The 57,671-nt window shown below is 36.4% G+C and carries 40 protein-coding genes, 2 tRNA genes and 1 pseudogene (1 of these 43 running past the window's edge); 17 read left to right on the forward strand and 26 right to left on the reverse strand.

Annotated elements, in window-relative coordinates:
* Positions 1–7 precede the first annotated feature (7 nt).
* From GN105_RS09460 to GN105_RS09480, 5 genes are all read right to left on the reverse strand, one after another.
* Complete coding sequence (locus tag GN105_RS09460) at positions 8–331, reverse strand: hypothetical protein (protein WP_155285161.1); 324 nt, start codon at positions 329–331, stop codon at positions 8–10.
* An 8-nt stretch (positions 332–339) separates the two neighbouring features.
* Positions 340–738 carry a hemagglutinin gene (locus GN105_RS09465; RefSeq protein WP_173014994.1) on the reverse strand — a complete coding sequence of 133 codons (399 nt, stop codon included), beginning with the start codon at positions 736–738 and terminating at the stop codon, positions 340–342.
* Positions 739–817: 79 nt separating this feature from the next.
* On the reverse strand, positions 818–1,234 hold the full coding sequence (locus GN105_RS09470) for a hypothetical protein (RefSeq protein ID WP_155285163.1): 417 nt from the start codon (positions 1,232–1,234) through the stop codon (positions 818–820).
* A 5-nt stretch (positions 1,235–1,239) separates the two neighbouring features.
* Positions 1,240–4,902 carry a deaminase domain-containing protein gene (locus GN105_RS13000; RefSeq protein ID WP_227977392.1) on the reverse strand — a complete coding sequence of 1,221 codons (3,663 nt, stop codon included), beginning with the start codon at positions 4,900–4,902 and terminating at the stop codon, positions 1,240–1,242.
* Positions 4,903–4,997: 95 nt separating this feature from the next.
* Positions 4,998–8,336: a T9SS type A sorting domain-containing protein gene (locus tag GN105_RS09480; RefSeq protein ID WP_155285164.1), complete on the reverse strand. Its 3,339-nt coding sequence runs from the start codon at positions 8,334–8,336 to the stop codon at positions 4,998–5,000.
* A 114-nt stretch (positions 8,337–8,450) separates the two neighbouring features.
* On the opposite strand from GN105_RS09480, the gene GN105_RS09485 reads away from it, so the two are divergent.
* Positions 8,451–8,855, forward strand: coding sequence for a lipocalin-like domain-containing protein (locus GN105_RS09485; protein ID WP_155285165.1), 405 nt, complete (start codon positions 8,451–8,453; stop codon positions 8,853–8,855).
* A gap of 46 nt (positions 8,856–8,901) precedes the next feature.
* Here the strand turns inward: GN105_RS09485 and GN105_RS09490 are convergent, their stop codons facing one another.
* The 3 genes from GN105_RS09490 to GN105_RS09500 all read right to left on the reverse strand — a co-directional run bounded on the left by GN105_RS09490 (position 8,902) and on the right by GN105_RS09500 (position 14,803).
* The gene (locus tag GN105_RS09490; RefSeq protein WP_227977393.1) at positions 8,902–10,968 is read right to left on the reverse strand and encodes a fibronectin type III domain-containing protein; all 2,067 of its coding nucleotides are present in this window, start codon (positions 10,966–10,968) and stop codon (positions 8,902–8,904) included.
* Positions 10,969–11,033: 65 nt separating this feature from the next.
* Entirely contained in the window at positions 11,034–13,436 is a 2,403-nt protein-coding gene (locus GN105_RS09495; protein WP_155285166.1) for a TonB-dependent receptor, read from the reverse strand.
* 23 nt (positions 13,437–13,459) lie between these two features.
* Complete coding sequence (locus GN105_RS09500; RefSeq protein ID WP_155285167.1) at positions 13,460–14,803, reverse strand: PKD domain-containing protein; 1,344 nt, start codon at positions 14,801–14,803, stop codon at positions 13,460–13,462.
* A 151-nt stretch (positions 14,804–14,954) separates the two neighbouring features.
* On the opposite strand from GN105_RS09500, the gene GN105_RS09505 reads away from it, so the two are divergent.
* Positions 14,955–15,896 (forward strand): Fic family protein, encoded by a 942-nt coding sequence (locus tag GN105_RS09505; protein ID WP_227977394.1) that lies wholly within the window; start codon positions 14,955–14,957, stop codon positions 15,894–15,896.
* Between the two features lie 81 nt (positions 15,897–15,977).
* On the opposite strand, the gene GN105_RS09510 is transcribed toward GN105_RS09505, so the two are convergent.
* The 8 genes from GN105_RS09510 to GN105_RS09545 form a co-directional block, all read right to left on the reverse strand.
* Positions 15,978–16,625 carry a hypothetical protein gene (locus tag GN105_RS09510; protein ID WP_227977395.1) on the reverse strand — a complete coding sequence of 216 codons (648 nt, stop codon included), beginning with the start codon at positions 16,623–16,625 and terminating at the stop codon, positions 15,978–15,980.
* Positions 16,626–16,631: 6 nt separating this feature from the next.
* Positions 16,632–17,540 carry a relaxase/mobilization nuclease domain-containing protein gene (locus GN105_RS09515; protein WP_155285169.1) on the reverse strand — a complete coding sequence of 303 codons (909 nt, stop codon included), beginning with the start codon at positions 17,538–17,540 and terminating at the stop codon, positions 16,632–16,634.
* A gap of 11 nt (positions 17,541–17,551) precedes the next feature.
* Positions 17,552–17,995 (reverse strand): plasmid mobilization protein, encoded by a 444-nt coding sequence (locus tag GN105_RS09520; protein ID WP_155285170.1) that lies wholly within the window; start codon positions 17,993–17,995, stop codon positions 17,552–17,554.
* 386 nt (positions 17,996–18,381) lie between these two features.
* Positions 18,382–19,542 (reverse strand): VapE domain-containing protein, encoded by a 1,161-nt coding sequence (locus GN105_RS09525; protein ID WP_155285171.1) that lies wholly within the window; start codon positions 19,540–19,542, stop codon positions 18,382–18,384.
* Positions 19,543–19,544: 2 nt separating this feature from the next.
* Positions 19,545–19,862: a helix-turn-helix domain-containing protein gene (locus GN105_RS09530; RefSeq protein ID WP_155285172.1), complete on the reverse strand. Its 318-nt coding sequence runs from the start codon at positions 19,860–19,862 to the stop codon at positions 19,545–19,547.
* 158 nt (positions 19,863–20,020) lie between these two features.
* Positions 20,021–20,611 carry a hypothetical protein gene (locus GN105_RS09535; protein WP_155285173.1) on the reverse strand — a complete coding sequence of 197 codons (591 nt, stop codon included), beginning with the start codon at positions 20,609–20,611 and terminating at the stop codon, positions 20,021–20,023.
* 431 nt (positions 20,612–21,042) lie between these two features.
* Positions 21,043–21,116 (reverse strand) — tRNA-Ile (locus GN105_RS09540).
* Between the two features lie 125 nt (positions 21,117–21,241).
* Positions 21,242–22,213: a YheT family hydrolase gene (locus tag GN105_RS09545; RefSeq protein ID WP_155285174.1), complete on the reverse strand. Its 972-nt coding sequence runs from the start codon at positions 22,211–22,213 to the stop codon at positions 21,242–21,244.
* Between the two features lie 74 nt (positions 22,214–22,287).
* On the opposite strand from GN105_RS09545, the gene GN105_RS09550 reads away from it, so the two are divergent.
* Positions 22,288–24,600, forward strand: coding sequence for a glycoside hydrolase family 20 protein (locus tag GN105_RS09550; protein WP_373279398.1), 2,313 nt, complete (start codon positions 22,288–22,290; stop codon positions 24,598–24,600).
* Between the two features lie 60 nt (positions 24,601–24,660).
* Here the strand turns inward: GN105_RS09550 and GN105_RS09555 are convergent, their stop codons facing one another.
* Positions 24,661–25,239 (reverse strand): PhnA domain-containing protein, encoded by a 579-nt coding sequence (locus GN105_RS09555; protein ID WP_155285175.1) that lies wholly within the window; start codon positions 25,237–25,239, stop codon positions 24,661–24,663.
* A gap of 86 nt (positions 25,240–25,325) precedes the next feature.
* Here GN105_RS09555 and GN105_RS09560 point away from each other — a divergent pair, with 86 nt between their 5' ends.
* A complete protein-coding gene (locus GN105_RS09560) occupies positions 25,326–25,928 on the forward strand; it encodes an SCO family protein (protein ID WP_155285176.1) in 603 nt (200 codons plus the stop codon).
* A gap of 20 nt (positions 25,929–25,948) precedes the next feature.
* Here the strand turns inward: GN105_RS09560 and GN105_RS09565 are convergent, their stop codons facing one another.
* Positions 25,949–27,412, reverse strand: coding sequence for an oligosaccharide flippase family protein (locus GN105_RS09565; protein WP_155285177.1), 1,464 nt, complete (start codon positions 27,410–27,412; stop codon positions 25,949–25,951).
* Positions 27,413–27,511: 99 nt separating this feature from the next.
* Between GN105_RS09565 and GN105_RS09570 the strand changes: the two genes are divergently transcribed.
* Positions 27,512–28,630 (forward strand): adenylate kinase, encoded by a 1,119-nt coding sequence (locus GN105_RS09570; RefSeq protein ID WP_155285178.1) that lies wholly within the window; start codon positions 27,512–27,514, stop codon positions 28,628–28,630.
* A 91-nt stretch (positions 28,631–28,721) separates the two neighbouring features.
* Positions 28,722–29,723, forward strand: coding sequence for a GTPase ObgE (gene obgE / locus GN105_RS09575; protein WP_155285179.1), 1,002 nt, complete (start codon positions 28,722–28,724; stop codon positions 29,721–29,723).
* A 64-nt stretch (positions 29,724–29,787) separates the two neighbouring features.
* Here the strand turns inward: obgE and GN105_RS09580 are convergent, their stop codons facing one another.
* The 5 genes from GN105_RS09580 to hflX all read right to left on the reverse strand — a co-directional run bounded on the left by GN105_RS09580 (position 29,788) and on the right by hflX (position 35,083).
* Positions 29,788–31,116 carry a sugar MFS transporter gene (locus GN105_RS09580; protein ID WP_155285180.1) on the reverse strand — a complete coding sequence of 443 codons (1,329 nt, stop codon included), beginning with the start codon at positions 31,114–31,116 and terminating at the stop codon, positions 29,788–29,790.
* Positions 31,117–31,290: 174 nt separating this feature from the next.
* Positions 31,291–32,040, reverse strand: coding sequence for a ribonuclease III (rnc, locus tag GN105_RS09585; protein WP_155285181.1), 750 nt, complete (start codon positions 32,038–32,040; stop codon positions 31,291–31,293).
* A gap of 10 nt (positions 32,041–32,050) precedes the next feature.
* Entirely contained in the window at positions 32,051–33,298 is a 1,248-nt protein-coding gene (gene fabF, locus GN105_RS09590) for a beta-ketoacyl-ACP synthase II (RefSeq protein WP_155285182.1), read from the reverse strand.
* A gap of 118 nt (positions 33,299–33,416) precedes the next feature.
* Positions 33,417–33,653: an acyl carrier protein gene (locus tag GN105_RS09595; RefSeq protein ID WP_018279821.1), complete on the reverse strand. Its 237-nt coding sequence runs from the start codon at positions 33,651–33,653 to the stop codon at positions 33,417–33,419.
* 203 nt (positions 33,654–33,856) lie between these two features.
* Positions 33,857–35,083: a GTPase HflX gene (hflX, locus tag GN105_RS09600; RefSeq protein WP_155285183.1), complete on the reverse strand. Its 1,227-nt coding sequence runs from the start codon at positions 35,081–35,083 to the stop codon at positions 33,857–33,859.
* A 302-nt stretch (positions 35,084–35,385) separates the two neighbouring features.
* Between hflX and GN105_RS09605 the strand changes: the two genes are divergently transcribed.
* A tRNA-Asp gene (locus GN105_RS09605) sits at positions 35,386–35,459 on the forward strand.
* Between the two features lie 197 nt (positions 35,460–35,656).
* On the opposite strand, the pseudogene GN105_RS13125 reads toward GN105_RS09605, so the two are convergent.
* Positions 35,657–35,863, reverse strand: a pseudogene (locus tag GN105_RS13125) (hypothetical protein); the annotation flags it as partial.
* A gap of 281 nt (positions 35,864–36,144) precedes the next feature.
* Here GN105_RS13125 and GN105_RS09610 point away from each other — a divergent pair.
* From GN105_RS09610 to GN105_RS09635, 6 genes are all read left to right on the forward strand, one after another.
* Positions 36,145–38,796 (forward strand): glycoside hydrolase family 2 TIM barrel-domain containing protein, encoded by a 2,652-nt coding sequence (locus GN105_RS09610; RefSeq protein ID WP_227977397.1) that lies wholly within the window; start codon positions 36,145–36,147, stop codon positions 38,794–38,796.
* Between the two features lie 139 nt (positions 38,797–38,935).
* On the forward strand, positions 38,936–41,752 hold the full coding sequence (locus GN105_RS09615) for a TonB-dependent receptor (RefSeq protein WP_155285184.1): 2,817 nt from the start codon (positions 38,936–38,938) through the stop codon (positions 41,750–41,752).
* Positions 41,753–41,775: 23 nt separating this feature from the next.
* On the forward strand, positions 41,776–43,374 hold the full coding sequence (locus GN105_RS09620; RefSeq protein ID WP_227977398.1) for a beta-helix domain-containing protein: 1,599 nt from the start codon (positions 41,776–41,778) through the stop codon (positions 43,372–43,374).
* 25 nt (positions 43,375–43,399) lie between these two features.
* Positions 43,400–44,950: a beta-helix domain-containing protein gene (locus tag GN105_RS09625; protein WP_227977399.1), complete on the forward strand. Its 1,551-nt coding sequence runs from the start codon at positions 43,400–43,402 to the stop codon at positions 44,948–44,950.
* Positions 44,951–45,009: 59 nt separating this feature from the next.
* Positions 45,010–46,299 (forward strand): purple acid phosphatase family protein, encoded by a 1,290-nt coding sequence (locus GN105_RS09630; protein ID WP_155285185.1) that lies wholly within the window; start codon positions 45,010–45,012, stop codon positions 46,297–46,299.
* On the forward strand, positions 46,299–48,323 hold the full coding sequence (locus GN105_RS09635) for an alpha-galactosidase (protein ID WP_227978811.1): 2,025 nt from the start codon (positions 46,299–46,301) through the stop codon (positions 48,321–48,323). The genes GN105_RS09630 and GN105_RS09635 overlap by 1 nt, the downstream gene beginning before the upstream one ends.
* A 2-nt stretch (positions 48,324–48,325) precedes the next feature.
* Here GN105_RS09635 and GN105_RS09640 read toward each other — a convergent pair whose 3' ends face one another.
* Together GN105_RS09640 and GN105_RS09645 are read right to left on the reverse strand one after the other, a co-directional pair.
* A complete protein-coding gene (locus GN105_RS09640) occupies positions 48,326–52,357 on the reverse strand; it encodes a hybrid sensor histidine kinase/response regulator transcription factor (RefSeq protein WP_155285186.1) in 4,032 nt (1,343 codons plus the stop codon).
* 229 nt (positions 52,358–52,586) lie between these two features.
* Positions 52,587–53,498, reverse strand: a complete 912-nt coding sequence (locus GN105_RS09645; protein ID WP_155285249.1) for a DsbA family protein — start codon at positions 53,496–53,498, stop codon at positions 52,587–52,589.
* Between the two features lie 389 nt (positions 53,499–53,887).
* On the opposite strand from GN105_RS09645, the gene GN105_RS09650 reads away from it, so the two are divergent.
* The 4 genes in view from GN105_RS09650 to GN105_RS09665 are tightly spaced (at most 24 nt apart) and all read left to right on the forward strand, a layout consistent with a single transcriptional unit that may run on beyond the window.
* Positions 53,888–54,739: an SDR family oxidoreductase gene (locus GN105_RS09650; RefSeq protein WP_155285187.1), complete on the forward strand. Its 852-nt coding sequence runs from the start codon at positions 53,888–53,890 to the stop codon at positions 54,737–54,739.
* Positions 54,740–54,763: 24 nt separating this feature from the next.
* Positions 54,764–55,945 carry a mannonate dehydratase gene (gene uxuA, locus GN105_RS09655; protein WP_155285188.1) on the forward strand — a complete coding sequence of 394 codons (1,182 nt, stop codon included), beginning with the start codon at positions 54,764–54,766 and terminating at the stop codon, positions 55,943–55,945.
* Entirely contained in the window at positions 55,942–57,381 is a 1,440-nt protein-coding gene (gene uxaC / locus GN105_RS09660; protein ID WP_155285189.1) for a glucuronate isomerase, read from the forward strand. Before uxuA ends, uxaC begins: the two co-directional genes overlap by 4 nt.
* A protein-coding gene (locus GN105_RS09665; protein WP_173014995.1) for a TRAP transporter substrate-binding protein crosses the window boundary here: on the forward strand, positions 57,353–57,671 show its beginning. 671 nt of this gene lie beyond the right edge of the window; the window shows 319 of its 990 coding nt (coding positions 1–319); the start codon lies at positions 57,353–57,355; its stop codon lies off the right edge, out of view. The genes uxaC and GN105_RS09665 overlap by 29 nt, the downstream gene beginning before the upstream one ends.

Raw genomic sequence — 57,671 nt, forward strand, 5'->3', positions numbered from 1 at the left:
AAAAAGTTTAGACAGGTTTAACAAAAGAACAAATAGATTTATACTCTAAATATTCATTTTTATTTGAAAAATTCAAGTACATAACACTATTGCAAATGGTAATTCTATGATTATCATTCATATCTAGTAAAACAGCTTTCTTTTTTTCTTTAAGATTATTAATGAATATATCCCAATCTTCTGTTTTTATCCAAAATTCATAATAGTATGAATTTTCATATCTCATTCCTTGATTGTGATGATACATTGATATTTTGAATGAGGGAATATGGTCATCTATTTCTAATAAATTTATTTTAATTTTTGGATATGTAATCTCAATTTCTGGCATAGTATTTTTTATTTAGGTTGTGCGTGAATGAGTGCCGGTAGTAAGTTTTTATTTCTTGGAGGTGAGAATTTAAACTCCCATCGTCCAATTTTAATAATTTCATCATATTTTATTCCATTTTTAGTAGCTTCTTTTAGTGATTCGTGAAAATATGTTAAAATTAACTCGGTAGCCAATCGTTTTGCTTCTGGAGTTTTAGGTGTATTTTTCATTATGTTTAACTCTAATTCTCTTAAATGTTCTGTTGCATTTCCGTGAACCCATATTCTTTGGTTTTCATTTCGTCTTATTTCAAATGATTTGTAAATTAAAGATTTTACATCGTATAGAGGTTGTGTTTCTTTAATATCATCCCATATTTTTTTCTTGTTTAAATTGTTAGTTTTTATTCCCTCTGCTGTATGCACAACCTCCACAACAGGTTTTCCGTTAGTGTTTTTTCCTAATTTTAAAGAAGTCTTTATTTTGAATTGTAAGTTAAAATCTCTATTCTTTTACATAATACATTTTTTTATTCATTTCATAGTTTATCATATTTATAAAATCAATTTCTTGTAACCCTAAATCATATTTTTCCCAAGGGCTAATAAGGTTCTCGTTTTTTTCTATGTAAAAATTAATTTTACTAATTATATGTGCTCGATTAAATTCTTCCCCACAATAATTTTCAATTCGTTCAAACTCTTCATTATTAACTATCACATTATGTAAAGAACGTAATTGCTGTTTGAAATTATTTTCTCCCAGAAATAGAATAGATTCTTCTAACGAAAGGTTTTCATTAGAGAAAAACACCTGAAAAATTGGAATATATTCCTGATAAATTTCACCCCATTCAAAACTTTTTTCTTTTATTAAACAGAAAGGAAGTGTTTCTCTGTCAATATCAATAATTTTATTCATATTCATTATTTTACCCCATCAACTAAATTAATTTTTACATTTGGGAACATATTTGCAAAATCTTGTATTACCCCTTGACAAGACACACAATAAGGTAATTCTGAAGCTATTGTAATTTCACCTTTAATGTTTTCAAAAACTTGTCCCTTTTTTCCTCCTAATTTTTTAGCTATCTCACTTAATCCTACATATTCTGTATCAAATTCTCTACTCCAAGCTCCCTCTGCATCAATACCTCCTTGTTTATTAACTTTATATGATTCAAATATTTTTTCTCCTTTGTATTTATTTCCACTAATTTTTATATCCGAAGATTTGAAATCAAAGCCCTCAATTTTTCCTTCAAAATATGCTAAGTTTTTACGATTAAATTTTTGAATTTCTTCCAATAATTTTGCACCTGAAAATTGTTTCTTAAGCTCATAAATTTTATTTTCTCTAAACTTCTTAAATAATGATTTTGCTTTGGAATAATCAGCAACAAATCCCCTAAATATATTTTTTCCTTCTACTAACTGTGTAGGAACCTTATTTATAACTTTGTCAACATCCTCTACAATGGGTTTTCCCCCTCCCTTAAATCCAGCTTCTCTCCAAATCCTATCTTGTTCTTTTACAAAATCATCAGGCAGGTTGTTTTTGTTTTTTTGCCATTTTTCAAAAAGTTCATTAACAACTTTTTTGTTCGCAAGGCTTTTCTTAGAAAACTTTACAATGTCATCTCCTGTTTTAAGAAAACTACGTACTATTTTAGCAGCTTGTGTAAGTTGTACTGGGTCAGCTACTTCTATAAAATAATTTTCCATCCAAAAGAAAATAGCACTATCTGTCCCATATTTCCCTACATATTGCTCATATCCGTCGTGAGTGCTTATTGCTTCGGCTATACCCTCACGTTCTCTTTGTTTTATAACACGTGTAATGGTTTGATTACCATTGCTCATCAAAAAAACATATCGATAGCGTATGGTCAAATCAGCAAAGGAGTATTCATATTTGTGACCATTTTTACGATGAAAATCCTTACTATGAGCATTATATGATTTAGGAATATCCTGCCATAAATCCACCGTAGAAAATATAACGGGTACATCTCTGGAAGACGTTTCGTATTTCAGAATTTTCTTAAAATCATCAAGGTTATAAATCTTATTCTTTTTAAAAAACTGAATGTAAGCACTATTACTTCCTTGGGCTTGTTTGTCTAAAATACTCTCAGGGTCATAAATGGCATACGTTTTTTCGTGTGTTTTTTGGTCTAAATATTGTTTTAGAGTTTCAAGTTGTTTTAAGTTTTTAGTGTCTTGCCAATATTTTTTTAGTGTATTATCATTAGTTAATGCCACAAAAATAATAGTTCCTAACCCATTTTTTATTGGGGTTTCACAGGCAACACCTTGACAATTTTCTGTAATAGCGTTTTCAGGAATTACATTTTTATTGGAATTAAATGTAATTTCAATACTTTTGGGCGTGTTTTCTTGTTTCCAAGAATATTCACAAAGGCAATCTAACGCTATTGCTTTTCCTTCAATTCTTTTGGCAAAGGAAATAACACTATCATTGTGCCGTGCTATCGTATAGTTTTTAAATTTTTTCTTTTGTAAAAATTGGTTTATCTCCTCTGTTAAAATAAATTTTTTACCATTTTGAGCTAAACTATCAACTATTTCATATTGAAAATAGCCATAAAATTTATTCAAAGAAATAGTAGCAACATAAACTTGATCATTTATCTTAAAAGAAACAACACTTCCTCTATGATCAAGTTTTATACCACTTGTTTTTTCTATAAATTTAATAGGTATTCCTGAATAACTAGGGATAAATATTTCATTACCTACGCTTTTTTCAAATCCTTCTTCTGAAATAATAGTTACCTTAATAACATCATTTGCTTTTTTGTTAGCTTCTACAACATTATTGGGTATAGCTATTTCTTTTTCCAAAGAATGATTTTCTAAATAATCGGTTGTAAAAGATGTATTTACTTCATTTTTTTCTTGAAGTATATTTAATATATCTTGATTCTCCTCTGTATTAGGAATTTGATAAAAAATATCTTTTTCCTGTTTTACTAGATTTTTAAATGATTGTATTTCAATCGAATCAATAATTCCATCGTGAATGATTTTGCCTATTTTTTTGTTTATTGTAAACCATTTTTCAAAAAAATCCGAAGTAGGAACTTCAAAAATATTCTGCTCCGTCTTATCATAAGTCGTAACGAGCTTTCCCTCAAAAAGTTGCCTTTCGGAGTTGATTTTTATCTCGTCAAATTTCACTTTGATTTTTGTGTCGAGCAGATACGGCACTTGCACGTAGCCCTCTCCTGAGAAAACTCCATTACTGCCCGTAGCTCTAAGTACGGTTACCGGAAAATCGCCCGCCATAAAGGTTTCGTTCACGCCCAAAACCTCTTGCAAAAGCTCTCGGTTTTTAATGCGTATCTCAGGTTTTACCCCACATTGCACACTGGTACTGTCGTTTTGTTTGTGAGGAGTAACAAACTCTTGTTCAGCGCTGTACAAATATGTCTGCTCGCCAAACACATTGCCCATCGCTTTGCCCAATCCGCAGGCGATGCCCACTTTGTAAATATAGTTTTTCCCGCGTTTTAAACCTGTAAGGGTCGCTTGCGGGTGGTTGGACATCTGTGATTTCCAGTTCTTTCCCTTCTCACGATATAAAATTTTATACAAACCTCCGTTTTCGCCTGAGTGAGTGTTTGCCCGCACCGGCTCGCCACTCCAGCGGATATTGGCGGTATTATCTTTGGTGATGGCTGTCAAAAACTTCGGAGCTTCGCAATGGCTTACGTAATCAAAATAAAACGCTTCCGATTCACCGTTGTTATGAAAAAAAGACTGCCTCTGATTAGGATTGTTCGGGTTTTGGGTAAAGGCACGTACTTTCCATACATAACGTTTATTTTCCAGCAGTATGGGTTTGTCTGTACCATACAAAATCGTATTGGAAGGTACTTTGCCTTGATAGACCAATCTCCCTGAAATAAAGGCTTCCTCAGGATTTAGGCTGTTGTCCCACACCTCTTTCAGGGTAAATTCGTACTGCGTAAAGGGTGCCGGATCTCGCAACATCCACTGAAAAACAAGGTGTTGGAATTGGCTCTGTTTGGCAATGACTTCGCCTTGGGCGGGAAGTGTGGGCAGTGGAGGAGTATAGCGACGTATTTGTATTAAGGTTCGGGCTTTGGCAGAAAGAGGCATTTGTGTTGCCAAATCATAAGCCGTCAAACAGAAAAAATAAGCTCCTTCTGGCAATAAGTCATTGTAAAAGTTCTCGGAAACTCCCTGTAAGTTTTCAAAGGCAAGGAGGCTTTTGAGGTCAATATTGGAAAAATTTTTACGAACCCCAGAGGTAAGTTGTGTTTGAAAAGGGGAAGCATAAGAAGCGGTTTGTGCCAGAGGTTGTCCCTGCATATCTTCCAAAGAAAACCGAAGTGCCACGTTACGTACGGGGCTATTCAAATCTTTCAAAAGCAGATAGACCTGCATTTTAGGTTCAAAAGTAGCCCAATAGTCTCGTAAACTCTGCTGGTACGGGGGCGTCACAAAAAGCTGCACATCCACAGGATACTGCTGGGCTTTTAAAAAACAGCTTTGGATAACAATCCATACCAATATGACGTATTTAATATAACGCATTGTTTCTCTTATGTGTTTGTATTTTTCAAATCGAGCAAAAGAAAAGAAAAAAAAAGTTATTCTTCTTTCTTGCGAACTTATTAATCCCTAATTTCTTACTTCACTATCATTTTTTGTGAGAGTACATCACCTGCTGCTTCTATCAGTATAATGTACTGCCCGGCAGAAAGGGTTGGTTTGTTAAAAGGAAGTATAAAATCGGTTTGCTCTGAAAATTCCTCTGGGGCAAAAAGCTCTCTCCCTAACATATCTATCAGTCGTACCCGAATGGTTGATACCTTATTTAGTTTGATATGCAACTGATAGGAACCTGAATTGGGATTGGGCACAATTAAAAACGATTCGATATTTTTTGGCACTTGTACTCCTTGCGAGATACCCACACGGTCTTTTTCAACAAAAAGCTGTTTTTCAATCACTTTTTGGCATTCACCCAGTGTACCTTTAAGTCCCACACGATAAATCCCCTCCTTAGGAAAACGTACTTCCGCCTCTTGTCTGTTTTGATTTATCACAATCACATCATCCGGAAATTGCCATTGCAAAGCGTCTGCTTTTTTGGAAAGATTTATCAGCTTTAACGTATAATCATAGTAGGAAGTAGTAGCCACTAAAAAATCAACTTCCAATACCTGAGAGCTTTGTTTTACAGCAGTTTTTACCGAAGTTTTACAACCTTCCGGAGAAGTGGCTTCCACATAATAATCTCCTGCCAAGTGTACTACCAAAGAAGCTTCCGTGCCGAGCAAGTTTCCTGAGGCATCCGTCCAACGATACGTAGCACCGGCTATTTGTCCGTCCAGTTCAAATGTATGGCTATCCCCTTGACAAAGTGTAACCTCTGTAGGTAAGCGTAGTTGTAATTTTTCAGGCTGGGTAATTTCAAAGGTTTTTTCGATAGGCGGACAATCCCCCTCATCACGAAGTACAATTTTGTAAGTTCCCGCAACAAGATTTTTCACGCTTTTTCCGTCTTTAGAAACGCCTTTGGTTAGCATTCTCCCCGAAGCGTCGTACCACGTATGGGTTACCGTACCTTTTCCTCCTGAGGTGGTTAAGACAATGCTTCCGTTATTATCACCATAGCAGGTAAGGTGGGTAATTTGCTCGCTATCAACCTTTGCCACTTCTGGATACGAGAGTACCACTTGCGACTGCACCGAACAGCCTTTGCTGTCGCTCACCACCACAAAATATTTCCCTACCGAAAGCCCCATAGCGGTTGGGGAGGTTTGCCCATCGCTCCACTGATAGGTGTAAGGAGGCGTTCCCCCTTGTGGCAATGCCTTAGCCGTTCCCGAAGTAGGAGCTGAACAACGAATTTCGGTACTTTCGGTGGTAAGTGTCAATCGCTCTGGAAATTTCAGTGTAAAAGTACCGCTGGTGGTATTGTTTTTTTTATCCTTAATATCAACCCGATATACGCCTTCTGTGAGGTGTTTTAGCACGGATGCTGTCTCACCCAATAACCTTTCAGAATTTCCTGCCTCAACACGATACCATTGATATTCATAGGGAGGTCTGCCTCCTTTTACATCTGCGTAAAGCTCTCCGTCTTTATTGAGTTTGGGGTCGTTGTTGGGGTCGTCATTAGCAGGGTTACACGAAATTGCCGTTTTTTCAGAGATGCTAACTACCAATGGGTCAGGCTCATCAATGAAAATCGTTTTCGTGAGAACACAATGATTTTTGTCGGTAATGGTCAGCATATAATCGCCTTTATCAAGCTGAGTATAATGAACTACAAACTGATTTTGCAGATTTGTTTGGGTTGAAAATGTGTTGATTGTAGTGCCACTTTTAGTTGTTAGCGTACATTGATACGGCTCTGAGGGGACTTTAAAAGGCGTTCCGCCAGTGAGAATTGCCTGAATTTCTCCGTTTTTCAGCCCAAAACCCGAAACGTCCTTTTTGAAAAATGACGGATTCGGCTGGTCGTTTTCGTCCTCTGCTTCCTTTTCATTGAGAATAGTTATGGGAGCAGCAGGCTGGGTAATGGTTACTGTAACAGCATTTTCCATTTGACAATCATTTTTGTCCAAAATGCCGATAGTATAATCTCTTGCCGAAAGGTTGTCAAGGGTAAATTCATTGCCCATAAAAGCTACTGTTTTTCCATCTCTTACATATCTGTACGGAGGCGTACCTCCTGATACAGAAACGGTTACAGATCCTTCGCTCTTGCCGTAGCACTTGTTGTCGTTTTTGGAGGTAATTTCCGCTTTTAGTTCGGGAATAGCTACAATACGAAAGGTTTTTTCAAATTCCGCACCATCGGAAAAACTCGAAATAGAATCTCTGCCGTAGTGATATTTGCCTATGAATTGCAATTGATACCAATGGAGAGAATCTGTCAGCGAAGCAATGTTGGGTATGGTGATGGTTTTGTTTTTAAAATTTGCTTTAAATTGTTCATTATCATATGAAATAACAGGCTGTCCCGTACTGCTAAATGTACCATTAACCATCGCACCCTGAACAATGGAAAGACTTGCTTTTTCATTTGTGTACAATTCCCTGTCTAAAACCACTTGAACGCTTCCGCTTTCTTTGGGGCAACGAGGCTGCTCGGGCTTAAATTCTTTGACCTTAGGAGCGGAAATGGTTACGTCTAACGGAATGACATTGGAAGAAGAGCAAACTTCATTAGGATTGTCCTTATCGAACGATACCACCCGAAAATAAATCGTTTCTCCAATATGTTTCTCAGCCTCCAATTTATTGCCGAAAATATCTTCGGCGGAAACTGAGAGAATATACGATTTTGAGGTTTGGGATAAAGTTTCCCACTGGTATTCATAATCATCAATAGCATTGTTCCAAGTGCGGGTTTTTGAATATTGATAGTTATACAATTCCGACGGAAAACCCTCCTTAGCCAATAGCTTTACCTTTGTCCCGATAGGTAAATATGTGTTGGGAATTGTGCCTCTTAGCTTTTCGGAAGAAAGCGTGTGATTGGGTCTGATTTTGTAGTTGAATTTTAAATCTGCTTTTGCTTGGCTACCTCCTTTATCACCACTTTCGATTTCCCCAAAATGAACGAAGTTAGTTTTACAATAAGAAATATTCGTGTGTGGTTTAGTTGCTTTAGCTTCTGAGGTATAGTTGCAATCACAGCAAGTAGATACCCATTGATCTCTTGCATCAACAACCCGTCTATACACTTCAATTCTTATTACTTTTTTTTTCAATATAGTTGAGTGTTTATTAGGCGGATATATATTGCTATTGGAATTATCGTCGGAATAAAAAATAACTTCATATCCTCCTCCTTCATAAATAGCTTTGATTTCGGTTATTGAAGTACATAAACGGTCTTCCGCATAAGAAATTATATGCATATTTGTTAAATCTATATAAGCAAAAGGGTTTTCTTCTTGCGAAAAAGATAAGTTTGAGAGTAATAGTATAAAAAAAACAATTCTTCTCATCGTCCTTGTTTTTAAGCTGTTTTCTTCGCAAAGGTAAAAAATTTATCTTAATTTATTTGCTTGATTTACTTTTTTTTATACATTTGCCTCAATAACTTTAAAAAGCAATTTCATATGAAAAAAATTTTAACTTTTGTAGTAGCTATTTTGGCAGTTTCCCTGTATTCTTGTGGGAAAGATGACAAGAAAAATGATGCACCAAATCCGCTAATTGGCGAGTGGGCGTTACAATCACAATCAGAAGGTGGTAAAGAGTTTAAGGAAGAATGTCAAGAGTACACCTATTTTCTTTTTACTGAAAAAGATGTTGAACTTCACCGATTTAAAAAAGAGGGAAGCGTTTGTACAGATAAATTTGAAAGTAAAGTCCCTTACACTATTTCAAACAACCAAATTCATTTTGAAGCAAGAGGTCAAAAAGCAAGTATTCCTTTTTCAGTTAAAGATGATATTTTAACAATCACAATGGGGTCTGTTACTCAAATCTACAAAAAAAATGCTCGTAAGGTAATGCCTTAATCGTTAAAATACAAAAACCTCCCAATTATTTAATTGGGAGGTTTTTTTATTGTATATCAGCATCTTTTACAAAAACCTCAATTTTCTGGGTAGGTGTGGGGCTTTGGTCTTGCAGGATTACTTTTATTAGATACTGATAGGTTGTATCGGGGGCTATGTCGGTATCTTCCACCGAAGTTACAGACCGGGAAAAACTTCGCCAGAGGGTCGGTTTTTCGCCTTTAATGGCTTTGTAAATCACTATTTCACTGATAGCTACCTTTAACTTATCCCACCGAAGTTCTATTTTTCCTTGTCCAATACGGCTATTGAGCCCACGAAGCACCCGAGTATCCGTCAACGGATTGTGATGAATATGAATCACAGGAGCATATTCTGAAAAATTACCGCTTCTGTCTTCTGCTCTAAGCGAATACACAAATGTCCCTGAGAGGGTTGCTGGTTCTTTGTACGTATAGCTTTCCTGATGATTGTGTTTTTCGGAATGGATTTTGTGCCACTGTGTCGCCTCTTTTTCCTTTCGGTAAAGGTGATAGTAAGTTACATCATCATCAAAACTTTGCCGCCAAGTGATTTTCCAATGGTTTTTCTCTTGTGTATAAGTCGTAAAAATCGGTGTTGAAGGCGGGATTTTATCAGGTTTGGTCAGCTGCAAAATTTCAGAGCGTAAGGATTCGTTTTTGCGAAAATCAATCGCCGTTACAGCGTAAAATATTTTTTCGTTGAGATTTTTAAGCGACAGCGTATCGGTAAAATGCGTGTCGGTAATGTGCGAGCCTGTGATACGCATCATTTCTTCCTCTTTTTGATGGGCTCGAAATACGTAATATCCCATCAAATCGGCTTCCGTGTTGGCTTTCCATTGCAAACGAACAATCCCCAGAGAATCAATATTTCCGATAAGTTGCTGCACTTCAAGCGGTGACGTATCATCTTCGGACTGTACAAGCATTGCAAAAGAATCTTGCTGTGAGCCATCTCTGCCAAAGGTTCGAATTTTGTAATAATTAGAAGGTGTTGGAGGTGAATGCGTTGCACTTCGTTCTGCAACAGAAATCTCATCTTTCACGATACGATATTCTCTGTCATTGGGAGAATGTAATAAGGCAAAATGTGTGATTTCGTTTTCGTTTTCCTTCGGGAAATTCCACACAATGCGATATTGATTGTCCGTTATGGCTTGTATTTTTGAAAGTTGGGCTGCAATGCTGAGGGATTTGATGCCTTTTCCGCTTACAACTTCCGTGTAAGGGCTGTAACTTCCAAAAATGGTTTTTCCCCGCAAACGATATGAAAATTCTTTATCGTTTTGTGAAAGCGAATCAATATAAACCATCGAAGAAGCATTAGCACCTTGATTCATATTTACCACCGGAAGTTTACTAACAGGCTTGAAATCCGTTTTCCCTTCCGCTTTCTCCAGAAAATAATAGCTATACAAACTGCTCAACGTTTTATAATCCCACGTGAGAAGTACTTTTTGGTCTTGAAAAAAAGCATTAAAATCAATCGGAACGGGAAGCGGTTCGTACTCCTGCAAACTTGCCATAACGCTTCCTGCTTCAAGGGAGAGCTTTTCATTGGGTAACAGATGAATTTTATAAAAATATTTCTCGTTTTTTTTGACCTGTTTGTCCACGTATCCCCAACCTGCGAATTGAGCCACCTCAAAATCCAAATCGGCAGCCATTAGTGCAAAGGAAAAGCGTTGCTCAACCTCTTTGGCTTTATTTACAATCCCTTCGATGGCATTTTGGTTAGCACTCATTGCTACCTGAAAATCTTCCCCATAGATAGCCTGTGCCACAATGGCGGCATTATCGTTTTGTTCCACTAACGATTGCCACGCTTCCAACTTGGGCACCATAAAAGTTCCCAAATCCAATCGCTCGGGGGCGGATAGCAACTTTCCGTCACGTAAAACGGTAAAGCGTTCCAGCCGAAAACCTATCGTATTGGATTTCTGCCAAGCAAGGGGTGCATCCACCGCCCATCGCAAACAAATGGCATCACTTTGGGTTTCCTTAACTAACTGCAATGAAGCTTTTTCTTGTGAAAAAATTTCAGTGCTGAGCATCAAAATCGTAATAAGTATACATCTAAACGGTATCATTTAATTGATTTTTTGATATTTTTTAATTTGTTTTTATCAGAACGGAATGGTGTTTTTGCCAATTTTTAATCTTCTGTTTGTGAAAAAGCTTTGTGATAAAAATCAGCCAGCAACACGGAAATGTAATCCATTTTTTCTTTCGAGGTAATATCTTTTTGCAACGTTCTGTAGATATCTTCTTTGTGAAGTTGCCCAAAGTTTTGCAAAAGACCTTTTTCTTCCATAACATCTTTTAGGGTAAGCCCTTCGAGTTGTTGCATCATCCACAGATGATTGACATATCCTTGCTCTGCCTTGCGGAATTCGGCTTCCGACTGAGGTGTTTTTTCCTTGTCCCATTGTTGTTTTTGGGCAAATAAATTACTTTTTAAATAACCGTCCGCTTGATGTGCCTGCCGATACAGATTTTGTAAGCATCGGAAAACAAACATTCGGTAATCTTGTTCCAATTTTTCCTCAGGAGAAAGTATTTTTCTTTCTCTCTCAATATTGTTTTTCTTCTTCCTTTTCTTTTTCTCTTTGTTTCTTGTGTCTTTTTCCTTGTTTCTTGTGTCTTTTTCCTTGTTTCTTGTATCTTTTTCCTTGTTTCTTGTATCTTTTTCCTTGTCCCTTGTATCTTTCTCCTTTTCCCTTGTCTCTTTTTCCTTGTCCCTTGTGTTTTTTTCCTTGTTTCTTATATCTTTTCCCTTGTTACTTGTATCTTTTTCCTTGTTTCTTGTATCTTTTTCCTTATTCCTTGTTTCTTTCTTCTTGAATTTGAACTTAGGCAGAGGAATTTCTGTTTTATCAAAACGATAGGTGTAACCGATGCTGATGTTGCTTTCCTGTCCGGTTTGGTAACCGTTTTGAGATTGGCTATTGCGGAAAGATTGTACGGCACTGAGAGTAAACTGGTGATTTTTCCAAGGCGAATATCCTGCTCCCAATTGAATATTTGCCGTACTTGCTTGTGTATGAGTACTTACAGAACGACTATAATTACCACCTAACGATGTAGAAAGTTTATCTTCAAAAAAACTTTTAGTTACCAAAATCGAGGGACCGAAAATTTGTGATTTTTCGCGAGCTGCCCAATTATGCGTATAGTTCAGCGAAGGTGTTACGGAAAGTTGCTCATTGGGAAACAACAGCGAATAATGTATTCCTGCGTTATGAAATCGGGAAATACCTCCTCTGCGAACTATTTCATTCTCTCGATTTACCACATCATTGAGCGTATAATTCAATGTTAATTGTTGATTTTCAGAAAGAGTATAAGCAAGATTCACGGCTACATTTTGCGATACTTGTCTGTAACGAATCGAATCCTGAGGCTGCTCGTATAATTGCGGATTGTTGAGCTTTTCAAAAGGGTTTGTCTGTTTGTTGGTAAACATCGTAAAATTACTATAACTACCCGTTAGTGTGAATGATTGATTCACTTTTGCCGATACGTTCATCGAGCCTACCCATTGATTGGATTGCTTGATTTTCTGACCATTGAGGTTATCTCGCTGTTTTCCGATACTCCCCGAAATCATTACATTCCCTTGAAAAAGATGCATCGAACCATTTAACGTAATATTCTCCATATCATTTACAAAATAATACGCTCCAAGAGTTTTATAATCAGGGGCTACGGATTCATAACGCAATCCAACACTTGTCTTTCCTATCAAAAAGTTGATGCCCGTGTTATAAGCCGCATAATTTTTGGGCGTTTCGTTTGTATATGAAAACCTACTGAGAGCGTATTCGCCAAAAACCTCCACAAAATGCAAGGGTTTGTATTTTCCGAACAGAGAATAGGTTTGGTTTTCCAACGGATATATTTTCTTTTCATCAGGAATAAAAACTTCAAGCGAATTGGGTTTATCCTTAGCAAAAAAGAAAATACCGCCCACTTCTACATCATTGCTTTTGTACATCAATTTGGTTCCATAGCCCCAACGTTCGTACATAGGCACGGTTTGCGGATTGCCATCATATTCGATGGCTTTTTGTAACCGACCACCCATTAATGATACCTTAACAGGGAATTTTTCCGGATTTAGCTCTAAGCCACCTCCCGTAAACTGCAAACCATTGAAGGTGTAGGGAGAAAAACTCATACTTACATCTCCTATATGGGCTTGTATCCACTTGTACTTGGGGTGTAAGCTTAGTCTGTTGAATTTAAAAGGTATTTGATAATCAAACTTACTGCCCTGATTGGTGAAACGATAGCTGAAAGGAATCGTCCAATTGTAAATGCCTACATTGATATTTCCACTCAAAAAATATAAGAATGGGGCATTTTGTGCAACTCGCCCATTTTCTGAGGAATATGTGTAAACCCCATTGGCAGAGGCACTCCCTGAAATTGAAAACGGATTCTTTTTGAGCGTTTCTTCAGTACGGCTGCCGATATTCTCCAAATCTATCTGCTGGGAGAATCCCAAAGTACTCGACAAAAACCATAATCCGAAAAACAAAAACCTTAATTTCATAATGTTACATAATTAAAATGAAATTACGGTATTTTCTGTATTTTTATATCTACCAGTATGTAGGATTGTGTACCTTCTTTTATGTATTCCTTTATTTTGATAGCTCCCTTTCTTCCATCAACAGTTTGGAAAAGTACGATTCTGGGAATTAAATCTTTATTAAAAGGAGCTTGATTTTTGTGAGAAATAATATCTATTGGAGCAATTGCACTGCCCGAACTTAATCGGTCAAAACTATCAACATCTAATAAGGTTTGTCCTACATTTTCTTGCTTGTTGATAAAATGGCTTTGTGTGGCTTCGGCAATTTTTTCGAAAACGGTTTCTTGAACTTTATCGGGAGAAAGAAAAATATTATAAGAGAAAGAAGAATTCTGCCCAAAATAAACAAAATCAATGAGTTTTCCTGTTTCGGGGGTAATTTCTTCCGCAGTTAAAATTCTTCCCAAATAAGAAGAAAAAAAGCAACCGATAGAATTTTGAGCCGTATTAACACCCAATTTTATATCTTTAAAAGTCAACAAATTGTCTCCCTTTTCAACGATGATTTCTTTGCTTAAAGAAAGGGTTTGTTTATCATTTTTTGCGGTCAGAGTAATTTGGTATTTTCCTTCACGAGCGAGTAAAAAACTCGGATTTTCTTCGTTACTTTCCTGTGTAGAAATTCCGTCGGTAACCTGCCAATGATAACCCAAGGTAGCATTCTTGGTTTGATTGCTCAAAAAAATATGTACGGGAGCTTGGTAATTTTCAAAATATTCGTTTTTCCAATCAAAAGCAACCTTCAAAGGCGGATTTACACGAATGGTTTTTTCCACTTTTTCGCGTTGAGAATGGTTAATCACCTCCAAACGTATCTTAAATTCTCCTTCTTGATTAAAAACTACGGTCGGATTTTTTTCAGAACTATACTCGGGAGTACCTCCCTGAAAATGCCATTGATAAGCCTCTGCTCCTTGGCTATTGTTGTGCATTATCAGCGTGAGAGGAGCGTGCAGACTTCCTTGCTGTTGCCAATCAAAAGAAGCAACCAATTCTGCAAATGCAGTAAAATGTTTTTGAAATGTTTTTTGTTCTCCATCAACATTCGATGTATGCAAGGTTATCGTGTGGGTACCCGGCTGTCTGTACACGATTTCTTCAGGATGCATTACGTCCGACGAAGTATAACTACCCCCCGGAAACTCCCACTTAAAAGTGTCAGCTCCTTGTACTTTGTTGAGCATCCTAACCCGCATAGGAACGTTATATCGCTCCCCCACAACGAAAACCTCAAAATTACCTTCAATAGGAATATTTTGCTCTACAGCACAACCAAAAAAAACAACAAAACAGACACAAAAATATCCAATCCTGCTGAAAATCATCGTAGCAATATTTTATATATCAATGGCAAAATTAAGAAAAGATATCATTCACCAAAAAAATTAACATTTCTCCCAAGACAAACGTATTGAAATTGGGAACTTACTTTATATCATTTTTCCCTTATTACCTCTATTGTGACCAATTCTAAAAATGAATCTTAACCACTTTAACAACGCCCAAATATACAACCTTCATTTATTTCATTCACATCTTCCACCAATCTTCCTGATGATTTTATTTATTAAAACCAAAACCCTACCTTTGCCCAACATTGAAAACATCAATCTTAAAATGACGGTAGCCGATTCCATAGAAGAGTATAAAAGGTTAGATATCGAGAATATTTTTAATTATGAGGAGTTTCATAAAATCCTCATAACGAGTCATTCTACTCGTATCGAAGGTTCTACCCTTACCTACGAAGAATGCATTGAACTCATACAAAAAGGCAACACTCCCGGAGGGAAAAATATTCTATTTTCAAACCAAACCTTAGACCATCATCAAGCTCTGAATTTCATTATAAAAGAAGCCGACATCGGTCGAAATATATCCAAAGCATTCATACAAGAAATTGCTGCAAAAGTAATGAGATGCACAGGGGAGCTCTTTACAAACATCAACGGAACCATAGATACCTCCAAAGGCGAATTCCGAAAAGCCAATGTTGCCGCAGGCTCAGCCTCTTTTATGCATTACAGTAAGGTTGTACCCGCAGTGGACAATTTAGTCAAAGAACTAAACGATAATTTTGACAGTCAAAAAGATAGCCTTTCTCAATTGGAGTTTTCTTTCTATGCACATTATCAATTGGTGAACATTCATCCCTTTTTAGATGGAAATGGACGCACTTCAAGGCTTTTGATGAATTTCATACAGCGAAAATACCAATTGCCGTTGGGTTTTGTATTTGCAGAAGACAGATTCCAATATTACGATGCTTTAAATTCCGTAAGAAAGACAGAAAGCTTTCGTGAATATTACAATTTTATGTTCAGCCAATACCAAAAATATCTGCAAACAGAAATCGATAAACAAAAGAAAATCGGACAAGAGAAAGAGCTACCTTTTAAGTTTGGACGCAACAAATAATTTAATGATTTTTTATCACTTGTTACTTTTTTAACTTGCTTTTTTGTTACTTGTTATTTGTTATTTGTTACTTGTCACTTGTCACCTTTTATTTGTTCCTTGTTGTTCCTTCCTCGCATCAAATCCCGATTTGAAATGCACCAGTTTGCTGCCTTCACTCGGGTTCTTTCGCACAAATTCCTGCATCATCTTTGTATTGTTTTCCAAATCGTTTATGTAGGTTTTCTCATAAATCCCTTTGCCTTCATTGTATATCTCTCTTAGCAATTCTTCACGGACTTCCATCTTGGTTCTGACGCTCTCCGCAAACCAGTATTTTGCAGAAAAAGAAGTAATTACCAAAATCACAATGGAAAGAATCAAAATCCCAATGCTTCCATTGATGTTATTTTTTAGACTCTTTAGTTTGTTCTCAAACTGGTCTAATCTATCAATAGCCTGTTTCGACAAATCCAATTTGGTAGCCTTAAGCTTTTCTAAAAACCGAATGCGTTCCTCTTTTTCTTCTTTCACAAGTCTTTTAACTTCTTCCTGTGAATAAGTCGTGCCTCTAAGAGTCGATTCATTTTCTCCCAAAAGGCTTAAAAAATCCTCATACAAAGAAGTCAATTTTGCAGATTCTTCAATGTGCTTTTCATTGCTTTTAATCAATCTTTTTAGCAATTCCAAACCATCATCCTGAGGTTGATTTTCTGTGTTTTTCATTGTGTTTTCCATTAAATTTTTCATATCCATTTATTTTTTAAAATTACGTTTCTTCTTTCTAACAAGTTCATCATCAGCAGATACATACGTGGGGCGCAAAAGATTTTTAAGCAAGCCATTTTCTCTTTCTTCAGAGTTTTCTTCAAAATACGTTGCTGTAGTTTCCCCTTTTTCTTTTAAGTTTTTTGGGGCGTTAAACATTTCAGAGTTTTTATTTATCATCTCTTTGATATCCTTTATTTTCAATTGATTGGTGATTTCAGAAAGTTTGTATCCCGGCAGATATTCTCTTTGTGTTTGGTCGTTAATATCTGTGTGTTTCACAATTCGCATTCCCGAAACGCCCACCTTTACATTCTCCGAAAGTGTGACCCTATAGCCCTGTTGATGCATTTTGGCAACAAGCTCTTCAATACTTTTGGCGGTTCTTAAGCACATTTTCAGAGCGCCAAGCATTTCTGCCTTCTTTTCTTTGCCAATTTCCACATCCGTTTTTAAATACATTTCTTTGCAAACCTCCCGCACAGCTGCTCCAAAACGTTCACCGATATTGTGTGCCTTGATGGTATTCTTTCCACAGGTATTCATTCTATTAACAATAAAGTGAATATGTTTCTGTTTGGTCGCTTTGTGGATATCCAACCGAATTTGATTGTCTTCCGTTACGCCCACTTTCCGAAGTGCTTTCAAGGTCAAATCAACCAATTGTTGCTCTGTAAGTGCATCACCGATGGATTTTTCGGGGGAAATATATCCCGTAAGTGCCCAATTCTTTACTTTAGGATTTCTATTCGCCACAGCTTTCATCTCTTTAAACTGATGTTCAGCATTTTCAGAAAGTAAATTGTTGCTATACACCATCCGGGCGGTTCCTTTATCGTTACCGTTATATTCCACAGCAATTTTGGAAATCCTTCGAGTCGTTGCCGAGTTATTCATTTTATTCTTTTTTATTTTTGCCCCCTTTCATATAAATATCTATAAATAAGCTTAGTAACTATTTCAATTTCTTTCAAAATTTCTTGTTTGCTTTCCAACTTTGAAAATTCGCGATTTCGTAGCAGATTTTTAATCCTTACAAAATGAGTTCCGTAGGACAAAAGCACTTCGTCCGTTTTAAATTCATTGATTTTCAGTTCTTTTTCCGCAATCAGTAATCGGACGTATTTTGATAATTTCAGATTCAGCCTTTGAGCGTTTTCGTTTACTTTTTGGTATTCTTTTGGGGTGAGCCGTACAGAAATCAATTTTGAAAAAAGAGGCGCATTTTTCCTTGCCAGTCCTCCTTTCCTACCGATATCCCGAAAATGATTTTTCCTTTTTTCTTCTGCATTTTTTTGCTCTTGATGCTCGAAAATTTGGGTGACAAATTCTTTTAAAAAATCCTGTTTCATATCGCTAATTATTAGATTATAGTTACTTACAATGTGTTTTCGACGATAGGAGAAAACCAAAAAGACCCATCCTCTACATTAAAGCCCCACGCTTTTTGTAAACAATGGGTACTTTTTGCACTCAAAAACAAGCAAAACTTTTCCGTATAGGTTGCAGAAAGAAGAAGGGTTGGTTAAAAATTTTCTCTCTGCATTTGTTTTCTCTTGGCATCTTACCTTCTTACCAACAGATTGATTTCTCTAAGTTTTCCCTATTTTTAACTTCCTATCTTTTCCTACCTTCTTACCTATTTTTACCTAAAATTAAAATGAAACTACCTTTATAAACAATTGATAATAAGTATATTAATCTAATCAAGGCAAGCAGGTAACTTAGGTAAGAGGATTTACATAATTTCTATCTTCTTAGAAATGAGATATCCGTAAGTTTGTTTTTGCGGGTGTTTGATGCGTTTATATTTTTGACGCGTAAGAACTTTTCCGATTTTAATAATATTGAGTTTCACCCTTAAATTTGTATTTACTATCAACATCACATCAGAAGCGGTGAGAAAATCTTCAATATTCTCGGATTTTTCGAAATACTTGTTGATAAACTCTTCTTCAAGGCTAATTGCGGAATATTTTTCATTCCGCCTTTCATTAATTTCAATGTCCTCGACTGTAAGTTCCGGATCGTAATTTTTTCTCTTAAAAGCATTGAAATAAGCTTGTGACCAAACTTTATTTATATCAATTTCAGATGTATACGCAAAGTTTATTTTCGTCACTTCAAAAACGAGCCAGCGAACACTTCCCGTTTCATCCGTTAGAAAGTCTGTACGGTTGGTAGAGCCAACAAACGAACAGATGCGTTCCAAAAGCTCTGCTTTTCGTCCGTACGGAAGACGAACGTTCACCGAACTCTTAGAAATAAATGATTTCAAGATGTTTATGTCTGCCTTAGAAAGTACTGCCTGTTCGTCCAAATTGCAGATAAGATTTTTGCAAATCGCAATGATACCATCTTTATCCACCGAGATATTTTCAGTATAATACGGTAACAGCTCGGGTGGTGTAAGAAAACGTAAAAAAAAGGATTTAACTGTGTTCTGCTCCGATGTAAGCACTATGCATTGTTTGTTGATATATCCTTTTTTGAATACACAAAGTACAGCCCGTGTAAGCCACTTTTCCAGATGATAACGGAAAAGCGGGTCATTATCGGTGGAGATGTAGCTTGCTAGAACTCCGATAGCATCAAAATTGTCCCATTCGGGGAGGTTCTCAAAGTATTCCTCAAGTGGATTGTACTGCGGAATAAAGTGACTTCGCAAAAGAATTTCCAACTTTGCTAACGTAATTTCTATCCCTGACTGGGAAAGTTCTATCAATAACGAATTGATATTGAGAATTTCCCAGTTTTTGGGATTTTCCCTAAGCTGAATTTCATATTCCAGAGCAATGCTATTGTACCTGATGTTGTATTTTTTGTTTAGGTAAGCTATCGCTCGGTCATATATGGTCTGACCAGCACTGGAAGAATGATAAAGTTTAGTTTCTTTCATCTTTATTTGTTCCAGTGATTTACGATTTCGTTCTCAAAATCTTCGTCCTCCTGATTTTGACTTGATGAAAGAATGTAAGCAATCAAGTCTTCCCTCCTAAAATAAAGTTTTCGCTGTCCTTCTTTCCTGTATGCCTTTATCTTTCTCTGATGTTTCAGTTGGTAAAGATATTCTGGCTCAAGGTTAAGGAATAGGGCAGCCTCTTCCTTACTATAGAAAGGTTTGATTTCCAGTGAAAGTAACTGAATTATGGTTTCATTAAATTTTTTTTGGTTTTCAGTAAGCAATAGGATTGCTTTTTCCAACACCTCTTTGTTCATTATTTCTGATATTTTAATGGTTTCGGAGCAAAAGTATCGTGAAATAAATAAGGCAGAAAAACCTGAAGAAGATATTTTTAAATAATTTACTAACCTCTTAAAATCAATATTTTACAATAGGAATATTAATTTAAAACTGATGTGATTCGGGTTAAAAATTATGCTTTTTTCCAAATGTTATTATGGTAAGCATTAAAATTCTGAGGAGTTATAGGATTTTCTTTGGGATTACCTTTCTTGTCGACTGAGAGTACAATTTCATTTAAAAGTTCGGCTACTTTTTGAGACGTTTCAAATCCCTTTGTTTTCGATTCGTAATCCTCAAAAACAGATGTATATTTTGCAAAAAAGTTAAAAATAGACTCTACTCCCAAACCATTTTTGGCTTTATTGATAAATTCTATCTTACATAAAACTTTTTGTTTTGCGAAAAATGAAGATAAATTTTCTTTTGAATCCTTGGTTTGTTTTATACCATACAAATTGATTATATCCTCAACAGATTCTTTTTTCTCAAAAATTTGAAAAGGATAATGACCTTCTCTTTCCGCTTCTATGTGAGTAATATTAGTTGTGTTATACGTCTTTTGAAATGAAAAATTATTGTTTGTAGTGTTGGTGATTAGAAAATTATTTATGGGTGGTGTATCAACTTTTTCAACCTTTGTTTCTTGAAATTTAAAATGTTCTTGATACGGTTTTTTATAAAAATTTAAAAAAACTTTTAAAGGCTTGAAAGGAGTGTCCATTTTGTATTCAATTACAATGAATATGTAACATTTTAACATAATGGACAAAAAAGTGCTTAAGTATATATTATTGGTCAAAAAATTTTTAAAAACCCAAAAACTTATTGTAATTCCTACAAATAGTAATAAAAGCAATGATACTATTAACAACCTATTCCGATTCCACGTTCCATACCAAGCAAATCGCTCTTTCGTACAAAAGTTTACTATTAATGGCTCAATAGCAAAGAGAACTCTCCCTATCAGATACACAATGCAAAAAAGGTCTACAACAAGAAAGATGGAGAAAAAAGTTTTCATAATATATAAGTTTGAGGCAAAATTAAAAATAAACTATTATAAGATAAAATGAAGAATATTTGTTCGTCAAATGTTCGTCGCAGAAACAAAAAAGCACTTACAATTTATTTGTAAGTGCTTGATTTTCTTTGTGGTCCCAGCTGGGCTCGAACCAGCGACCACCTGATTATGAGTCAGGTGCTCTAACCAACTGAGCTATGAGACCCGTCCGTTTCAGACAGGTGCAAAAATACAACTAATTTTCTTTCACACAAAATTTTTCTGAAAAAATAAAATAAAAATTCAAAATCAGAAAATATGTTTTTATGCAAAATTCTGGTTATTAAAATGTTATAATTTGTTTTTGTTCATTATTTCCGTGCAGAATTGTAATGCTCTTTTTTCATTATAGTACACATTTTCGCTGTCGTAGAACGCTACGTGACCACCATATTGGGGAGTTTCCAAATAAAAATGAGGTGTTTTTTCAGCAATTTCATACGGAAAACAACTTCGGGAAAGAAACGAATCATTTTGAGCGTTCAGTATTAAAGTTGGTTTTCCAATCCGACTCAAAACAGCAAGTGAACTGCATTTCTCGTAATAATCCGCTGCATCAGCAAAACCATTTAATTTGGAAGTATATAAATCATCAAAATCTTTCAATGTCTTTACTGAATTTATCTCAGAAATTATCATTTTATCAGGAAATTGTTTGAATTTTTCTCTGACTTTCTTTTTCAATGTAATCAGAAATCGTTGAGCGTAAATCCAATTCCTTCTTTGATGTAATTTTTCTGAAGAACCTTTCAAATCACAAGGTGTAGAAACTGCAACTATCGTCTTCACTTCTTCCGGAAGTTGATGTGTGCCTGCATAAAACAAACTGATATTTCCTCCCATACTAAACCCTTTTATTACAATCTCAGTATATCCAAGCTCAATGACGTGCTTTACAACTTCTTCCAAATCAGAAGATTTTCCCGAATGATAGGTTGAAAGCAAACGATTATCTTCACCGCTGCATCCTCTGAAATTCATCGCACAGGTATCAAAACCATTTTGGTTGAACAGTTTTGCAGTTCCTAAAACGTAAGGTCGTTGGGCAGAACCTTCCAAACCGTGCAAAATGACAATACATCGGTTTGTTTTTTGAGAAGAATAGCTCCAATCAACATCCAAGAAGTCTCCGTCAGGCAATTCCAATCGCTCTCTTTTTTGAGTTATGCCCGATATTCTTCTGATTTTTCCGGAATAGATGGTGGCAATATCCGTTTGCCGAAATAAAAACGGTGGTTTGTATGCAGACTGAACAATAGGCATTTTTATTTGATTTTGAATACCGCAAAAATAACAAAAGAATTAGGTTTTTTTGTAGAAAAAAAGTACTTTCGCTGATGAATAAATATTCAAAAATGATGAAAAAATTGCTTCTCCCATTTATTTTACTGGTTTTTGGTTGTCAAAGTTCAAAAGAAATTACTTTTACAGAAAAAGATATTAGCATTATTCCCAAACCTCAAAGTATTTCTATTTCAGAAGGTTATTTTGAATTCAATTCGCAAACAACCTTTGTTGTTTCTGATACACTCCAAAATGTAGCAAGGTTGCTTACCGAAAAATTCCAAAAAGTTTCGGGGTGGGATTTAAAAATAACAAACAAATCTCCAAAAAACAATTTTGTTGCTCTGGAATTTGATAAATCTCTCCCAAAAGAAGGTTATAAATTCAATTCTGACAGTGAAAAAATAGTGATAAAAGCTTCTGACCGCAACGGATTTGTATATGCTTTGCAAACCCTTCGTCAGTTACTTCCTGATGAAATTGAAAGCACAAAATCCATTCAAAAACAGTGGATTGTACCTTCTGTAACTATCGAAGATAAACCACAATATCTTTGGCGGGGCTTAATGATTGATGTGGCAAGGCATTTTTTTCCAAAAGAATATATTCTGAAAACTATTGACCGAATGGCGATGCTCAAACTCAACACCTTTCATTTTCATTTGATTGACAATGAAGGCTGGCGTATCGAGATTAAAAAATATCCCAAACTTACTCAGGTCGGGGCGTGGCGGGTAAATCAGGAAGAGAAACATTGGAATGCTCGAACCACAAATCCGCCTGATGCTAAAGGCACATACGGAGGTTTTTACACTCAGGAAGAAATTAAAGAAATTGTAACGTATGCCCAAGAAAGAGGTATTACAGTAATCCCTGAAATTGAAATGCCTGCCCACGTAATGAGTGCCATCGCTGCTTATCCGGAGCTTTCTTGCCACAAACGTCCTATCGGCGTTCCGTCAGGGGGTGTTTGGCCAATTACGGATATTTATTGTGCCGGACAAGATGAAACTTTCTCTTTTTTAGAAGACGTTCTCTCGGAAGTAATGAACTTATTCCCAAGTAAATACATTCATATTGGAGGAGATGAAGCAACGCATACCGAATGGGAAAAATGCCCCAAATGCCTACAACGAATGAAAACGCACAAACTTAAAAATGCTCACGAACTGCAAAGTTATTTCATTAAACGAATTGATAACTTTCTGGTTGCCAATGGCAGAAGGTTAGTTGGTTGGGATGAAATCATTGAAGGCGGTTTGCCTTCGCAAGCTGTTGTGATGAATTGGCGTGGCATTGAAATTGGTAAAAAAGCCATTGAACAAGGACACGAAGTTGTTCTCACAAGTGATTGTTATATAGACCAATATCAAGGGCTTCCTGATAATGAGCCGCTTGCCATTGGTGGATATTTGCCTTTGAATAAAATTTATAACTATTCGCTTCATAAAGAGGAGCTAACAAAAGAACAACAAAAACAAATTTTAGGTTCACAGGCAAATCTTTGGGCAGAATATATTCCTAACGAAAAACATTCCGAATATATGATTTTTCCGAGACTTTTAGCCCTCTCGGAAATTGTTTGGACAGCTTCGGATTTGAAAGATTGGGACGATTTTATGAACAGAGTTCAACAAAAACTTCCCCGATTAGAATTGATGAATATCAATTACGCCAAATCAATGTACCAAGTATCTTCTAAAATTGAAAATCAAGAAAATAAAGTTTCTGTTACATTGAGCAGCGAATTGCCCAACGCCGACATTCGTTATTCTTTAAATAATGATATATTAAAATCGGAAAAATACACAAAACCTATCGAAATAGATAAAACCACAACGCTGAAAGCTGCCGTTTTCTTTGATGAGAAACCTAATGAAGTGATTTATACCAATACCATTGTGTTCCATAAAGCAATAGGAAAAAAAGTTACATACAATCCTGTTTATCACAAGAGTTACCAAGGACAAGGCGATGGCACACTGACCAACATCGTGCGTGGCACCAAGAATTTCCACGACAAAGAATGGCTTGCTTGGTTAGTAAACAATGCTTCCGTTGTAATTGATTTGGAAGAAAATACAGAAATTGAAAAGGTGATTGTAGGAGCGATGGAAAATCAGGGTTCTGGCATTTATTTCCCAACAAAAATAGAACTTTCCGTTTCTTCTGACGGAAAAAATTACATTAAAATCAATGAAATTAGCCATCCGCACGCTTCTAACGGATATGCCGTTTTAAAAGATTTCAACTTTGAATTTGAAAAGCAAAAGGTTCGTTTTGTAAAATTAGAAATTCAAAACTTGGGGCATCCGCCCAAAGGAGGCGACTCTTGGATGTTTATTGATGAAATTCAAATCTTCTAACATAAAAAAACAGGTCGTATGATTTTACTCGTGCGACCTGTTTTTCTTTAATGAAGGATTTTAAACTTTCTTAACGTATTGTGTTACAATCACGATTTGTTGCCCATCAACTTTTCCTTCAATATATTGTGCATTTTCACGGTCTAATGAAATTTTCCGAACTACAGTTCCTTGCTTGGCAACCATACTTGACCCTTTTACTTTTAAATCTTTTATCAAAACGACATTATCACCAGCTTGCAGAATGGTTCCGTTGCTGTCACGGTGAATAATTTTTTCACTTTCATCTAAGTGGTCATCTGAAGCTTTCGCAAAAGCGAGTTCCTCATCGTCTAAGTACATCATATTGAGCAAATCTAGCGACCAACCTTCGCCTTTCAGTTTGTTTAGCATTCGCCACGCAACTGCTTTTACGGCTCGGTGTTCACTCCACATACTGTCGTTCAAACATCGCCAATGATTGCTGTCAAGCTCTGCATTGCCTTCAATCTGTGAAATGCACGTTTGACAAGCCAACAGGCTTCCGTCTAATCCGCCTGTACTTGTGGGAGGTACTTCATAAATTTCTAAATTGTTTGTTGCTCCGCATAATTCGCAGGTATTCCCGCTACGTTTTTTTAATTCTTGAAGTAAATTCATCTGAAAATTTTATTAACTTTGCAAAGTTACATTTTTCTGAAAAAAATGACAAAAAACGATTTTAAATAAATTTGAATTACACGATTATGACAAAAAAAAATCATTTTCTTTGTGCTTTATGCTTTTTGCTACTTTCAATAAGTTGTTCTGATTCTAAATTAGTTACCATTGGGAAGGCTCCAAAATTTTCTTTTACGAATCAGAATAATCAAACGATTTCCAATAAAGATTATGAAGGAAAAGTTTACGTTGTGGATTTTTTCTTCACTACTTGCCCAACTATCTGTCCAATAATGACTTCAAGTATGGTAAAAGTACAGAATGCTCTTGAGGGGAAAAACGTCGGTTTTGCATCGTTTTCAATCAATCCTGAAAATGACACGCCCGAAGTTCTGAAAGAATACGCCAAACAACACGGAATCACAAGTCCGCATTGGCATTTGCTTACGGGCGATGAAAAAGCGATTTATGATTTGGCAAATAACGGCTTTAATCTTCACGCACAAAATAACGCCAAAGGATTGGACGGATTTGAACACTCGGGGCTTTTTGCATTGGTTGACCAAAAAGGAAATATCGTTTCACGCAAAGACGCCGATGGAAATCCGTTGATTTACTATAATGGGTTGGAAGGCAGAGAAATTGAAATGTTGATAGAGGACATCAAGCTACTTATTGGCACGCCTTAATCTTGATTATCATTTCCTCATTATCTTTTTGTTAAAATAGATTTTAAGCGTTTTTTTATTACAGTTTCTTTCTGAAAAACGATAAAGATATACAATAATAACAGAAAAATTCCGATATACATATTCCTGTCAAAGACATAAAATGAAAGAAACGATGCTAAGATGCTGAATCCTAAATAAAAACTGATTTTTTTTACATTGTACGGAATGGGATATTTTCGCTGTCCTATGAAGTATGAAGTCAGCATCATTACTAAATAAGTAGCCAAAGTAGCCAACGCAGAACCTTTGTAACTCAATATTGGAATCAACAGAAAGTTCAATGACACCGTGATGAACATTCCGAATATGGAAATATACGCTCCCACGTGGGTTCTGTCGGTTACTTTATACCAAACCGAAAGGCTGTGATATACGCCCAAGCAAAGATTTGCAAGCAAAATAATAGGAACAATCCAGAGAGCTTCCCAATATGCCGAGTTGTTTATCAGGATAAGTTTGAAAAAATCGGTAAAAACGGTGATAAAAAGCAGAATAAATGCCCCGAATATGGTGAAATATTCTGTTATCAAAGCGTATGTTTGTGGTGCATTTTCGCTTTGGGCATTACTAAAAAAGAAAGGCTCAACGCCTAATTTGTATGCCGTTACGAACAGTGTCATAAAAACGCCCATTTTGTAACACGCTGAATAAATCCCGATGGTAGCATCGGCGGTTTCAAAAGGCAGTAACATACGCAAAAACACTCTGTCAAAGCCTTCGTTTACGGCAAAAGCAATTCCGGCAATTAATATCGGAAACGCATAACGAAGCATCTGTTTCCAAAGTGCAAACGAAAAACCAAACCGAATCTGAAAGTAAATTGGCAGCAATACTATAAAGGTAAGCAAACTTGCTATGGTATTGGCAATGAAGATATAATATACTTGGTTTTCAATCTGTAAGAAACTCCAGAAAGGATTTTCATTTAGTTTGGGCAAACCCAGAAAGAAAAACAAATTCAGCAATAAATTTACCGTAACATTCCCTATTTTTATCACGGCGTATGTGAGTGATTTTCCAGCATTTCGGAGTTGTGCAAACGGAATTACCACCAAAGCGTCCAAAAACAAAATTAGAATACAAAATCCAATCAGATTTACATCATATTCTAACCACTCAGCGATTGAATGTCGTAGAGGGAATGCGATAAGAAAAAATAATAACGAGCTGAAAAATAATGAAGTAAGAGCTGTGGATTGTACTTTATTTTTGTTCTCTTCTTTTTTGTTCAGAAAGCGGAAAAAAGCCGTCTCCATTCCGTAGGAAAGCAACACGTTCCCTAAAATAAGATACACAAACAAACCCGAATACACCCCGAAATCGGTAGTTGATTTCAATTGATTTACATACAAAGGTGTCAGAATCAATGATATAACACGAGGCAAAATCGTTGCTAATCCGTATATGAGTGTGTGTTTGAATAATTTTTGAAGTTTGCTCATTTTTTCAGAATATAATGCACTGCAAAACTACAAAAATAGGATAAAAAACATCTTGCTTCTTGGCAAAAAAAATGTACCTTTGCATTTTATTTATTTTCTATGGAAATCATAAAAATACACGACAAATCATTCGAGCCTTACATTGAAGCTGAACAAATTCAGCAAATTATTCAGCGAATGGCTTCGGAAGTGGCTAAAGATATGGAAGATACGTGTCCGTTATTTGTTTCTGTACTCAACGGAGCTTTTATGTTTGCTTCTGATTTTGTGAGGCAATACAAAGCGGATTGCGAAATTACTTTCGTGAAGTTGGCTTCTTACCAAGGAATGCAATCTACTGAAAAAGTAGTGGAACTTATTGGGTTAGACATTTCTGTGGAAGGACGTGACGTAGTGGTATTGGAAGACATTATCGATACAGGTAATACTTTGGAGGAAATATATCGTATTTTCCGAGACAAAAAAGCCAAATCGTTACGTGTTGCAACACTCTTTTTCAAACCCGATGCATATAAAAAAGATTTAAAAATAGATTACGTCGGGCTACCCATTCCAAATCGGTTTATTGTAGGTTATGGGCTTGATTATGACGAATTAGGACGAAATCTACCACAAGTATATCAATTAAACACTTCAATAACGATGACAAACTTAGTTTTATTTGGCAAACCAGGAGCCGGAAAAGGTACACAAGCCGCATTTCTGAAAGACAAATACAATTTAGTACATATTTCAACGGGAGATTTATTCCGATTCAATATTAAAAACGAAACCAAATTGGGAAAATTGGCTCAATCGTATATGGATAAAGGTGATTTGGTTCCTGATGAAGTAACTATACAAATGTTACAGCAGGAAATCGAAAACAATCCAAAAGCGGAAGGTTTTCTTTTTGACGGTTTCCCCAGAACCATTGCTCAAGCTGAAGCATTAGATGCGTTTTTAGCGTCAAAAGGGATGAAAATAGACGGAACATTAGCTCTGGAAGCCGATGACGAAGCTCTAATACAACGCCTTTTGGAAAGAGGAAAAGTAAGCGGACGTACTGATGACCAAGATGAAAATAAAATCAGAAACCGATTTGTAGAATACAACGAAAAAACTGCTCCGCTTATTGAGTTTTACAAAAAACAAGATAAATATCACAGCATTAATGGCATCGGAACAATTGAAGAAATTACCACACGACTTTCGAACGCCATTGACGGACTAAAATAAAAATTGAAAATATTAGGACAAGCCCCAAACCTTTGGAAAAACAATCTTATTTTCAAATGTTTGGGATTGTTCGTTTTTTATAAATCACATTATGACTGAAGGAAATTTCACGGATTATGTAAAAGTATTTGTCGCCTCGGGAAATGGCGGAAAGGGTTCTATGCACTTGCATCGGGAGAAGTTCGTTGCCAAAGGCGGACCTGATGGCGGAGATGGCGGAAGAGGCGGACACATCATCATCCGTGGAAATAAAAATCTTTGGACGCTTATTCACTTCAAATTCCAGAAACATTTCAGGGCAGGACACGGTGAGGGTGGCGGAGCGAATCGCAGTACGGGAGCCGATGGTAAAGATGTTTATTTGGAAGTTCCTTTAGGGACAATCGTGAAAAATGCCCTAACGGATGAAGTTTTGTTCGAAATTACGGAAGATAAACAAGAAATTATCGCCTTGCGTGGAGGAAAAGGAGGTTTGGGTAATTGGCATTTCAGAAGTGCTACCAACCAAACTCCAAGATACGCTCAACCGGGCATTCCTGGTGAAGAAATGGAACTTTTGTTGGAATTAAAGGTTCTTGCTGATGTAGGTTTTGTTGGTTTTCCAAATGCAGGAAAATCGACTTTATTATCAGTGATTACTTCTGCTAAGCCAAAAATTGGAGATTATCCCTTTACAACATTGAAGCCTAATTTGGGGATTGTAGAACATCGTGATTTTCAATCTTTTGTGGTGGCAGATATTCCTGGTATTATTGAAGGAGCTGCTGAAGGGAAAGGATTAGGACATTATTTCTTGCGGCATATCGAACGAAATTCAACACTACTTTTCCTAATCCCTGCCGATAGTAAAGATATTGTGGAAGAGTATCACATCTTACTGAATGAATTAAAAGAATATAATCCTGAACTGCTTGATAAAGACAGACTTATAGCTATCTCAAAGTCAGATATGCTTGATGATGAACTCACCGCCGATATTGAAAAAGAAATAAAACCTGCGTTAAAAGGAATTCCTTTTTTGTTTATTTCATCTGTTTCGGGTAAAGGTATTCAACAGTTAAAAGATACTCTCTGGAAAATGATTAATAAATAAAAGCATAAAAAATAAATCCCGTTTTAAGCGGGATTTATTTTTTGGTAAATGTATATTTTCAATTCTAAACTTTCATAAATCGTTTGTAATATCCGAAGAAAAGGATGAAACTATAACAAACAACCAATGCCAAGAAAGCCATTTTAAACCCAATATTATCCGTTAAAAATCCGAAAAGTGGCGGAATGATAGCCCCTCCTACAATCATCGTACATAGAATACCTGATGCTTGAGGTCTCAACTCTCCCAACCCTTCTGAGGCCAATGTGAAAATAGTTGGGAACATAATTGAGTTAAATAATCCTACTGATAAAATGCTCCACATTGAGAGTAACCCATCTGTATTTATTGATATCAATATCAAAGATATAGCAATCACTGAGAAGAAAATAAGCACCTTAGCCGGAGCGATAATTTTTGTGAGAAATGCTCCTACAAAACGTCCTATCATTGCTCCTGCCCAATAAAATGTAACAAAAATACCTACCACAGCTTTAGGGTCGTTACTTGTGAGGTCTTGCTCACCAAAAACTTTTCCTAAACTTACAATTATAGAACGCATTGCTTGATTCTCAAGGACTTCCTTCGCAATATTAATTTCAACAAAATAGTTAACCAAATAACTTCCTATTGCTACTTCAGCTCCCACATACAAGAATATGGCAACAGCTCCTAACATCAATCCTTGTTTTTTAAACAAAGAAAAATACCCTTTGGTAGAACCTGTGCTACTGCTTTCGTCAATGATTTTTGGTAATTTTACAAAGGCAAAAATCAATGCCATTATAATGATGAAAACAGCAATACTTATGAAAGGAGTTTGTACTGCTGAGGCTTCCGATACAAAATAGGCTTCTTGCTCTGCTGGGCTTAATGCTTTTATCTCATCGGCTCCTTTAACTCTGTCGCTAAGAATAAAAATTGCACCAACAATGGGAGCAATCGTAGTTCCTAAAGAATTGAAAGCCTGTGATAAATTCAATCTACTTGAAGCCCCCGACTCCTCTCCCAAAACAGATACATACGGATTAGCAGCTACTTGTAAGAAAGTAATCCCACTAGCCAATACAAATACTGCCAACATAAAAACTACCATCATACGCTGTGAGGCTGCCGGATAAAATAAAAAACAACCTACCGCCATTGTCAATAATCCTAAAATAATTCCTCTTTGGTAACCAATTCTTGATAAAATAAATCCTGCCGGAATAGAAAACAAGAAATATGCAGTGAAGAACGCAAACTGAATCATTCCCGCTTGAAAATAATTCAATGTAAAAACATCTCTAAGACGCGGAATGAGAGAATCTATCAATACGGTAACAAATCCCCAAAGAAAAAACAATGCAGTAACAAATATAAATGCTTTTTTGTAACTTTTTTGTGTATTCATTATGTTATGATCGTTAAAATTGCGAAAGCAAAGTTAGCAATTTTAACCCATAAATTAATTATTCTTTAACATTTTATTTTGTTATAATTATAACGAAAAGAAAGCGAAACATTTTAAAGGCAAAATTATTTCATCTTTTTCTCTCTTGAAAATTATAAAAAATAAAATTAGGTACTATGATTTTAACGAATAATTTTTTCCTTGAATTTTGTAACACGCACGTTTTGAAGCGTTTTCTTCGGCTTTCTTTTTAGATGTCGCTCTGGCTTTTGTTACAGAAAAACCCTCTACATACACCTTAGCTACAAAATAACGAATGTCCGACCTGTCTTCTGTATCTTCTTCAGTTTCAAAAGTAAAACTTCGTTTGTGTTTTTGACACCACTCAATAAGAAGGCTTTTATGACTGATAATCTTTTCCTCTAAATTTTTTAAGTTAATATAAGGATTTATTAACTTTTTCTCGATGAATTTAGAACATTCCGTATAGCCTTTATCCAAATAAATTGCACCTATAAGAGCTTCAAATAAATTTCCGGTAATATTATTTCCTAACTGCTTAGGGGTGAGTTTAGTTCGAAGAAAATCCAATAAACCCAACTCTTCACCTAACTGATTAAGGTTACGCCTCTCCACAATTTTGGAACGCATTTTTGTAAGATATCCCTCGTCCTCATCCGGAGCACTTCTAAAAATGTAATCAGCAATAACCGCTCCCAGAATAGCATCTCCCAAAAATTCCAATCGTTCGTAACTTTTGCGTGTACTTTTCTTATATTGGTATGAAGGATGTGTAAAAGCTTCACTATAAATGGATAAACTTTTGGGTGAGTATCCTAAAAGAGCTTTCATTTTGGAATAAAAAATCCCGTCTTTTTTCTTGTTAAAACGGGTTAAATTGAATATTTTTTTTAAGTTAAACACAAATCAAAGTTTATATCTTTTTGAATAACAAACATGCATTGTGTCCTCCAAAACCAAATGTGTTACTCATCGCAACTTTCACATCGCGTTTTTGAGCTTTGTTAAAAGTGAAATTCAATTTTGGATCAATTTTCTCATCGGGTGTTTCAAAATTAATCGTTGGAGGAATCATTCCATACTTTACAGAAAGGATTGAAGCTACTGCCTCAACAGCTCCTGCTGCACCCAACAAGTGCCCAGTCATTGATTTTGTAGAATTCAGGTTGATATTGTATGCGTGTTGCCCAAATACATCCAATACAGCTTTTGATTCGGCAATATCACCCAAAGGAGTAGAGGTTCCGTGTAAATTGATAGTGTCAACTTCTTCTGGTTGCACTCCCGAATCTCTTAAGCAGTTAAGCATCACATTTTTAGCTCCCAATCCCTCAGGATGTGGTGCCGTCATATGATGGGCGTCTGCCGAAAGTCCTCCACCAGCTAATTCACAATAAATGGTAGCTCCGCGTGCGATTGCGTGTTCGTATTCTTCCAAAACTATTGCAGCTGCTCCTTCTCCAAGTACGAATCCGTCACGATTTGCGTCAAACGGTCGAGAGGCTTTCGCTGGTTCATCGTTTCGTGTGGAAAGTGCGTGAAGAGCGTTGAAACCTCCCATTCCTGCGATGGTTACTGCTGCTTCCGAACCTCCTGAAATAATGATATCTGCGTGCCCTAAACGGATGTAATTCAAGGCATCAATCATTGCATTAGCTGCTGATGCACAAGCAGATACGGTCGTGAAATTTGGTCCTCTGTATCCGTGACGTATGGAAATCATCCCTGAGGCAATATCTGCAATCATTTTAGGAATGAAAAAAGGATTGAAACGAGGCGTTCCGTCACCTTTTGTGAAGTTGGTAACTTCTTCCTGAAAAGTTTCCAATCCTCCAATTCCTGAACCCCAAATAACACCAACTCGGTCTTTATCAATGGTTTCAGAATTAATTTTAGCATCTTTGATAGCCTCATCTGAAGCTACAAGAGCATATTGTGCAAATTTGTCTAATTTTCTGGCTTCTTTTCTGTCCAAAAAATCTTCCACTTTAAAGTTTTTTACCTCGCAAGCGAATTTTGTTTTGAATTTTGAAGCATCAAAATGTGTTATGGCGGCTGCTCCACTTGTACCTGCAATCAAATTTTCCCAATATTCCTGAACGTTGTTTCCAATTGGGGTTAAAGCACCTAAGCCTGTTACTACAACACGTCTGTTTTTCATAGAATTAAACAAATTTATAAATTAATTTAATAAAAAAACAGTAAGCTATAAGCTATAACTCTAAAAAATTACAGTTCAAGGCTTACAGCTCACTGTTCATAGCTCACAACTTAAAAAATTATTGTTTAGCCTCCTCAATATATTTGATTGCTTGACCAACAGTTGAAATGTTTTCTGCTTGGTCATCAGGGATTTGAATATCAAATTCTTTTTCAAACTCCATAATCAATTCCACTGTGTCTAATGAATCAGCTCCTAAGTCGTTTGTGAAGCTTGCGTCTGCAACTACTTCATTTTCATCTACACCTAACTTATCAACAATAATAGCTTTAACTCTTGATGCAATGTCTGACATAATTTTCTTTTTTTAATTATAAATACTGGGGGCAAAAATAATAAACTTTTTTCTAAAAAGCCACTTTTATCAAAAAATATGCTGTTTTTTTAACGTTAAAGTTGGTAACAGTTTTAAATACAGTAGTTTATCAAATGGTTAAAACTTACCAAGCTAAGTACATAAGTTTGTTTAAATACCTAAATAATTGTAAATTGTGCGCGTTATAAATCCTGATTTGTGTCGTCTTCTATAAACTCTGGATATAAGAAATTATTGTACGGAAAACGTGTGATGTGTATTTCTCGTACTTTGGCATATACTTTTTCGCGGAATTCTTCCAAATTATCTTTATTCAATGCCGAAATAAAAAGCACATCGTTGCCTACTTTGTTCATCCAAGTTTGTTTCCATTGCTCCAATGAAAAATGTTTGGAGGTGGGCTCGGTAATGAGGTCGTCTTCTGCTATGGTTTGATGTTTGTAAGCATCTATTTTGTTGAAAACCATAATTGTAGGCTTGTCAGCACTTTTAATTTCTGCGAGAATTTGATTTACCGAATGGATGTGTTCTTCAAAATTCGGATGTGAAATGTCCACAATATGAAGCAGTAAATCCGCCTCACGAACCTCGTCTAACGTACTTTTAAACGACTCAATAAGTTGCGTGGGTAATTTTCGGATAAATCCTACAGTATCAGATAGTAAAAACGGAAGATTCCCGATAACCACTTTCCGTACAGTAGTATCCAAAGTGGCAAAAAGTTTATTTTCGGCAAATACCTCACTTTTGCTAATGACATTCATTAATGTGGATTTTCCAACGTTGGTATATCCGATAAGTGCCACACGCACCATTGCCCCGCGATTTCCGCGTTGTACAGCCATTTGGCGGTCAATGGTGGCGAGTTTTTTCTTCAAAAGGGCGATGCGGTCGCGTACGATACGGCGGTCGGTTTCGATTTCGGTTTCTCCGGGGCCACGCATACCAATTCCTCCACGCTGACGTTCAAGGTGCGTCCAAAGTCCGGTTAATCGAGGTAAAAGATATTGATATTGAGCTAATTCTACTTGAGTTCGGGAATAACTGGTTTGTGCTCGTTGTGCAAAGATATCCAAAATAAGTCCGGTTCGATCGAGGATTTTCGCCTTCAAAATACGTTCGATGTTTTTCTGTTGTGCGGGCGAAAGTTCGTCGTCAAAAATAACGGTTCCGACTTCATTTTCTTCCACAAACTGTTGTACTTCCTCCATTTTTCCTGTTCCTATAAAGGTTTTCGGATTCGGAACATCTAACTTTTGAGTGAATCGTTTTAAAACTTCTCCGCCTGCCGTGTAGGTAAGAAATTCCAATTCATCTAAGTATTCTTTTGATTTTTCTTCGTCTTGCAATTGGTTGATGATGCCCACCAACACTACTTTTTCGTAATTTAGATTTATCTGTTCGAGCATAGTATGCTTAATTCTTTTGTTTGCAAAAGTAACAAAATAATTTTTTAATCTAAGGAAAAATGTATCCTCAACCAATAAAAACTACTTAATTTAATAGGTGCAAAAATTCTTTTTTGTCTTCTCTTCAGATGTCAAGTAGAAAAAATGCATTTCATTGTTTAAATTCCAATTTCTGATTTTCAGATGGTTAATAAATAAAATGAAAAAAAAGTCATTTTTTTTACGAAAAAATTTGCAGAAATAAAATTTTGTACTACCTTTGCAACCGCAATGATGAAATGAGATATTCATTAATGTAAATTGGTCTGGTAGTTCAGTTGGTTAGAATACATGCCTGTCACGCATGGGGTCGCGGGTTCGAGTCCCGTCCAGACCGCGATAAAATTTAGTTGTGTTGTTTTGTGTAAATACTTTTACACGGGTTTATAGTAAACCAATGGAAGGCTTTCCTTTTAAGGAAGGCTTTTTTTTGTACTTCTTTGTTGCTTTTTAAAGTTCGTTTCTTTTTTCCGATTTACATTCTCTTTTGTTGTTATTAGTTTGCATTTAAGGTGATTATGCTTTTAGATGTTTTTTGTCAAGTTTAATTATATCTTCTAAAGTGTAGCGTTTATCACGATTTCTCATCGCTTTTCTCAGTTTGTGAATCATTTCCCAAGCCGTTCATAATCCTTCAGTCCTAATTGTGTTTGAATTTGACCCTGCCGAATCTCTTCGTTGGAATTCCTTAGCCGAAAATCCCTTTTTGGTGTGGCTTATCAAGAACATTTTTTGCAGATAATACTAATTTTATCACATTGAGTTTTAGAGTTATTGTGACGATATTCTTCTGTAACGAAATGTGTTTTTGAAACTGAAAAATATATTATTCTTTGATTATCAGTTAAGTACGTAGAATTATTTTTACTTACAGATATGTAAAAAATTTATTTTATCGATTTTTATGGACATAAAATTGATTTTTGGTAGATTAATAAAAGAGTAACACAATTCCTCTTTTTCGTAACATTTGATATAAGTTTATTGCATATGTTGAAGTAATTTAGCCAAAAAATAAATCTATGAAAAAATATGTCTGTATGGTGGTGATTTTGCTTTGTAGTAATTTCACGTTAAATGCCCAAGTTCGCCCTAACGGACGCTCAAAGATTGGTTTCAATTCCGGATGGTTGTTTCAAAAAGATAGTGTTGGAGATGCAATCTTTCCTGATGATAAAAGTCTTGGTTGGCAGGCGGTACAGTTACCTCACACGTGGAACGATAAAGATGTACTTGCTGATGGTAAGAGGGGATATTACAGAGGTGTTGGTTGGTATAAAAAGAAATTTCAATTGACTCCAGAGGTTGGGAAGCGGTATTTTTTGCAGTTTGAGGGAGCCAATCAAGTTACAGAAGTTTTCGTAAATGGGAAATTTGTCGGGAAACATATCGGAGGATACACTTCTTTTAATATTGAGCTGACTTCTTTCTTGAACTTATTGGGGGAGCAGTATGTTTCGGTAAAGGTTGATAACAGTTTTAATGAGTATATTCCTCCCTTGTCAGCAGATTTTACATTTTTTGGAGGGATTTATCGCCCTGTCCACCTAATTACCACGGGAGATAAACACTTTAGTATGTCTGATTACGGAGGATCAGGTATTTATATTTCAACACCCAAAGTTTCTGAGAAAAAAGCTGAGGTTGTGGTTGAGTATCATTTGCAAAACAAGAGCAATCGTAAAGTAAAATTATTATTAGAAACTCTTATTAAAAAGAATGTAGAATCTGTTTTGGCAGAAAAAAGAAGCAATGTAACTCTTGAAGCTGCCTCAGATATGACATTTAAAGTAACATTTAAAGAGATTGAGAATTTTGAACTGTGGAGTACTGAAAATCCTGTGGTTTATCATTTAGAAAGTAGCTTGCAGGAAAAGGGAAAAATTCTTGATAACTTGACACAGCCCTTAGGTTTCAGGTGGTTCCATTTTGATGCGAATGAAGGTTTTTTTCTTAACGGAAAGAGTGTAAAATTAATGGGAGCCAACCGGCATCAGGATAGAATCCCGTATGGCAATGCCCTGAGTGATGATATGCATCGGCAAGATATGCAATTATTAAAGAATATGGGAGCCAATTTTTTGAGAAATGCACATTATCCGCAAGCAACTGAAATTCTTGATAATGCTGACCAATTGGGGTTTGTTGTGTGGGAGGAAATTCCGCTGGTAAACGAAATAACAATAGGTAAGAAGCACGTCCAAAATGCTGAAAATATGCTTAAAGAGATGATTAAGCAGCATTATAATCATCCGTCAATATTTATATGGGCGTATATGAACGAGATTTATTGGGCACATCGTTTTAAACCAGAGCAGGAGCTTCCTGCCCGTAACAAAGCCACCCTTGAGCTTGCACAGCATTTGGAAAATCTGACCAGAGAAGCAGATCCTTATCGTTATACAGCAATTGCGATGCACAATTATCCGCTTTATAATGAATCAGGAATTGGAGATATCCCAATGATTGCAGGTTGGAACTTGTATCACGGCTGGTATTATGACACCTATGAAGATTTTGGCAAGTATATGGATGAACAACATAAAAAATATCCTAAAAGAATTCATTTTGTAAGTGAATATGGAGCAGGCTCAGATGTGCGTCTTTATTCCGAAAAACCTGAAAAATTTGATTTCACTATGGAGGAGCAAGTTCGTTTCACACAGTCTTTAACTTCTCAAATCCTTGAACGTCCCTACATTTCAGGAGGAGCTCTTTGGAATTTGATAGATTTTAGTTCGGAACGCCGTGTAGATGCCACTTCACATATGAACAATAAAGGTTTGGTAACACACAATCGCAAGCCAAAAGATGCCTATTATCTGATGCAGGCATTATTGATGAAAGAGCCTGTAACAAGGTTTGGTTATCCTTTTCGTAAGACTTGGACACACGTGGCTACATTACCCTCCGATACACTTATTCCTGTTCATTTGTATGCTTTTTCAAATCACGAAAAACTTTCTCTTTTTGTAAATAACCAATTCCACAAAACAAGTCAAATTAAAGATGGAGTAGCTACGTGGCAGCTATTGCTTCCGGAAGGCAAATACGAATTGTCTTTGCAAGAGAATGGGAAAAGGATACAAAACAAAATGGTTCAAACAAAATTAATTCCGTATCGCTTTAAGTTCAGTGAAGAGGTGGACATTGCAATGAACTTGGGAGCCAATTATGCTTTTATTGATTCACGAACAGAACGATATTGGCTTCCTGAGAAGGAATACACCGAAGGAAGTTTTGGATTTATCGGAGGTACACAACTCTATATCGGGGGTAAAATAGGAACTAAAGAAGACATTCTTGCAGTTGATGAGGAAGATCCTTTATATCAGGCTATCCGCACCAACATATCAGAATTTAAGGCAGATGTACCAAAGGGAACATATGAAGTCGAAATTTTGATGGTTGAATACGTGCCCAAGTCCCGACGTTTTGCCGATGAAGATAAAGAAATAATCTATCAACCCGATAAACGCATATTCAATATTATTGCCAATGAGAGTTTAATTGAGGAAAGATTAGATTTGGGAGCGATTTACGGATTGAATGTTCCTTATAGGCTTACATTCAAAGTTAAAGTTTTGGATAATAAAGGATTAAGTGTTAAGTTTCAGCCGATAAAAGGAGAGCCTATCGTTAGCGGAATTCGGATTAGGGGAGTGAAGTATTGATTTTTAGTTTAGAAAATTATAAAAATAAGCATAATGTAACTAAAATTCTGTTTTAAGTAACATAAATCATAGTTCTATTCAAAATGTCGAATTAACTTAGCGGTGACAAAACTCAAGGAGAACAAAAAATAAAAAAGCAATGAAAAATATTTTACTAATAATGTTTGCACTGATAAGTGTCTTAGCTGTTAAAGCACAAACGTATGAGATAAAAGGACGAATAGTAGATAGTTCCACCAACGAACCTTTACCCGGAGTTAGTGTGTATGATGCTGCAAGTTTTAACGGAACGGCCACGGATTTGGAAGGAAAATTCCGTTTGGGGAATTTAAGAAAAGGCGAAACAACCCTAACATTATCCTGCTTAGGGTATGAAACACAGCAAAAAATAGTAAAAATGCCTTCAGATAAAGATACTGACTTGCAAATACGACTCAAACCCAGTAATCTTGATCTTGGTGAGGTGGTTGTAGTTGGCAGTTTTGAAGGGCAACAGAAGGCACTGAACCAACAACGCGTTGCTCACAACATAAAAAATGTAGTTTCGGCAGACCTTATCGGGAAGTTCCCCGATAAAAACGTGGCGGAGTCCTTGCAACGTTTGCCGGGAATTAATATCGCTAGAGATAAAGGCGAAGGAGCAACGGTTTCCATAAGGGGAACACCTCAGCATTTTACTAACATCAGTATCAATGGCGAGCAGCTATCTTCTGTGCAGCAAAGCGGTTCCAGAACGGAAGGTCTTGATTTAATTCCCGCAGACCAGTTAGGAGCTATTGAGGTAACAAAAACCTTAACTTCGGATATGGATGGTGATGCCATAGGCGGAAATATCAACTTGCGAACCCCTACTGCACGTTCCATTAAGTTACAGCTGAAAGGTGACTTGGGGAAAGGATTTAATGACCTTTCGGGCAAGTTGAACTCTATCGGGAAAATGCAAATTAGCCGACGATTTTTTACCGATGAAAAATATAGTAATGGTAGATTAGGAATTTTGCTGAGTGGAAGTTATTACAGCAATAACAATTCCGAAGACAGAATGGATGCCACTTGGTCAGGAGTCAAAAAGAAAGTAAAAATGGTGAACGAAGGCTTGATTATGCCCGAATATTATCATTTCCGTAAAACAGAAAATAAGCGTACCCGTGTAGGAGGGACAACTACCATTGATTATAAGGTGAAAAATCACGAAATAATCTTCAATTATATGTACAATTATCGGCAAGACGATGATGTACGTAATCGTATGCGTTTCGATTTGGAAAGAAGTTCCTCTGAATGGATTTCGCACGATAGTTTGCTCAATGGAAGAATCCGCAGGGATATCAATCTTTGGAAAGAAATAAAGAAAAATCATAATTTTAATTTGGAGGGGAATCACAATCTGAATGGCTGGATGGTTGACTGGGGGGCATTCTATACCTCTTCCAGAAGAGATTATTCGAGTACGCGAGGGGATTTCTCACGTGATGGGATTACTATCGTAGCCGACAACAAACGCGGAATAATGGATGAAGTTCCGCAATTACGCCCTGAATATCCTTATAAACTGAAAAATCCACTCTTGATGAATGATTTCAGACGTTATGAAGAAGACAGCGAGTACACTAAGGCATCTAATTTGGTAGGGAAATTCAATGTCAGTAAAGATTACATCTTAAAAGGTTACAGCGGAAATATCAAATTTGGAGGGAAGGCTCGGAAGATAACAAACAAAAAGTTTCGTGATAATCACGTTTTTTCGTTTTTTGATCCCAATAAAGTGTTGAATCACAAGGAAGTTTTCGCTCACGTGGCAAGTAACAAAGAACCTACTAACTTTCTCAATAACAGATATGAATTCGGACCAAGGATAGACCGAGATAAATTTGAAAGTTATTTGCAAACCTATCGAAGGCTACTCGTAGAAGGAGATGACTCTTGGGATGCCGAACGCTTGTCTAAAAATGATACTTACGAAGCAGAAGAGAATGTCAATGCAAGTTATGTTATGAATCGTATTCAGCTGAAAGATTTACTTATTATTGCAGGTTTAAGGTATGAATACAATGATGTGCTTTATCACGCTTTTGACGTAAAACGCACCGGAACAACAGTGATTGCAACTCCCATCAGTGGAGGTACAAAGTATGGTTTTCTTCTACCTAATATACAGTTAAAATACGGATTAACAGAGTTTACCAACGTTCGTGCCGCTTATACCCAATCGTATGCCAAGCCAAATTTTGTGGATATTGTTCCTTTTGTAAATTACGATGCTGATGTGGCAAGGCTGTTTATAGGAAATCCTGAATTAAAACCTTCTCTTTCAGATAATATCGACCTGATGTTTGAGAAATACAACAAAGCGGGAGGAATTATTTCTGCAGGATTGTTCTACAAAGATATTAGTCGTTTTCAATTTTCGCGTATCGTTCCTTCTCTGTTAGAGGATTATCCGGGCTTCCCTCAAACCGCAGGATTTGAGTTTCGTCAGGAACAAAATGGAGAAAAAGCTACGGTTTATGGCTTTGAGTTTAATTTGATGCAAAAGTTAGATTTTCTGCCCAAAGCATTGAGTGGGCTTAGTGTTTATCTGAACTATACTTACACAGGAAGTAAGGCAAATACTCAGGACAGAACCAATATGCGTTTGCCAGGGCAGGCACTTCATACTGGAAATATTTCTCTTTCTTGGGACTATAAAGGTTTCTCTTGTAAGGGCAGTCTCAATTATAATGGTTCATATATCCATTCGGTAGCCAGTAGCGAAAATGATGATATTATTCAAGACGAACGATTTCAGTTAGATGTCAATCTATCACAACGAATCAGTAAAAAAATAAGTCTTTATGCTGAGTTTGTTAATTTAACTAATGCACCATCAGTTCGTTATCAAGGTAATTCAAGTCAAATTTCAAGGATTGCCTACTTTGGATGGTCATCAAGGTTTGGAATAAATTTTAGGTTGTAAAATAGATTTAAAAATATAGAAAGATGAAAATCAGGACTATAATATTTATTATGTTTTCTACCCTTGCGATGGTTTCTTGCGAAAGAGAAAAAATCATTGAGCTTTCGAGTGCCACAATTGAGATAGAAAATTACGACGGAGAGGTCATTGCCCGAGAGCCTTCGGAAAAGGTCTTCCTCAATGTTGTAGCAGAAGCTCCTGCCGGAGTACACAAAATAGAAGTGCTTGTTGCAGGAAAAGTAGTTGCAACAGAACAGCCAGAAAATTCGTTCACTTACAATTACGAATATATTTATCAAGTATCTGCAACGGCTACTTTGGGAGAAGAGGTTACGATTGTTTTCAAACTAGAGGATAAGCAAGGGAAAATCGTCGCTACACCAGTAGTTACCATTAAGGTAGCACAGCCTTTTGAAATTTCTGATTTTTCAATAGGAGGAAACGCGTTTAAGAAAATTTCAGGCAGAATCAATAAGGATATAACACTAACTAATGACCAAAAGTGGCTTATTGATGGGATTGTAAGCGTTGATGAAGGAGCGAATCTCACTATTGAAGCAGGAACGACTGTATATTTCAGAACATTCAATAATGATAAGTATAGTCAGTTAGTGATTATGAGAGGAGGGAAGGTCATAGCTTCAGGTTCACGTGACAAACCCATTGTATTTACCAGTGATAAAGTACTGTCGGGTACTGCTGCTGTTTCGGATTGGGGTGGGGTTTACCTCAACGGTTCAGCACCTACTAATGCGGCAAATACTGTGCTATTAGATGGTTTCAGGTATGGAGGTACGAATGTTGCGGACAATTCCGGAACCCTTCGATTCGTACGAATAGAATACACGGGGAAAGGAGGATTACATTCACTACAACTCAACGGAGTAGGGAGCAGAACAACTATTGAATATGTTCAGTCATTCAACTCCTATAATAATGCTTTTCGGTTACGAGGCGGGAGAGTTTCTTTACGTTACATAGCTGGTATACAGCACGGAGGATATGGTATTTGGGCAGATGAGGGATGGCAAGGTAATGGGCAATTTTGGCTTTTCCAGACCAATATAAAAGCTACATTAAACCCTATTAATTATTGGAATCAGGCTCGTTCAATAGAATTCCGTAATGATAATTCGATGTTTAATAAACAACCTCGTACCAGCTTTAAGATAAGTAATGTAACTTTAATCGGAAATGGTTTCGGAGGTATTGAATTTGGTACTCGTCGCGGAATACGTATTCGGCGAGGGGCTGAGGGGTTGTTTTACAATTCCATCGTTACCGAATTCCCCAGTGATGGGGTGCGTGTTGAAGACCTTCCGTTGGAAACCTTGGGAGTAAACACAAAGATTGACAATGTTCATTCTTTTAACAATGCAATAAATTGGGAACAGGAAGCTAAAACTTTTTTCTTTGAAAGTGGTAAATATAATTTATCGGAAAATCCTATTTCGGGAATCACTCGGGAGAATTTTGTCGGAGCTTTACCTTGTGCGTTTGACCCCGTTTCTGTGGGAAGTTGGTTTGTTGCTGCTCCTTATATTGGTGCAGTACATCCCTCAAGTGATTGGACTAAGGGAGGGAAATGGTTTAAGAACTATGATGGTTCTTTAAGACAATAGAAAAGAAAATCAAAAAAAAGATATTATGTTACGAACTAAAAGACAATTTTTTATGTATGCAGGAGCACTAATTGGAATACTATTTGTAGCTTTTTCCTGCAAGAAGGATAGTACGGAATACAAAGCACCATTGATTTCCGTGAAAAGTTCAGAAGTGGTTGATTTGGCTCCCGGAGAAAAAACCGAGATAAAGCTCTCTCTCAATGGAGATGGCGGAGCTAAATCAGTAGTGGTTAAGAAAAATGGAGGATTTTTAAGAGAATTTCCGGTGCACGCCACAGCCTCTGAGTTTGTTTACACTACCGAACCTTTAGCCGTAGGTCAGGAGGAAGGAGAAGAGATTAAATATGGCTTTGTTTTAGTTAACCAGAATGAGGTTGATAGTCCCGAAGTTTCTGTAGTACTCAAAACCGCTTTGTATGATAAAATTACTGTGGGTTCAACTTCACTTTTTAACTTGAAGATTGGCGTAGATGGGATTGTACCCGCTGGGCAAAATGTAAAACTTGTTAAGGGACGGAACTATTTTGTACCTTCGTCATTAACTTTTGAAGCAGGATCTTTGTTAAGAATAGAAGAAGGAGTGCAGGTTTATATGAATGCCGAAGCTAAGGAAAAAGTATCAATCAATGTTGAAGGAAAAGTTGATATTGTGGGAACGGCAACAAATCCGGTTGTCATTACAAGTTCTAAGATTCTTTCTGATGCTTCATCGGTTTCGCCAGGAGATTGGGAAAAGTTCAAGATTCTTGGGGCAGGAACACAATCGGATAGCGGTAAGATAAATTATCTTCGTTTAGAGTATGGAGGAGATCGTGTTTTTCATTTATCGGATGTAGGATTAGCTACCCAAATTAGTTATATTCAGGTGTTTAATTCTTTAAAAGAAGGCTTTATGATAACAGACGGAAACGCCCAGCTTAAATATTTGGTAGCAACTGATTGCCGTGGTGGTTCATATCGTTTGGGAGATAAGTACGAAGGAAAAATACAGTTCGTAATTTCTGTGAATTCTGCTCAATTTGGTGAAAATGATGACTTTACAATTAGGGAGGAAGCCAAACCAATCATTTCAAATGTAACATTGTTAGGAGCGGGCGAAAATGTAGAAAAAACACACGGAATGAGAATGAGAGCTAATTCAGCTCCGAAAGTGTATAACACCATCATTGCCAATTTCCCAAGGAGAGGGGTGCGTGCCACCGATAGTGTCAGTATTACTGATTTGACAGGAGCTACTGTTTTTGCGTACTCTTATGTGTTCAATGTAAAAACAGATGCTTTCAGAGATTTAGCCAAAGCATTCGCTGGAACTTTTAGCACCGCAGATGGAAGCATTACAGCAAATCCTTTCCACAATAATGCAGTAAAACTTGCAGATAAAACCTACACACTTAAAGTCATTGCAGGTATCGGAATTGCTGATTTTATTCCTGATAACGAGCAGGTAAGTGAGTTTAACCCTGCTTCATTAGATACGTTCTTTACTCCGGCAACCTATGTAGGAGCTATTAAAAATCAAGCTGAAGATTGGACAAAAGGCTGGGTAAAAAATCCTGATGGTTCAATAAGATAATCAATTATACAGGAGATAAGGTTAAAATTTGCCTTATCTCCTTACTAAATCAAATGAAAATGAAAAGAAATAAATTAGTAGCTTTTTTACTATTTCTGCTGTTTCAATGTGCTTTTGCACAAATATCTACAGAATTGCAAGCACGTTGGGATAAAGAGTCTTCCGTGCCTGAAAATCCATTGTTAGAACATCGTCCAACATCACTTCCTGATAGGATAACCTTGATTCCGGTAGCTTCTGACAATAGGGAAATTGCTGTGGTTTGGCGTACGGATACTTTGATTAAAGAAGGAACTTTGGAAATTGTTAAAGGAGATGATTATTCTTTTCCTAAAGAAAATCGCAAACGAATAACCGCATCTTACAAAGTAGTTCAGTATAAAGATTACCCGATGCACTATCACAAAGCAATTGTTTCAGATTTGGAGCCAAATAGCGTGTATCGTTATCGTGTAGGAAAATCTCCTTATTGGAGTGCTTGGAACACGTATGTTCACCACAATCAGTCAGATACGCTTAGGATACTCTATTTTGGTGATACTCAAAACGGTATTTACAAACACGCCAAACGTATTTACAAAGAGGCTTTTAGGAAGTTTGGAAAGGCTCAACTTGCTGTACACGTGGGCGACCTGATAAATCACGCCAATAACGATTATGAATGGGCAGAATGGCACGCTTCTACAGCTGACATTAACGCTACGATTCCTATAATTGCAGCACCCGGAAATCACGAATATCTTAAAAATCTGGAAGGGAAAAAAATAAAATTATCTAATTACTGGTCGGCTACTTTTCCGTATCCATACTCTTGGGAAGCCGGACAATACTATTTAGATTATGGATTTGTGCGATTTATCGTAATGAATTCCAATGAAAAGATTTATGAGCAAGGGAAATGGTTAGAACAAATTCTGTCTGAAACTCAACAAGATTGGGTGATTATTGTTGCACATCATCCTGTTTTTTCAGGGGCGAGAAATCGTATCAATAAAGGATTGTTAGAGAATTGGTTGCCTGTGATAGAAAAATATAAGGATAAAATAGGGCTTGTTTTGCAGGGACACGACCACACATACGCAAGGGGAGGACTGGAAAGCAGAACAGGAACTAAAGAAAGACCTTCACAACCTGTTTTTACAGTAACAGTTGTCGGGGACAAATATTACAACCTTGATAAACAGAACTGGATGGACGTATCGTATTCAAATGTAAGTTCTTATCAGTACATTGAAATTACAAAAAATAAAATCATATATAAGGCTATGAGTGAGACAAATACGCTCATAGATGAATTCACGATTGAGAAAAAAGGAATAAAAAAATCTCGTAAAAAAAGCAGAAAGTAATGTTACGGAAATTATTTGTCATTGGGTTTGTTTTTTATATGAAAATCATATATTGTAGTTGGGCTCAAAACGCTGTGTTCCAATGGCAAGATTCCAAAACCTTGATTGTAAATGACGGAATGAGTGAGCAAACGTATCAGTGGAAAGATGGCACACTTTGGCTTACCAAAGCCAAAAAGTTACGTCATTCAAAGACTGACATATTTTCTGTTCCGATTCCGAATCAAACAATTACCGAAACTCCTTTAAACTTTTCGTACAAAATACATCAAGTTGGTGCAACGGACAGAACTTCAGGTTACTGCCAAATCGATTTGCATAGTGTTTATAATGATTATGAAACCATACGCAGTTTGCGAGTTTATGACAATTCTCCTGGAATTGAATGGCGATTTCAGATTAAGGGGAATTCTCCTCTGCTCAAATCATTCAAAACATTTAATACAGAGTCCATAGAAGACGTTACTTTGCTTAGTGCCAATGTGCCTTTCTATTTTTCAATGCCGTTTTCAACTCCTCATTTTACGACAAAAGTGGTTGGTTTTCAAGAATCTACTGACCATCACAGTAATATAACCGTTGTTCGGGAGGAATTGCCGTATCGTAAACCTCAGTATTACAAGGGGTCTGTGCTTATTGCAGAAAATAATCACACCTCCTATGTCCATTTGGTGGTAAAATTATCTCCTTTGCAGGAGGCACAATCTGCCTACTTAGGGTTTGATTTTAGTACTGATTTTTCGGGGATGAAGGTATATTCACCTGGGATTGAGTTGCTTGAAGAAACACCAGTATGGCACGAGGCTTATCGTATTTTTTCATTGATGTATGCTGAAAATGAATCCGTTGCATTGGGTGCTTATAAAAGGTACGAATTAAACGCCCACAAATATATTCCCGAAACAGATAATACCTTCACGATGAACACCTGGGGAGATAGGAATCGCGATAGCAGAATCAATGAGAAGTTCATTTTGGGCGAATTGGATGCAGCAGCTCGACTTGGTATTACACATTACCAAATTGATGACGGTTGGCAAAAGGGATTATCAAGCAATTCAGCTACAAAAAGCAATACGATGAGTTGGGATGATTGGGAAGAATCTGATTGGGAGATAAACACATCACGTTTTCCAAATGGTTTGAAAAAAATAACCAAAAAGGCGAAATCACTGGGAATTGGACTGGGATTGTGGTTCAATCCTTCCAAAAACGATGATTATGCTAATTGGGAGCGGGATAAAGATATTATGCTGAAATTACACCAACAACACGGAGTGTCGTGGATAAAGATAGACGGTTTGCGTATTGGTAACAAAAAATCTGAAAATAACGTAAATAAAATGCTGCAAATGGCTCAAAAACAGAGTGATGGATTGCAGTTTAATATAGACGTTACAGCAGGAAAACGTGGAGGTTATTTTTTCTTTAATCACTTTGGTAATATTTTTTTAGAAAATCGTTATACGGATTGGGGTAATTACTATCCGCATCTTACTCTGCGTAACGTGTGGACGCTCGCTAAATACGTTCCCATACAACGCTTTCAAATAGAATGGCTTAATAAATGGCGAAATAATAACAAATACCCTGAGGATGATGTACTCAAACCCCAGAGAATACCGTTTGATTATCAGTTTGCTATAACAATGATGGGACAGCCTTTGGCGTGGATGGAAGCTACAGGGTTGCCTGATGAGGCTTTTTCGGTTGTGAAATTGATAAATCTTTGGAAAAAAGAACGAAGTGAAATGCAAAAAGGTATAATTCATCCGTTGGGAGAAATGCCTAACGGTTACCATTTTACGGGTTTTGTGAGTTATGCAAACAGAAAAACATATGTGTTATTATTCAGAGAGAATACAGCTGAAAACGAGGCAACTTTTGAATTACCTTTGGGAGAAATAACCAACAGAAAATTTGTGAAAATTGCAGGAGAAGGTACTCTTGTTAGTGCTGAGGCTTCGATGTTGAAGGTTGATTTTTCTGCTCCGTTTCAGTTTTTATGGGGATACTTTGAATAGATTTATTTTTTTCCTTTTGAAAATTCTTTGGGGGAAATTCCATATTTTTCTTTAAAACATTTTAAGAAATAATTTGCGTCTTGAAATCCTACTTGATCGGCAAGTTCCACAATTCGGATTTCTTCCTTTGAAAGGATGTCGGCAGCTTTTTTTAAGCGGAAGTCCCTCATATATTTTGAAGGTGAAATACCCAATAAATTTTTCATTTTTCTGTATAAATGTACACGACTCAATGCCACATCTTCACTTAAATTTTCTATTGAATATTCAGGATTTGACAAGTTTTTTTCAATGTGTAGGTCAATTCTACGTAGCAAATCATCGTCAAATTTATTGAATCTGTTTTCTGATTTTTCGGGGAGAGCATCTCGTTTGTAAAGTTGACGTAGATTTTTCTGGCGGCGTAAAATATTGTTTATTCGGATTTGTAATTCCTTATATGAAAAAGGTTTGGTCAGATAATTATCCGCTCCCAGTTCAAGGCTTTCCATTTTTACCTCTTGTTGTTGTATGGCTGTGATTAGAATTACGGCAATGTGGCTTGTTACGATACTTGACTTTATTTCGGCACAGAGTTCTTTTCCGCTTTTTCCCGGAAGCATAATGTCCGAAATGACAATGTCTATATCTTCTTCTTGTAGAATATCAAGGGCTTCTTCGGCAGATGTAACACTCAGAACATTAAAGGTTTTAGCCAATCTCTCAGAGAGTGAATTCAGTAGGGTAACATTGTCTTCCACGATAAGGATGGTGTTCTTCTTGTCGGTTTTTTCAGGAATAAATACAACCTCTTCATTGGTTTCCAATTGTGAAGTAAGTTCCATAGGCAACACAAAAGATTCATTGTAAAATATTGTTTTTGAGTCAGAAACATCAACTTTTACATTCGGGATAATAACCGTGAATGTGCTGCCTTTTCCCGGAGAACTTTCTACTTTTATTTGCCCTTTCATTAAATCTTTTACAATCGTTTTGACCAAAGAAAGCCCAATGCCACTACCCGGAATTTTTTTGTTGTCACCTTTGTAAAATCGGTCAAAGATGAAAGGTAACGATTCCTTTTCAATTCCTATTCCCGAATCCTCTACCTTTATATGTAAATTATAAGTAGCGTCTTCATTTTCAATGGTTTTTACCAATAACGACACACTTCCACCTTCAGGAGTATATTTTATGGCGTTTGATAGTAAATTTAAAAGTATCTTTTCAATTTTTTCTTTGTCAAGCAATAAAGGTTTCTCGGTTACCTCTCGCATATTTATCTGCCAGTTGATGTTATTTTTGGAAGCCAACGAATGAAAAGAATTATTGACGTTTTCAAGAAAAATTTTTAATAAAATAGGAACATTGTTGATTTTCTCTTGGTTAGATTCAATACGATTGATAGTAAGTAGTTGGTTAACCAAATGCAATAAATTTTTTCCGTGGTGTTGTATGTTTGATAGTTTTTTTCGCATTTTGGGTTGAAGTTCTATCTCATCTAAAATCTCTTCCACTGGACTGATTATGAGTGTTAAAGGAGTTAATATTTCGTGGCTTACATCCGTGAAATATTTCACTTTCATAGAGTACATCTCTTCTACTCGTTTCTTTTCAATCTCTTTTAGTCGGATACGGTGGTTAAACACAATTTTTCGGAGCATATCCCTGCGAATATACCAAACAATGCTTGCAACTATCAGAAGATATAGCAAGAAAGCAGGCCAAGTGAGCCAAAAAGGAGGTTTTACCACAATAGGGAAACTGAGTTGCTCTCCCCAAACACCATCATTATTACTGGCTTGCACTCTGAAAATGTAGGAACCTTTGGGGATTTTGCTATATTCTGCAATTCCTCTTTCAGAAGAGTAACGCCAATCAATGTCAAATCCTTCAAGAATGTATTTGAAATTATTATTTTCAGGCATCAGGTAATTTAAGCCCGTAAATTCAAGAGTAAGAGCTGTTTGGTTATGTGCCAATTCTATTTTTTCAGGGTGGATTACTGAAATATTATCAAACTCTGAAAGGGAACCAATAGGATGATTATTTACCTTTATTTCAGACAGATATACTGTAGGTTTATACCGGTTTTTAGAAACTTTTTTAGGAATGAACGACGCCCAAAGGTCCTTTCCTCCTACAACAAATACAGGCGGATTTGTAGGAATGTGAAAGGTAGCTCCTTGGTTGATTTCGGAAATAGGAAACCCGTTTCGGATATCATAATTTAGGAATCCTTCATCAGTAAATTGCGACACTCCGCTGATGCTGTTTACCCATAAGTCCTCGCCCGAGATCATCGTACTGAAAACAGTATTGTTGAGCAGACCATCTTCTGTTGTGTAATTTTTCACAACCTGCAGATGTTTGTCCAGTACAAAAACACCAAATCCGTTGGTGCTTACAAAATACTTTTCTCCCATTGCCAAAACGTGGTTCACATCATCAATATGTTTTATTTTTTGCTCAACTTTTCCGTTAGGAACATTTTCAAATTCGATTAATCCTTTGCCTATTGTTGAAAGTAAATAAGTTTTTTCGTTTATTTTCAACAAATGTTTTCCAAAATTCTTACCGATAGTAAGATGCAATTTTTTTGCTATGGGAAAATCTATTAGCTGGTTTGTTTTGCTATCGAAAAGATGAAGCCCTCCACTTTTGTCAGAAAGAAGCCACAATTTGTTATCTGATTCTTTTATAATACTGTTGATAACTCCAAGATTTTCAAGTCCTAAAGCCGTAATTTTGCCATTTTGTTCTTTATAAAGCCCTTTGTGTAATGTTCCTATCCATAATACGTCGGAAACCGAATCATAGAAGAGTGATTTGATAACGGTTCCGCCTTCTATGCGATTTGTACTTACTACTTTATGATTTTTATCGTACTCTATTAAGTATCCGTTTTCGGTACCTACTATTAAATGTCCACTTTTGTAGGCAAAAGCACTTGCCACATTGTGTGAGTTTTTATGACTGTTGGTATTGAGAGAATGAGGTGTAAAGCGTGAAAGATAATCATCACTTAGTAATAATCCGTCGTGGTAAGTGCCTATCCATAGCGACCCGTTTTTATCTATTAAAAAGGAACGAACAGAAGGATTATCAATTGATTGTGTGTTGCGGAAAATGGTTACTTCTTGCAGAATACCTGTTTGGGTGTCAAGTATTTTTACTCCTTGAAATCCACCAATCCACAGATTGCCTTGACTGTCTAAAATTAGTTTACGAATGCTACTCAAAGTTGTATGCTTATCATTTTGTGAAAAAAGCCAATGTTTTTCAGGAAATCCATCGGAATCACACTGATAAACACCGTTGTTATAAGTAGCGACGTAAATTTTTCCGTTAGGATGAAAGACGATGTCCTCAATACGTTCGTTTTTGCTAAGGGTAATATTTCCGAAATTCCCTGCGATTTGAACGACTTCTTTCTTACTGGGATTGTATCTGAAAAGCCCTTTGGTAACGCTTGCTATCCAATATTCGTTTTTAAGGGGCGATTTTACAATTTTTGTTACTGAAATATCGGCTATGTTGCCTTCGGAAGTTATAATTTCGGGTTTTTCAAAGGAATTTTTCTGTGGGTCATATTTGTATAAACCCGTCCAGCCACACGCCCATACGTCATTGTCAATAACCGATATAGAACGAATCCCTTTATTGTCTGAGTCGTTTACTTCATAGTTAGTGAAAACACCTTGCTTCCAATGTAATAAACTCACACCTTTGTTGTGTGCTACCCATATTTTATCCTTTTTGCCGTTGGCGATGTCATTAATGTGATTGCTTGCAATGCTGAGTGTATCTCCTAAGATATGCTTATGTATCTTTATTTTATTTCCGCTATACTGGTTAAGTCCGTCACGTGTGCCAATCCAAATAAAGCCAAGACTGTCTTGATTGATTGCCATTACTGTATTCTGGCTTAGTCCTTGTTCTGTACCGAGTTGTTGTACGTAGATATTACTTTGAGCTTGAGCAGAGATATGCCAAAAAAAGACGACAAGGCTTACTAAATTAGCAATTTTTAATATTTGAAAATTGAAGCTCAAGACTTGATATTTTTATAAAAAAAGATTTGTATTTTGGAAAGCAAGGTACGAATTTTTTAAATATTATTGAATAAATGCCGTGTAAATTAACAAATTTATTTGATAATTCTGTTGAAATTCAAGATTAGAGTGATGAAAACTGAGCTCTATTTTTGCAGGTTGATGAGCAAAAACGCTTATAAAAAAATACGTTTAACCTTATTAAAAGCAAACGTATTTTTTTTGAGAATTATTTTTTCTTCCAGATAGAACCATTTTTGGTGGTATATTTTTCCAGAAAGCCTTGTTCGGTTAGTTGGTTGAGGTAAACTTCGCTGTCCTTACGAGGCATTCCTGAGAGCTGCGAAAATTCTCGAGCCGTGAGGGTAGGGTAGTAACCAAAGAGTGTCTGCCAATCTTTTTTATATTCTTTTTTTGTGGTTTTGGGATTAAGTTTCAGTATCGCCTTTTCAAAATAAGCATATGGTTTTGCTCCATAAACTACTTCTTTATTACCTTGCTTATCTGTGAAAATCATTGTAGGAAATCCGCGAATTCCCAAGTCTTTACCCAATTTCAAATCGTTCTCAAAGAGCTCTTTGGCTTTGCCTGCAATGTCTTGTTTTAGTTGTGTGATGTTTAATTCTGCTTTGTCAGCAGCTTTTGCGATGTGTTCCCACTGAGTGATGTTTTTCTTCTGAAGGAAAACCATTTCTCTCAATTCTCTCAAAAAAGAAATTGCTTTGTTTTTGTCTTGCATTTGAGCAGCTTTAAACGCAATTGACGGAGGGTAAGAAGATTGTAAAGGGTCTTCCAGCCATATGTTGCCATCTATCGGCATATCGTAATATAAACTCACCTCGTCCCAATGATGAGCCACATCCGATGGTTTGCTAATGCCGCCGCTGTTGTAGCTCCAATCGGGTAGGAGTCCGCCAGTATGATAGTTGATAGTAACGATATCACTGTATTCTAATTTGAGTTGGCGAAGCTGCGGTTCGATACCCCAACACGAAGAACATATCGGGTCGGTGTAATAGGTAACAGTTATGGGTTTTTCCGCTTGTGGGAGTTCAGATTTTACAACGTTATTTTCTGTTTGAGGTACGCCACAAATTCCCTCTTTTGGGTCACAAAGTAGTGGATTAGTATTCTGTGCCATAGCTAAAAATGATTGTGTTACAAATAAAAAACTGATGATAAACTTTTTAAGCATTGTTTGTTTCTTTAAGTTTTTAGGATTGATGTAGGATGGGTAATATGCCATCTTACTTTTTGTATTCTTTGATACAAAGATATAATTTTTTGGTGGTATTGTAAAAGGTGTGAAGTTTATTTTACAGGATTAAATCAAATTGTATCGCTTGAGTGAAGTTGTGGTACAAAGGGATTTGACACATATTATTATAGTAAACCAAATTTTTTTTGAGAAAATTCTTGTTGTGGTATTGGTAACTTAAATCCTTGTTTTTGTAACATTTGTAATTAAATAATTGTTTGTTTTGTAATACTTTAGCAGCATAAAAACGAAACTTAAAATTTAGTTATGTTATGAAAGATGAATTTAATTTGAATGTTTCAGGGAAAGTAGCTGTGGTTACTGGTGGGGGAGGCGTACTTTGTTCTACCATAGCTAAAGCATTAGGTGCACAAGGTATAAAGATTGCTATCCTTGACATAAAACGTGATGTCGCTGAGCAAATAGCTGCGGAAATAAAAGAAATATATGGAGTAGAAACTGTTGGTATTTGCACAGACGTTTTAAACAAAGCATCATTAGAGGAGGCTTTGAAAGTAATTCATAATGAATTAGGTACAATTGATTATCTCCTAAACGGAGCGGGAGGTAATGCAGTATCGGCAACCACTCAAACGGAGTTCATTACCGAAGAATATCTCAACCGATTGGAAGATACATTTTTTGGTTTACAAATGGAAGGTTTCGACCGAGTTTTTGCACTGAATTTTCAGGGGACTTTGTTGCCAACAATGGTTTTTGCTAAAGATATGTTAGCCAAAAGACAAGGAGCGATTGTTAATATTTCGTCAATGAATTCTTACACACCTTTAACCAAAATTCCTGCGTATTCTGCCGCCAAAGCAGCGATAAATAACTTCACACAATGGTTGGCAGTACATTTTGCCAAAACAGGTATTCGGGTTAATGCCATTGCACCTGGTTTCTTGCTGACGAATCAGAATCGTTTCTTGCTAATTGATGAAAAAAGCGGACAGGCAACACCACGTGGAAATAAAATCATAACAAATACCCCAATGGGACGTTATGGCGAGCCGGAAGAACTTTCCGGAACAGTGGTTTACTTGTTTTCAGATTGGGCGAAATTTATCACAGGAGTGGTAATTCCCATAGATGGTGGATTTAGTGCATATAGTGGAGTGTAAAATTAAATCTTAAAACGGTATATAATGGTAGAGACTTGGCGTTGGTACGGTCCGCAAGACCCTGTTAGTTTATCGGATATTAAACAAGCAGGAGCCACAGGAATAGTAACTGCTTTGCACCACATTCCCAATGGGGAAGTTTGGTCGGTTGAAGAAATACTAAAACGAAAAAAAGATATTGAAGATGCTGGTTTGTGTTGGCGAGTTGTGGAGAGCATTCCCGTTCACGAAAATATAAAAACACAAACCGGGAATTACAAAACTCATATTGAGAATTACAAACAGAGCATTCGCAATTTGGCAAGTTGCGGTATAAACATTGTTTGCTATAACTTTATGCCTGTGCTTGACTGGACTCGCACGAATCTAAATTATGAGACGGAAGACGGGTCAAAAGCACTTCGGTTTGATGCAATTGCTTTTGCTGCCTTTGATTTGTTTCTTTTAAAAAGACCCAAAGCAGAAAATGATTATCCATCAGAAAGAATTAGGAAAGCAAGGAATTATTTTGAACAACTTTCAGAAGGAGAAAAACAATCTCTGACTCAGAATATCATAGCAGGACTACCCGGAGCTGAGGAAGGTTATAAATTAGAACAATTCCAGCAAGTTCTTGATAATTATAATCATATAGATGCCGAAAAACTCAGGGAGCATTTGATATATTTTCTTAAAGAAATTATTCCAACAGCAGAGGAAAACAACGTACTGATGTGTATCCATCCAGATGACCCTCCTTATTCTATATTGGGACTTCCGCGAGTGGTAAGCACTGAAAGTGATTATGCCTATCTGTTTGAAAAAGTTCCGAGCCGACATAATGGTATTACTTTCTGCACAGGTTCTTTGGGGGTAATTCCTGAGAACGATTTGGTAGCAATAATGCAATGTTTTGCTGACAGAGTTCATTTCATACATCTGCGAAGTACCAAACGTGATGAGCAAGGCAATTTCTATGAAGCGAATCATTTGGAAGGAGATGTAGATATGTACTCCGTTGTAAAAGAGATTCTTATCGAAGAAAAGCGGAGAAAAGAGCAAAATTATACGGATTTTAAAATTCCAATGCGTCCCGATCACGGGCATCAAATGTTGGATGATTTAAAAAAGAAAACAAATCCAGGATATTCTGCCATAGGGCGTTTGCGAGGATTGGCAGAGTTGCGAGGATTGGCAATGGGAATTTCAAAAAGTTTACATCTATGAATTTCAGCAATATAAATACATTCATTACTGAAGATTTTCTGTTAGAAACACCTATAGCAAAGCACTTATACTATGATTATGCGGAAAAAATGCCAATTATAGACTATCATAATCATCTTTCGCCTTTGCAATTATCTGAAAATATTCCTTTGGAGAACATTACTCAAGCTTGGCTCTCGGGCGACCATTACAAATGGAGGGCAATGCGTGCCAATGGCATTGAAGAAAAATTTATTACAGGTAGGGCTTCGGATGCGGATAAATTTGCACAATGGGCTAAAACGGTTCCTTTTACAGTTGGAAATCCGTTATTTCATTGGACACATTTGGAACTATTGAGGTATTTCAATATCAAGGAGTTGCTACAACCCAATACAGCCAAGAAGATTTATGAATCAGCAAATGCAATGTTACAAAGCAAAACACCAATGCAGCTTTTGCAACAAAAAAACGTTGAAGTTCTTTGTACCACTGACGATCCAGTCGATGATTTGCAGTACCACCAACAAATTTCAAAAAAGTCACAACCCGTAAAAGTATATCCAGCTTTCCGTTCGGATAATCTTTTCTGCATTGAGTGTCCTAATTTTATGGAATATCTACAGAAATTATCATTAGTTGTTGAATTTGAAATAAAAGACCTGCAAGATTTTCAAAAAGCAATTGACAGAAGAATTGATTTTTTCGCAGAAAATGGTTGTTGTTTGTCCGATTTTGGTTTGGGAGGAGCCTTCTTGATGGAGGATTTTATCGAAGAAGAAATTTCTATCATTTTTCAGAAAAGAAGAAATGAACAAAAACTTTCCGAACAGGAAATTCATAAGTATAAAAGTTTTCTCTTTATGTACTTAGGTAAGAAATATTACGAAAAAAATTGGGTACAACAATATCATTTGGGTGCTGTTAGAAATAACAATCAGAGATTGTTAAGGGAAATTGGGGCTGATGTGGGGTGTGATTCGGTGGGGGATTTCAATTACGCTTGTTTTATGTCAGCTTTATTCGGGAGGTTGGATGCCGAAAACAAATTGACAAAAACCATTACTTACAATTTGAATTCGTCACACAATGAAGTGTTTGCAACAATGATGGGGAATTTTAATGCAAATAGTACACCGAGTAAAATGCAATGGGGGGCAGCTTGGTGGTATCTTGATCAAAAAGAAGGCATTACAAAGCAATTAAGCACTTTGGCTCATATGGGATTATTAAGTCATTTTGTAGGAATGATAACCGATAGCCGGAGTTTACTCTCTTTCCCAAGGCACGAATATTTCAGAAGGATTTTGTGTAACTTTTTGGGAAATTTAATATCCCGAGGCGAGTTGCCCAATGACCTTAATTTTTTCGGGAAAACAGTGGAAAATATATGTTATCATAACGCGAAAAAATACTTTGGGTTTGAAAATGAGCAAGAACCAACGAAAAATATATAGCATATTGGTAGGGATTCTTCTTCTTCTGATGATTGCTTGTGAAAGAGAGACCGAAGTGAAAGTTTTAACTTTTGCTCACAATCTGCCCACATCACATCCCGTTCATAAAGGTGTGGAAGCATTTAAAACACATCTGGAAACTCTATCGGGTGGAAAAATGTCTATTAATATCTATGCTAACGGAAATTTGGGAACAGAAAGAGAGGTGTTGGAATTGCTTCAAATAGGGAGCGTTTCGATGACCAAGGTGAGTGCCTCGGCAATGTCCAATTTTGTTCCGGAATATCTCG

This window comes from Capnocytophaga felis, assembly GCF_009684755.1.
Classification (GTDB): Bacteria; Bacteroidota; Bacteroidia; order Flavobacteriales; family Flavobacteriaceae; genus Capnocytophaga; species Capnocytophaga felis.

What these genes read in the sequence shown, in the direction of transcription:
- GN105_RS09550 (WP_373279398.1), top strand. Translation starts at nt 22,288, where the DNA reads ATGAATAAATATTCAAAAATGATGAAAAAATTGCTTCTCCCATTTATT.
- GN105_RS09565 (WP_155285177.1), bottom strand. Translation starts at nt 27,412, where the DNA reads ATGAGCAAACTTCAAAAATTATTCAAACACACACTCATATACGGATTA.
- obgE (WP_155285179.1), top strand. Translation starts at nt 28,722, where the DNA reads ATGACTGAAGGAAATTTCACGGATTATGTAAAAGTATTTGTCGCCTCG.
- GN105_RS09555 (WP_155285175.1), bottom strand. Translation starts at nt 25,239, where the DNA reads ATGAATTTACTTCAAGAATTAAAAAAACGTAGCGGGAATACCTGCGAA.
- uxaC (WP_155285189.1), top strand. Translation starts at nt 55,942, where the DNA reads ATGAATTTCAGCAATATAAATACATTCATTACTGAAGATTTTCTGTTA.
- GN105_RS09515 (WP_155285169.1), bottom strand. Translation starts at nt 17,540, where the DNA reads ATGAATAACTCGGCAACGACTCGAAGGATTTCCAAAATTGCTGTGGAA.
- GN105_RS09460 (WP_155285161.1), bottom strand. Translation starts at nt 331, where the DNA reads ATGCCAGAAATTGAGATTACATATCCAAAAATTAAAATAAATTTATTA.
- GN105_RS09560 (WP_155285176.1), top strand. Translation starts at nt 25,326, where the DNA reads ATGACAAAAAAAAATCATTTTCTTTGTGCTTTATGCTTTTTGCTACTT.
- fabF (WP_155285182.1), bottom strand. Translation starts at nt 33,298, where the DNA reads ATGAAAAACAGACGTGTTGTAGTAACAGGCTTAGGTGCTTTAACCCCA.
- GN105_RS09625 (WP_227977399.1), top strand. Translation starts at nt 43,400, where the DNA reads ATGTTACGAACTAAAAGACAATTTTTTATGTATGCAGGAGCACTAATT.
- GN105_RS09615 (WP_155285184.1), top strand. Translation starts at nt 38,936, where the DNA reads ATGAAAAATATTTTACTAATAATGTTTGCACTGATAAGTGTCTTAGCT.
- GN105_RS13000 (WP_227977392.1), bottom strand. Translation starts at nt 4,902, where the DNA reads ATGCGTTATATTAAATACGTCATATTGGTATGGATTGTTATCCAAAGC.
- GN105_RS09510 (WP_227977395.1), bottom strand. Translation starts at nt 16,625, where the DNA reads ATGAAAAATTTAATGGAAAACACAATGAAAAACACAGAAAATCAACCT.
- GN105_RS09650 (WP_155285187.1), top strand. Translation starts at nt 53,888, where the DNA reads ATGAAAGATGAATTTAATTTGAATGTTTCAGGGAAAGTAGCTGTGGTT.
- hflX (WP_155285183.1), bottom strand. Translation starts at nt 35,083, where the DNA reads ATGCTCGAACAGATAAATCTAAATTACGAAAAAGTAGTGTTGGTGGGC.
- GN105_RS09470 (WP_155285163.1), bottom strand. Translation starts at nt 1,234, where the DNA reads ATGAATAAAATTATTGATATTGACAGAGAAACACTTCCTTTCTGTTTA.
- GN105_RS09520 (WP_155285170.1), bottom strand. Translation starts at nt 17,995, where the DNA reads ATGAAACAGGATTTTTTAAAAGAATTTGTCACCCAAATTTTCGAGCAT.
- GN105_RS09480 (WP_155285164.1), bottom strand. Translation starts at nt 8,336, where the DNA reads ATGAGAAGAATTGTTTTTTTTATACTATTACTCTCAAACTTATCTTTT.
- GN105_RS09630 (WP_155285185.1), top strand. Translation starts at nt 45,010, where the DNA reads ATGAAAAGAAATAAATTAGTAGCTTTTTTACTATTTCTGCTGTTTCAA.
- GN105_RS09530 (WP_155285172.1), bottom strand. Translation starts at nt 19,862, where the DNA reads ATGAACAAAGAGGTGTTGGAAAAAGCAATCCTATTGCTTACTGAAAAC.
- GN105_RS09500 (WP_155285167.1), bottom strand. Translation starts at nt 14,803, where the DNA reads ATGATTTTCAGCAGGATTGGATATTTTTGTGTCTGTTTTGTTGTTTTT.
- GN105_RS09545 (WP_155285174.1), bottom strand. Translation starts at nt 22,213, where the DNA reads ATGCCTATTGTTCAGTCTGCATACAAACCACCGTTTTTATTTCGGCAA.
- GN105_RS09580 (WP_155285180.1), bottom strand. Translation starts at nt 31,116, where the DNA reads ATGAATACACAAAAAAGTTACAAAAAAGCATTTATATTTGTTACTGCA.
- GN105_RS09495 (WP_155285166.1), bottom strand. Translation starts at nt 13,436, where the DNA reads ATGAAATTAAGGTTTTTGTTTTTCGGATTATGGTTTTTGTCGAGTACT.
- GN105_RS09570 (WP_155285178.1), top strand. Translation starts at nt 27,512, where the DNA reads ATGGAAATCATAAAAATACACGACAAATCATTCGAGCCTTACATTGAA.
- GN105_RS09490 (WP_227977393.1), bottom strand. Translation starts at nt 10,968, where the DNA reads ATGATACCGTTTAGATGTATACTTATTACGATTTTGATGCTCAGCACT.
- GN105_RS09505 (WP_227977394.1), top strand. Translation starts at nt 14,955, where the DNA reads ATGAATCTTAACCACTTTAACAACGCCCAAATATACAACCTTCATTTA.
- GN105_RS09620 (WP_227977398.1), top strand. Translation starts at nt 41,776, where the DNA reads ATGAAAATCAGGACTATAATATTTATTATGTTTTCTACCCTTGCGATG.
- GN105_RS09610 (WP_227977397.1), top strand. Translation starts at nt 36,145, where the DNA reads ATGAAAAAATATGTCTGTATGGTGGTGATTTTGCTTTGTAGTAATTTC.
- GN105_RS09595 (WP_018279821.1), bottom strand. Translation starts at nt 33,653, where the DNA reads ATGTCAGACATTGCATCAAGAGTTAAAGCTATTATTGTTGATAAGTTA.
- GN105_RS09485 (WP_155285165.1), top strand. Translation starts at nt 8,451, where the DNA reads ATGAAAAAAATTTTAACTTTTGTAGTAGCTATTTTGGCAGTTTCCCTG.
- GN105_RS09645 (WP_155285249.1), bottom strand. Translation starts at nt 53,498, where the DNA reads ATGGCACAGAATACTAATCCACTACTTTGTGACCCAAAAGAGGGAATT.
- uxuA (WP_155285188.1), top strand. Translation starts at nt 54,764, where the DNA reads ATGGTAGAGACTTGGCGTTGGTACGGTCCGCAAGACCCTGTTAGTTTA.
- GN105_RS09525 (WP_155285171.1), bottom strand. Translation starts at nt 19,542, where the DNA reads ATGAAAGAAACTAAACTTTATCATTCTTCCAGTGCTGGTCAGACCATA.
- GN105_RS09635 (WP_227978811.1), top strand. Translation starts at nt 46,299, where the DNA reads ATGTTACGGAAATTATTTGTCATTGGGTTTGTTTTTTATATGAAAATC.
- GN105_RS09535 (WP_155285173.1), bottom strand. Translation starts at nt 20,611, where the DNA reads ATGGACACTCCTTTCAAGCCTTTAAAAGTTTTTTTAAATTTTTATAAA.